Source organism: Flavobacterium sp. Flavsp81 (assembly GCF_059491325.1).
Genome location: NZ_CP168505.1, coordinates 2,479,872 through 2,537,542 on the forward strand (window position 1 = coordinate 2,479,872; position 57,671 = coordinate 2,537,542).

56 protein-coding genes and 1 riboswitch (2 of these 57 cut by a window edge) are annotated in these 57,671 nt (G+C 33.1%); of the genes, 36 read left to right on the forward strand and 20 right to left on the reverse strand.

The window, feature by feature from the left end:
* From ACEN92_RS10210 to ACEN92_RS10235, 6 genes are all read left to right on the forward strand, one after another.
* Positions 1-902, forward strand: the 3' portion of a protein-coding gene (locus ACEN92_RS10210) for an ion channel (RefSeq protein ID WP_495642249.1). The gene continues 58 nt to the left of window position 1, outside the view; 902 of the gene's 960 nt are visible here — the last part of the coding sequence; its start codon lies beyond the left edge, outside the window; its stop codon occupies positions 900-902.
* A gap of 73 nt (positions 903-975) precedes the next feature.
* Positions 976-1,875 (forward strand): MerR family transcriptional regulator, encoded by a 900-nt coding sequence (locus ACEN92_RS10215; RefSeq protein ID WP_495642337.1) that lies wholly within the window; start codon positions 976-978, stop codon positions 1,873-1,875.
* Positions 1,876-1,911: 36 nt separating this feature from the next.
* Positions 1,912-3,378 carry a bifunctional phytoene desaturase/3,4-desaturase gene (crtID, locus tag ACEN92_RS10220; protein ID WP_495642250.1) on the forward strand — a complete coding sequence of 489 codons (1,467 nt, stop codon included), beginning with the start codon at positions 1,912-1,914 and terminating at the stop codon, positions 3,376-3,378.
* Positions 3,379-3,381: 3 nt separating this feature from the next.
* Complete coding sequence (locus tag ACEN92_RS10225) at positions 3,382-4,221, forward strand: phytoene/squalene synthase family protein (protein WP_495642251.1); 840 nt, start codon at positions 3,382-3,384, stop codon at positions 4,219-4,221.
* A 16-nt stretch (positions 4,222-4,237) separates the two neighbouring features.
* Complete coding sequence (locus ACEN92_RS10230; protein WP_495642252.1) at positions 4,238-4,678, forward strand: sterol desaturase family protein; 441 nt, start codon at positions 4,238-4,240, stop codon at positions 4,676-4,678.
* Between the two features lie 307 nt (positions 4,679-4,985).
* Complete coding sequence (locus ACEN92_RS10235) at positions 4,986-6,281, forward strand: cryptochrome/photolyase family protein (protein ID WP_495642253.1); 1,296 nt, start codon at positions 4,986-4,988, stop codon at positions 6,279-6,281.
* 257 nt (positions 6,282-6,538) lie between these two features.
* On the opposite strand, the gene ACEN92_RS10240 is transcribed toward ACEN92_RS10235, so the two are convergent.
* Together ACEN92_RS10240 and ACEN92_RS10245 are read right to left on the reverse strand one after the other, a co-directional pair.
* Positions 6,539-7,843, reverse strand: a complete 1,305-nt coding sequence (locus tag ACEN92_RS10240; RefSeq protein WP_495642254.1) for an ABC1 kinase family protein — start codon at positions 7,841-7,843, stop codon at positions 6,539-6,541.
* Positions 7,840-8,502 (reverse strand): TetR family transcriptional regulator C-terminal domain-containing protein, encoded by a 663-nt coding sequence (locus ACEN92_RS10245; RefSeq protein WP_495642255.1) that lies wholly within the window; start codon positions 8,500-8,502, stop codon positions 7,840-7,842. The genes ACEN92_RS10240 and ACEN92_RS10245 overlap by 4 nt, the downstream gene beginning before the upstream one ends.
* A gap of 98 nt (positions 8,503-8,600) precedes the next feature.
* Between ACEN92_RS10245 and ACEN92_RS10250 the strand changes: the two genes are divergently transcribed.
* Positions 8,601-9,512, forward strand: coding sequence for a TIGR01777 family oxidoreductase (locus tag ACEN92_RS10250; protein WP_495642256.1), 912 nt, complete (start codon positions 8,601-8,603; stop codon positions 9,510-9,512).
* Between the two features lie 12 nt (positions 9,513-9,524).
* Here the strand turns inward: ACEN92_RS10250 and ACEN92_RS10255 are convergent, their stop codons facing one another.
* From ACEN92_RS10255 to ACEN92_RS10270, 4 genes are all read right to left on the reverse strand, one after another.
* The gene (locus tag ACEN92_RS10255; protein ID WP_495642257.1) at positions 9,525-10,094 is read right to left on the reverse strand and encodes a YceI family protein; all 570 of its coding nucleotides are present in this window, start codon (positions 10,092-10,094) and stop codon (positions 9,525-9,527) included.
* A 225-nt stretch (positions 10,095-10,319) separates the two neighbouring features.
* Positions 10,320-10,712 (reverse strand): VOC family protein, encoded by a 393-nt coding sequence (locus ACEN92_RS10260; RefSeq protein WP_495642258.1) that lies wholly within the window; start codon positions 10,710-10,712, stop codon positions 10,320-10,322.
* 32 nt (positions 10,713-10,744) lie between these two features.
* A complete protein-coding gene (locus tag ACEN92_RS10265) occupies positions 10,745-11,299 on the reverse strand; it encodes an acyl-CoA thioesterase (protein ID WP_495642259.1) in 555 nt (184 codons plus the stop codon).
* Positions 11,300-11,345: 46 nt separating this feature from the next.
* Complete coding sequence (locus ACEN92_RS10270) at positions 11,346-12,707, reverse strand: DNA recombination protein RmuC (RefSeq protein WP_495642260.1); 1,362 nt, start codon at positions 12,705-12,707, stop codon at positions 11,346-11,348.
* A 187-nt stretch (positions 12,708-12,894) separates the two neighbouring features.
* On the opposite strand from ACEN92_RS10270, the gene ACEN92_RS10275 reads away from it, so the two are divergent.
* The 5 genes from ACEN92_RS10275 to ACEN92_RS10295 all read left to right on the forward strand — a co-directional run bounded on the left by ACEN92_RS10275 (position 12,895) and on the right by ACEN92_RS10295 (position 17,372).
* Positions 12,895-13,773, forward strand: coding sequence for a protease complex subunit PrcB family protein (locus ACEN92_RS10275; RefSeq protein WP_495642261.1), 879 nt, complete (start codon positions 12,895-12,897; stop codon positions 13,771-13,773).
* Between the two features lie 4 nt (positions 13,774-13,777).
* Entirely contained in the window at positions 13,778-14,176 is a 399-nt protein-coding gene (locus ACEN92_RS10280) for a hypothetical protein (RefSeq protein ID WP_495642262.1), read from the forward strand.
* 126 nt (positions 14,177-14,302) lie between these two features.
* Positions 14,303-14,782, forward strand: coding sequence for an RNA polymerase sigma factor (locus tag ACEN92_RS10285; RefSeq protein WP_495642338.1), 480 nt, complete (start codon positions 14,303-14,305; stop codon positions 14,780-14,782).
* Positions 14,779-16,800 carry a hypothetical protein gene (locus ACEN92_RS10290; RefSeq protein ID WP_495642263.1) on the forward strand — a complete coding sequence of 674 codons (2,022 nt, stop codon included), beginning with the start codon at positions 14,779-14,781 and terminating at the stop codon, positions 16,798-16,800. The genes ACEN92_RS10285 and ACEN92_RS10290 overlap by 4 nt, the downstream gene beginning before the upstream one ends.
* Positions 16,801-16,844: 44 nt before the next feature.
* The gene (locus ACEN92_RS10295) at positions 16,845-17,372 is read left to right on the forward strand and encodes a MepB family protein (protein WP_495642264.1); all 528 of its coding nucleotides are present in this window, start codon (positions 16,845-16,847) and stop codon (positions 17,370-17,372) included.
* 66 nt (positions 17,373-17,438) lie between these two features.
* Here ACEN92_RS10295 and ACEN92_RS10300 read toward each other — a convergent pair whose 3' ends face one another.
* A complete protein-coding gene (locus tag ACEN92_RS10300; protein WP_495642265.1) occupies positions 17,439-20,849 on the reverse strand; it encodes a choice-of-anchor J domain-containing protein in 3,411 nt (1,136 codons plus the stop codon).
* A 321-nt stretch (positions 20,850-21,170) separates the two neighbouring features.
* Entirely contained in the window at positions 21,171-21,539 is a 369-nt protein-coding gene (locus ACEN92_RS10305; protein ID WP_495642266.1) for a hypothetical protein, read from the reverse strand.
* Positions 21,540-21,679: 140 nt separating this feature from the next.
* On the opposite strand from ACEN92_RS10305, the gene ACEN92_RS10310 reads away from it, so the two are divergent.
* A complete protein-coding gene (locus ACEN92_RS10310; RefSeq protein ID WP_495642267.1) occupies positions 21,680-22,261 on the forward strand; it encodes a pseudouridine synthase in 582 nt (193 codons plus the stop codon).
* Positions 22,262-22,310: 49 nt separating this feature from the next.
* Positions 22,311-22,766, forward strand: coding sequence for a tRNA (cytidine(34)-2'-O)-methyltransferase (locus ACEN92_RS10315; protein ID WP_495642268.1), 456 nt, complete (start codon positions 22,311-22,313; stop codon positions 22,764-22,766).
* 162 nt (positions 22,767-22,928) lie between these two features.
* Here the strand turns inward: ACEN92_RS10315 and ACEN92_RS10320 are convergent, their stop codons facing one another.
* The 3 genes from ACEN92_RS10320 to ACEN92_RS10330 all read right to left on the reverse strand — a co-directional run bounded on the left by ACEN92_RS10320 (position 22,929) and on the right by ACEN92_RS10330 (position 26,017).
* On the reverse strand, positions 22,929-23,705 hold the full coding sequence (locus tag ACEN92_RS10320; RefSeq protein WP_495642269.1) for an ABC transporter ATP-binding protein: 777 nt from the start codon (positions 23,703-23,705) through the stop codon (positions 22,929-22,931).
* A 139-nt stretch (positions 23,706-23,844) separates the two neighbouring features.
* Positions 23,845-24,873 (reverse strand): iron chelate uptake ABC transporter family permease subunit, encoded by a 1,029-nt coding sequence (locus ACEN92_RS10325; protein WP_495642270.1) that lies wholly within the window; start codon positions 24,871-24,873, stop codon positions 23,845-23,847.
* 1 nt (position 24,874) lies between these two features.
* The gene (locus ACEN92_RS10330) at positions 24,875-26,017 is read right to left on the reverse strand and encodes an ABC transporter substrate-binding protein (protein ID WP_495642271.1); all 1,143 of its coding nucleotides are present in this window, start codon (positions 26,015-26,017) and stop codon (positions 24,875-24,877) included.
* A 173-nt stretch (positions 26,018-26,190) separates the two neighbouring features.
* On the opposite strand from ACEN92_RS10330, the gene ACEN92_RS10335 reads away from it, so the two are divergent.
* From ACEN92_RS10335 to ACEN92_RS10375, 9 genes are all read left to right on the forward strand, one after another.
* Positions 26,191-26,553 carry a C1orf53 family protein gene (locus tag ACEN92_RS10335; protein WP_495642272.1) on the forward strand — a complete coding sequence of 121 codons (363 nt, stop codon included), beginning with the start codon at positions 26,191-26,193 and terminating at the stop codon, positions 26,551-26,553.
* Positions 26,554-26,659: 106 nt separating this feature from the next.
* Positions 26,660-27,169 (forward strand): bifunctional adenosylcobinamide kinase/adenosylcobinamide-phosphate guanylyltransferase, encoded by a 510-nt coding sequence (gene cobU, locus ACEN92_RS10340; protein WP_495642273.1) that lies wholly within the window; start codon positions 26,660-26,662, stop codon positions 27,167-27,169.
* A gap of 170 nt (positions 27,170-27,339) precedes the next feature.
* Positions 27,340-29,019 (forward strand): nicotinate-nucleotide--dimethylbenzimidazole phosphoribosyltransferase, encoded by a 1,680-nt coding sequence (cobT, locus tag ACEN92_RS10345; RefSeq protein ID WP_495642274.1) that lies wholly within the window; start codon positions 27,340-27,342, stop codon positions 29,017-29,019.
* Between the two features lie 21 nt (positions 29,020-29,040).
* Positions 29,041-29,478 carry an IS200/IS605 family transposase gene (gene tnpA / locus ACEN92_RS10350; RefSeq protein WP_495642275.1) on the forward strand — a complete coding sequence of 146 codons (438 nt, stop codon included), beginning with the start codon at positions 29,041-29,043 and terminating at the stop codon, positions 29,476-29,478.
* Positions 29,479-29,772: 294 nt separating this feature from the next.
* On the forward strand, positions 29,773-30,570 hold the full coding sequence (locus ACEN92_RS10355) for an adenosylcobinamide-GDP ribazoletransferase (RefSeq protein ID WP_495642276.1): 798 nt from the start codon (positions 29,773-29,775) through the stop codon (positions 30,568-30,570).
* On the forward strand, positions 30,555-31,091 hold the full coding sequence (gene cobC / locus ACEN92_RS10360; RefSeq protein WP_495642277.1) for an alpha-ribazole phosphatase: 537 nt from the start codon (positions 30,555-30,557) through the stop codon (positions 31,089-31,091). Before ACEN92_RS10355 ends, cobC begins: the two co-directional genes overlap by 16 nt.
* Positions 31,092-31,158: 67 nt before the next feature.
* Positions 31,159-31,391: riboswitch (cobalamin riboswitch) on the forward strand.
* Positions 31,392-31,418: 27 nt separating this feature from the next.
* Positions 31,419-33,272 carry a TonB-dependent receptor plug domain-containing protein gene (locus ACEN92_RS10365; RefSeq protein ID WP_495642278.1) on the forward strand — a complete coding sequence of 618 codons (1,854 nt, stop codon included), beginning with the start codon at positions 31,419-31,421 and terminating at the stop codon, positions 33,270-33,272.
* A gap of 4 nt (positions 33,273-33,276) precedes the next feature.
* Positions 33,277-34,320: a YncE family protein gene (locus tag ACEN92_RS10370; RefSeq protein WP_495642279.1), complete on the forward strand. Its 1,044-nt coding sequence runs from the start codon at positions 33,277-33,279 to the stop codon at positions 34,318-34,320.
* A gap of 52 nt (positions 34,321-34,372) precedes the next feature.
* On the forward strand, positions 34,373-35,335 hold the full coding sequence (locus ACEN92_RS10375; RefSeq protein ID WP_495642280.1) for a T9SS type A sorting domain-containing protein: 963 nt from the start codon (positions 34,373-34,375) through the stop codon (positions 35,333-35,335).
* 133 nt (positions 35,336-35,468) lie between these two features.
* Here the strand turns inward: ACEN92_RS10375 and ACEN92_RS10380 are convergent, their stop codons facing one another.
* Entirely contained in the window at positions 35,469-36,938 is a 1,470-nt protein-coding gene (locus ACEN92_RS10380) for a GFO_1087 family putative carboxy terminal peptidase (protein ID WP_495642281.1), read from the reverse strand.
* A gap of 158 nt (positions 36,939-37,096) precedes the next feature.
* Here ACEN92_RS10380 and ACEN92_RS10385 point away from each other — a divergent pair, with 158 nt between their 5' ends.
* The 7 genes from ACEN92_RS10385 (at position 37,097) to ACEN92_RS10415 (ending at position 41,683) form a co-directional block, all read left to right on the forward strand.
* A complete protein-coding gene (locus ACEN92_RS10385; protein WP_495642282.1) occupies positions 37,097-37,606 on the forward strand; it encodes a GFO_1088 family ECF-type sigma factor in 510 nt (169 codons plus the stop codon).
* On the forward strand, positions 37,593-38,081 hold the full coding sequence (locus ACEN92_RS10390; RefSeq protein ID WP_495642283.1) for a PG0215 family putative anti-sigma factor: 489 nt from the start codon (positions 37,593-37,595) through the stop codon (positions 38,079-38,081). The genes ACEN92_RS10385 and ACEN92_RS10390 overlap by 14 nt, the downstream gene beginning before the upstream one ends.
* Positions 38,082-38,097: 16 nt before the next feature.
* Complete coding sequence (locus ACEN92_RS10395; RefSeq protein ID WP_495642284.1) at positions 38,098-38,625, forward strand: GFO_1090 family protein; 528 nt, start codon at positions 38,098-38,100, stop codon at positions 38,623-38,625.
* Between the two features lies 1 nt (position 38,626).
* Complete coding sequence (locus ACEN92_RS10400; RefSeq protein WP_495642285.1) at positions 38,627-39,163, forward strand: GFO_1091 family lipoprotein; 537 nt, start codon at positions 38,627-38,629, stop codon at positions 39,161-39,163.
* 152 nt (positions 39,164-39,315) lie between these two features.
* Positions 39,316-39,990 carry a TIGR02117 family protein gene (locus ACEN92_RS10405; protein WP_495642286.1) on the forward strand — a complete coding sequence of 225 codons (675 nt, stop codon included), beginning with the start codon at positions 39,316-39,318 and terminating at the stop codon, positions 39,988-39,990.
* Positions 39,991-40,005: 15 nt separating this feature from the next.
* Complete coding sequence (gene yiaA, locus ACEN92_RS10410) at positions 40,006-40,404, forward strand: inner membrane protein YiaA (RefSeq protein ID WP_007804543.1); 399 nt, start codon at positions 40,006-40,008, stop codon at positions 40,402-40,404.
* Between the two features lie 223 nt (positions 40,405-40,627).
* Entirely contained in the window at positions 40,628-41,683 is a 1,056-nt protein-coding gene (locus ACEN92_RS10415; RefSeq protein WP_495642287.1) for a T9SS type A sorting domain-containing protein, read from the forward strand.
* A gap of 75 nt (positions 41,684-41,758) precedes the next feature.
* On the opposite strand, the gene carB is transcribed toward ACEN92_RS10415, so the two are convergent.
* Positions 41,759-44,614, reverse strand: a complete 2,856-nt coding sequence (gene carB / locus ACEN92_RS10420) for a carbamoyl-phosphate synthase large subunit (protein WP_495642288.1) — start codon at positions 44,612-44,614, stop codon at positions 41,759-41,761.
* A gap of 143 nt (positions 44,615-44,757) precedes the next feature.
* Positions 44,758-44,919, reverse strand: a complete 162-nt coding sequence (gene rpmH, locus ACEN92_RS10425) for a 50S ribosomal protein L34 (RefSeq protein ID WP_008464848.1) — start codon at positions 44,917-44,919, stop codon at positions 44,758-44,760.
* 167 nt (positions 44,920-45,086) lie between these two features.
* Between rpmH and ACEN92_RS10430 the strand changes: the two genes are divergently transcribed.
* Positions 45,087-45,602, forward strand: coding sequence for a DUF2892 domain-containing protein (locus ACEN92_RS10430; RefSeq protein WP_127339828.1), 516 nt, complete (start codon positions 45,087-45,089; stop codon positions 45,600-45,602).
* Between the two features lie 152 nt (positions 45,603-45,754).
* Here the strand turns inward: ACEN92_RS10430 and ACEN92_RS10435 are convergent, their stop codons facing one another.
* The 3 genes from ACEN92_RS10435 to ACEN92_RS10445 form a co-directional block, all read right to left on the reverse strand.
* Positions 45,755-48,244 carry a DUF5686 and carboxypeptidase regulatory-like domain-containing protein gene (locus tag ACEN92_RS10435; protein ID WP_495642289.1) on the reverse strand — a complete coding sequence of 830 codons (2,490 nt, stop codon included), beginning with the start codon at positions 48,242-48,244 and terminating at the stop codon, positions 45,755-45,757.
* 135 nt (positions 48,245-48,379) lie between these two features.
* Positions 48,380-48,793, reverse strand: a complete 414-nt coding sequence (gene aroQ, locus ACEN92_RS10440; RefSeq protein WP_495642290.1) for a type II 3-dehydroquinate dehydratase — start codon at positions 48,791-48,793, stop codon at positions 48,380-48,382.
* A 164-nt stretch (positions 48,794-48,957) separates the two neighbouring features.
* Complete coding sequence (locus ACEN92_RS10445) at positions 48,958-49,515, reverse strand: porin family protein (protein ID WP_495642291.1); 558 nt, start codon at positions 49,513-49,515, stop codon at positions 48,958-48,960.
* 351 nt (positions 49,516-49,866) lie between these two features.
* Here ACEN92_RS10445 and ACEN92_RS10450 point away from each other — a divergent pair, with 351 nt between their 5' ends.
* The 4 genes from ACEN92_RS10450 (at position 49,867) to ACEN92_RS10465 (ending at position 53,820) form a co-directional block, all read left to right on the forward strand.
* Positions 49,867-50,448: a porin family protein gene (locus ACEN92_RS10450; RefSeq protein ID WP_495642292.1), complete on the forward strand. Its 582-nt coding sequence runs from the start codon at positions 49,867-49,869 to the stop codon at positions 50,446-50,448.
* A 196-nt stretch (positions 50,449-50,644) separates the two neighbouring features.
* Positions 50,645-51,229 carry an outer membrane beta-barrel protein gene (locus ACEN92_RS10455; protein WP_495642293.1) on the forward strand — a complete coding sequence of 195 codons (585 nt, stop codon included), beginning with the start codon at positions 50,645-50,647 and terminating at the stop codon, positions 51,227-51,229.
* Positions 51,230-51,306: 77 nt separating this feature from the next.
* Positions 51,307-52,203, forward strand: coding sequence for a site-specific tyrosine recombinase XerD (xerD, locus tag ACEN92_RS10460; protein ID WP_495642294.1), 897 nt, complete (start codon positions 51,307-51,309; stop codon positions 52,201-52,203).
* Between the two features lie 51 nt (positions 52,204-52,254).
* Entirely contained in the window at positions 52,255-53,820 is a 1,566-nt protein-coding gene (locus ACEN92_RS10465) for a PAS domain-containing sensor histidine kinase (protein WP_495642295.1), read from the forward strand.
* A gap of 71 nt (positions 53,821-53,891) precedes the next feature.
* Here the strand turns inward: ACEN92_RS10465 and rny are convergent, their stop codons facing one another.
* The 3 genes from rny to ACEN92_RS10480 all read right to left on the reverse strand — a co-directional run bounded on the left by rny (position 53,892) and on the right by ACEN92_RS10480 (position 56,252).
* Entirely contained in the window at positions 53,892-55,454 is a 1,563-nt protein-coding gene (gene rny / locus ACEN92_RS10470) for a ribonuclease Y (protein WP_495642296.1), read from the reverse strand.
* Positions 55,455-55,662: 208 nt separating this feature from the next.
* Entirely contained in the window at positions 55,663-55,956 is a 294-nt protein-coding gene (locus ACEN92_RS10475; protein WP_007804502.1) for a cell division protein ZapA, read from the reverse strand.
* A 5-nt stretch (positions 55,957-55,961) separates the two neighbouring features.
* Positions 55,962-56,252: a coiled-coil domain-containing protein gene (locus ACEN92_RS10480; RefSeq protein ID WP_495642297.1), complete on the reverse strand. Its 291-nt coding sequence runs from the start codon at positions 56,250-56,252 to the stop codon at positions 55,962-55,964.
* A 177-nt stretch (positions 56,253-56,429) separates the two neighbouring features.
* On the opposite strand from ACEN92_RS10480, the gene ACEN92_RS10485 reads away from it, so the two are divergent.
* A protein-coding gene (locus tag ACEN92_RS10485) for a M23 family metallopeptidase (RefSeq protein WP_495642298.1) crosses the window boundary here: on the forward strand, positions 56,430-57,671 show its 5' portion. Its footprint extends 462 nt past the window's final position; the window shows 1,242 of its 1,704 coding nt (coding positions 1-1,242); the start codon lies at positions 56,430-56,432; its stop codon lies off the right edge, out of view.

The window sequence follows — 57,671 nt, forward strand, 5'->3', positions numbered from 1 at the left end:
GAACCAATGCAAACAGCTATGGCGGGAGATTTGTAAACAAAGACGGAACTCCTAATATCGAAAAAAGAGGGATGCATCTCTTACAGCGAATTAGTTGGTATCATACCATGCTTGATATGCCCAACTGGAAGTTCATGCTTATCTTATTTACATTTTATATTGTAATCAATTTTATTTTTGCACTTATTTATTATGCAATCGGTATTGAGCATCTTGATGGAATAGCCCGGTCACAAAGCGTATTAACGCAATTTGGACAGGCTTATTTTTTTAGTGCACAAACATTTACCACCGTTGGTTACGGACATATAAGCCCAACCGGTTTTTTAACCAGTGCACTTTCAGCAGCAGAAGCTTTAATTGGTCTTTTAAGTTTTGCAATTGCAACAGGTTTATTTTTTGGAAGATTCAGCAAACCAACAGCTTTTTTAAAATTCTCCCATAATGCTTTAATAGCTCCTTACGAAAATAAGAAAGGACTGATGATTAGGCTGGCTCCCTTTAAAAACACCAATTTTACTGATGCCAAAGCAAAAATGACACTGGGTATGAGTATAGAGGAGAACGGAAAATTGACTAACAAATTTTATAATTTAGAACTGGAATTAGATCGGGTTAATGCCCTTTCGTTAAGCTGGACATTAGTTCACCCCATTACCGAAAACAGCCCTTTATATAATTTTACAGAAGAAGATTTCAACAAAACCCATGGTGAAATTTTAGTATTTATCACCACTTTTGATGATCTGTTCAGTAATACAGTTGCTGCAAGAACATCTTATACATTTAATGAAATTATATACGGAGCCAAATTTAAAACGATGTACAATAGAAGTAAAGACGGATCTAAAACAATTCTGCATTTGGATTTGTTAAACAAATTTGATCCATACACTTTCTAAAACTCATGATTTTAACTAGTTTAAAAGTAATTTCAGATTTTATTCTATTTTTACTTATTACACAATAACAAAAATAATGAACGACATAAAGACGGTTTTCAGTATAAAAGATCTTGAAAACCTATCCGGAATAAAAGCACATACTATTCGCATTTGGGAAAAAAGATATAACGTTCTTGAACCTATGCGAACAGACACCAACATTAGAATGTATAATTTATCCAGTTTACAAAAACTATTAAATATTACATTACTTCATGAATATGGTTATAAAATATCTAAAATCGCCACCTTTTCAGAAGAGAAAATCCCCGAATTAGTCCGTGAAATTATTTCTAAGAAAAATTCACAGAATTATGCCATTAGTTCCTTTAAAATGGCCATGATGAATTTTGACCAGGAAACCTTTTTTAAAACTTTTGACTGGCTGATTGCTGAAAAATCATTTAAAGAAGTTTTTAAGGAAAATTTTCTTCCTTTATTGAAAGAATTGGGATTATTATGGCAATCTCAAACCATAAGCCCTGCAAATGAGCATTTTATGAGCCATTTGATTAAGCAAAAAATATTAATTTATACAGAAGGCCTCCAGGTTTTAAAACCGACTAAAACCCATAAAATATTTGTCCTTTCTTTACCGTTAAATGAAATTCATCAAATAGGGTTACTCTATCTTCAATACGAAATTTTATTACAAGGCTACAAAACTATCTACCTTGGTGAAAGTATGCCTATCGAAAACCTGGAAGATCTTACCAGACATTTCAATACAATAACATTTGTCTCCTTCATGACTATCCAGCCGGACCGTAGTATTATTAACCAATATGTAAAAACAATGGAGCAAAAATTACTTTTAAAAAACAATGAAATTTGGCTCATGGGAAAAATGACAGAACATATTGACCGCCAAAAATTATCTCAAAGAACTTTTATTTTTGACTCAATCGAGGAAACACTTAATAAAATATAATTTTTTGTTTAAAGTTTTTGTACATTTGTTAAACAAATGAAAAAAACTATCGCAATAATAGGATCAGGCTTTTCAGCTTTAGCAGCATCCTGCTACCTGGCACAGCATGGCCATAAAGTTACTGTCTACGAAAAAAATGATTCTATTGGCGGCAGGGCAAGGCAGTTCAGTAAAAATGGCTTTACCTTCGACATGGGGCCTAGCTGGTACTGGATGCCTGATGTTTTTGAGCTTTTCTTTCAGGATTTCAATAAAAAAACATCTGATTATTACGAACTCATAAAACTAGATCCCGCTTATCGGGTTTATTTTGGCGTTGATGATTTTATCAGCATCTTCGATAATTTAGAAAAGATAAAAGCCACTTTTGAAAGTATTGAGGAAGGAAGCGGTAAAAAACTCGAAAACTTCATCAATCACGCAAAAAGCAATTATGATATTGCTATCAAAGATTTGGTATATCGCCCTGGGATTTCTCCACTGGAATTAATTACTCCAAAAACAGTTCTAAAACTAAATCAGTTTTTAAACACCGTTAGCAGTGACATTAGGAAGAATTTCAAAAACGAAAGATTAATTCAGATTCTGGAATTTCCTGTCTTGTTCCTCGGAGCAAAACCCTCCAAAACACCTTCTTTTTATAATTTCATGAATTATGCCGATTTTGGCTTAGGCACCTGGCACCCTAAAGCCGGGATGTTTGATGTCGTTCGCGGTATCGAAAAACTAGCAGTGGAACTTGGAGTTACAATTAAAACCAACTCATCAATTGAAAAAATAGTTGTAGAAAACAAAACGGCAGCCGGAATTGTAATAAATGGTGAATTTATTGGGGCTGATATTGTTTTAAGTGGTGCCGATTACCAACATACCGAAACTTTACTGGATGAAAAACATCGTGTATATTCAGAAAAATATTGGGAAAGCCGTGTTTTCGCACCTTCATCCCTTCTGTTTTTTGTCGGTTTTGATAAAAAAATAGAAAACATTTCACATCATGCCCTCTTTTTTGATGTGGATTTTAATAAGCATGCCTCAGCTATTTATGATGAGCCAAAATGGCCCGAAGCTCCTTTATTTTATGCCAACTTCCCATCAAAAACAGATAAAACCGCAGCTCCGGAAGGAATGGAAAGTGGCTTTTTCCTCATTCCGTTAGCGCCGGGAATAAATGATACTGAAGCACTTAGAGAATCCTATTTCGAAAAAATAATCACTCGTTTTGAACTGCTTACACAACAAAGAATTAAAAATAATATTATATTTAAGAGATCATTCTGCAAAAACGATTTTGTAACCGATTATAATGCTTATAAAGGAAATGCGTACGGAATGGCAAATACTTTATTGCAGACCGCTTTTTTAAGACCAAAACTAAAAAGCAAAAAAATTCGTAATTTATATTTCACAGGTCAATTGACCGTTCCCGGCCCTGGTGTTCCTCCTGCTTTAATTTCAGGAAAATTGGTTGCTGAGTTAATTCAAAAATCACTTACATCTTAAAAAATGAAATCACTATTCGATACCGTGTCTTTCAAATGCAGTAAGCTAATTACACAAAATTACAGCACCTCATTTTCCCTGGCGGTCAAAATGTTGTCGCCCGGCATCCGTGATGCCATTTACAGCATATATGGATTTGTACGTTTCGCAGATGAAATTGTCGATTCATTTCATGGCTATGACAAAGAAAATCTTATCAATGATTTCGAAAAAGAATATTACAAAGCTATGGAAATAGGAATCAGCCTCAACCCTATCCTCAACTCCTTTCAGCATACCGTAAAACACTATAATATTACCGACGACCTGGTTCAGGCCTTTTTAAAAAGCATGAAACTCGATTTGGTAAAATCAACTTACAATACACAAACCGAATATGAAGATTACATTTACGGGTCGGCTGATGTTGTTGGCTTAATGTGTCTGAAGGTTTTTGTAAACGGAAAAAACGAAAAGTATGAGCAGCTAAAACTCGAAGCCATGCGATTAGGATCCGCTTTTCAAAAAGTGAATTTCTTGCGGGATTTAAAAGATGATAATCTGGTTTTAAACCGAAATTATTTTCCGGGTGTTGATCTGAATACTTTTGATGAAAATTCGAAAACAGCAATCATAAACGAAATTGAAGAAGATTTCAGGATCGCTTATCAGGGAATTGTAAAACTCCCAATCGAAGCTAAATTTGGTGTTTATACTGCTTTTATTTATTACAAAAAGTTATTAAAGAAGCTAAAAAAAACACCCAGCAATCAAATTGGAAATTCCAGAATCAGGGTTTCAAATTATACTAAAGCGGGACTTTTAGCACAATCTTTTGTGACTTATAAATTAAAATTAGTCTAAAAAATTATTCAAAACAATGATTTCATTTTTAATCTTTTTAGGAGTTTTTGTATTCATGGAGTGTGTCACCTGGCTTACCCACAAGTACATTATGCATGGACTAATGTGGTATTTTCATGCTGATCACCACCAGCCGAAATACGAACATACTTTTGAACGTAACGATATTTTCTTTGTCATTTTCGCTATTCCGAGTATTGTTCTGTTTTATTTTGGTGTTCAGTACGATTTCAATTATTTGTTTTTCATTGCCTGTGGCGTTACGTTTTACGGAATGTGTTATTTTTTAATTCATGATGTCCTGATTCATCAACGGTTTAAATGGTTCAAAAACACCAAAAACAAATACCTGATCGGTCTTAGAAAAGCACATAAAATTCACCATAAGCACTTAGGAAAAGAACATGGAGAATGCTTCGGAATGTTGTTCGTACCTTTCAAATATTATAAAATGTAGTATAATTTGGGCGTTACCCGCAAAAAAAGCGGGTCAGGTTTTACGTTCCCGCTTTTTTTTCTCTGGTAAAACCAGATATAAAAAGAGCTCCACTTCAACCCCTAACGCAAGCATATCTCAAGAACTATCGCAATAATTGATATATGAAATTATATAAAATAGAAGCCGTACAACATATAAATACGAATAGTTTGTCATTCCGTAGGAATCTCAGCTTCAAAAAACCTAAGCCTTAGATTCCTACGGAATGACAAAATGGTGTATAAATCTGAACATTAAAATAATTTCGTCAAGTTGAAATAAAATCATGGCAAAACAAAAAGTTACCTTTTTCTGGTTTAGACGTGACCTGCGTTTAGACGATAATATTGGATTATTTCATGCTTTACAGTCTAATTTTCCTGTGATTCCATTATTCATTTTTGATGAAGATATCTTGGACAATCTTCCAAAAAACGATGCAAGAGTAAGTTTTATATACGATTCACTCGAAAAAATAAACGAAGAGCTTAATAGTATTGATACTTCTATTTTAATTAAAAAAGGAAAAACAGCTGAGGTCTGGAAATCACTTTTAACCGAATTTGATATTCAGAAAGTTTTCTTCAATAAAGATTACGAACCTTACGCCATAAAACGCGATCAGGAAATTGCTGCATTATTAAACCAAAATAATATTGAGTCTTCCTCATACAAAGATCATGTGATTTTTGAAGAAAAGGAAATCACAAAATCCGACGGGCTTCCTTACACGATTTATACACCTTATAAAAACAAATGGCTGGAGAAATATCATCTTTCTGGAACTATTCCTGAATATAATACAAAACCATACTTCTTGAATTTTGCTAAAAATCAATTCCCATTTCCGAAATTATCTGAAACAGGTTTTGAAAGAAGTATAATAAAAGTACTTCCGCATAATTTAACCCAAATTGCAAATTATAAAGAAACAAGGGATTTTCCGGCTTTGGACAGCACATCTTATCTTTCACCGCATTTGCGTTTTGGAACCGTTAGTATTCGTAAACTGGTCAATTGGGCAAACCGAAAAAATCAGACTTTCCTAAGCGAATTGATTTGGCGCGAATTCTTTATTCAGATTCTGTTTAGCTTTCCTAAAGTAATCGATCATAATTTCAAATCAGCTTACGATGGAATTCAATGGCGAAATAACGAAGACGATTTTAAACGCTGGTGCTCCGGAACTACAGGTTACCCAATGGTCGATGCGGGAATGCGTCAGCTGAATGAAACGGGTTATATGCACAATCGCGTCCGAATGGTAGTTGCTAGTTTTTTGTGCAAACATTTATTGATTAACTGGCAATGGGGCGAAGCTTATTTTGCAGAGAAATTACTTGATTTTGAATTGGCCTCCAACGTAGGCAACTGGCAATGGGCTGCAGGAACCGGCTGTGACGCTGCACCTTATTTCAGGGTTTTTAATCCTGAAATCCAACAGAAAAAATTTGATGAAAAAGGAATTTACATCCGCAAATGGATTCCCGAATTTGATTTGGGTTATAACGAACCGATGATTGATCATGCTTTTGCGAGAGATCGTGCTATTGCGGTTTATAAGGCTGGAATTTTGAAATAATAACCAATAAAAATAAGTGTCAGTCTGAGTCCGTTCGTCTTCGCTCAGAATAAACTTAGTCGAAGACCTTTTGTCCCTTGAAGCCCTCCGACTCCGCTCAGGGTGACAACTGATTATATTAAGCTCTTATAAAAACAACAGCCCTAGCCCAGATGGAAACGGCATCCTTTTGTGGTCCCGTTTCCAAAAAAGGGACCACAAAAGATACAGTGAACAGCTGGACACGAGCGATAGCGAACTGACGAAGTAAACAGCTCCTAATACTTAAGATAATTGGTTACTGCAATTTTTGCTTTCAGATCAAACATTAAATTATACAGACCAAAGAAAGTTCTATTCATGTAAATAAAATGTTTAGAACCGCGGTTCCCGTTCATTTTCTTGAGATTGGTATCATTTGAGAAACGTTCTCCCAATTTAGCAATGCTGTCGAAAAATGTTTCATCGGCAAAATCGAAAGTGTCATTTTGGAAAGGTTTTGTAAAAAGCGATAATAAATCATGAAACATCTCGGTAAAATATTCGATTTCTGATGGCGAATCATCTTTGCGGAGAATCTCTAATTCGAATAATTTTTCACTGAAAAGTGCCTGATCTGTAATCACATTTTTATTGATTAATTCAAAATAAGGTGTGTAAAATTCTTCCGGAATTTGTTTCATACATCCAAAATCAAGTGCAATTAAGTGATTTTTATCGTCTACCAAAAAGTTCCCGGGATGTGGGTCTGCATGTACTTTTCGCAGAACGTGAATTTGATACATATAAAAGTCCCAAAGTGCCTGACCAATTTTATCTCCAACTTCCTGATCTGTATTTTTAGCCGTAAACTCAGAAAGATGAATTCCGGTCATCCAGTCCATTGTGATAATTTTCTCTGAAGAAAACTCAGGATAGTAATTCGGAAAAAGTATGTTTTCGATTTTACTGCAGGCCTCAACGACTTCCTGACTTTGTTTCAGTTCCAGTAAATAATTGGTTTCTTCGATGAGTTTATCCTCGACTTCCTTAAAATATTTATCAGAATCTTTTCCCTGCAGGTTAAACATTCTGATTGCGATTGGTTTTACCAAAGCCAGATCAGAAGAAATACTGTTTGCAACTCCGGGATACTGAATTTTAACTGCCAGTTTTTTATTGTCTTTTACTGCCAGATGTACCTGGCCAATACTTGCTGCATTTACCGAATTGGCATTGAATTCGTCGAAAATTTCATAAGGTGTTTTCCCAAAATTGGTTTTGAATGTTTTTAAAACCAAAGGCGCAGAAAGTGGCGGAACAGAAAATTGAGACAACGAAAATTTCTCAACATACGCCTGAGGCAGAAAATTCTTGTCCATGCTGAGCATTTGGGCTACTTTAAGGGCACTTCCTTTTAGGCTTTTTAGTCCGTCGTAAATGTCTTCGGCATTATTTTCGTTTAATTTATCACGGGTCAAATCAGAATTTACCATTTTTTCGGCATAATGCTTAATATAGTTTACTCCTATTTTTGCACCGGTTTGGACCAATTTACCGGCTCTTTCTATTTTTGACGTTGGTATATAATCGATTGTTTTCATTGTTTGCTGTATATCTTTTCTTTAAAAAGGAATTTCCCTAAATCTATAAGATGATTAATTGGTGCCACATTCATTAATTCGAATGAAGCGTTAACTGATTTTTCGATAAAAATATCTGTTTTTTCAAAAGCTGGCGAAGCATCATCCATCCAGAATTTTATGGTCATCATCAATTGCATCCAAGCAGTTTCCTGTATGCCTTTTTCCTGGAATTTTTGAAGTTTTTCCTGCTCAATTCTGTAATCATCGGTCAGAATTTCAGAAACATATTCTTTAAAGCTATTTCTTAGCAATGTAAGCTGTGCTAAATTTTTAAGAGGATTTCTGTCAAGTTTAAGCGATTGTAAAACATAACTTCTGTTCGCCGTTAAAACTTCGAAGAATGTAAAATAAAAGCTCAGCATCTTATTTTTCATATCATACTCCTGATAATCTGTATTTTTGTGCAATAAATCAACTGTATTTGTAAAAAAGAGCCTGAATATTTCTTTTTCCAGACCTTCCAGAGTTCCAAAAAAGGTATAAAATTCAGTTTCAGTAAAATCATTTTCTTTTGCAAAATGATAAACTGATTTTGGCTTTTCCCCTTTCTCTAAAACCTGATTCATATAGGTTGAAACGATATCTTCTTTACTGAGTATCTTCTTTTGAGCATCCATTTCTTTTAAATTTAGAATTGACCTTAAAGGTAAGCAATGTTTAAGTATCTTTACTTATACCTAAACAAGATGTGCTGTTAAATATATTATAAACTATCATGGCTAAAAATGTTTTACTCACGGGAGGATCAGGATTTATTGGAAGATATTTAACCAAAATTTTAATTGACAATGGTTTTTCAGTATCTGTATTAAGCCGTTCCGATAAAAAAAGCACTGATTTGATCACCTTTTACAAATGGGATTTAGACCATCATTATATTGATGAAGTGGCTGTCTTAAAAGCAGATTATATTATCCATCTGGCCGGTGAAGGAATTGTTGAGAAAAGCTGGACTGCAAAACGTAAAAAAGCAATTTTAGAAAGCCGCATAAAACCAATTGACCTGATTTATGAAGTTTTGAAAAACAACAACAAACATTTAGATGCTTTTATTTCTGCTTCGGCTGTAGGGATTTATGGAGCCGTAACCAATGAAAAAATCTGTACAGAAGAATCACCTGCTGAAAATGATTTCCTGGGCATTACGTGCCAAAAATGGGAAGCTGCATCTGATAAAATCACAGCACTCGGCATTCGGACCGTAAAAATAAGAACCGGAATTGTTTTAGGGAAAAAAGAAGGTTTTCTGAAAAAATTAAGCCCTGGTTTTAAAGTCGGTTTTGGTGTTGTTTTAGGATCAGGGAAACAATATCTCCCATGGATACATATTGAAGATTTATGCCATATATATCTAAAGGCAATTCAGGATGAACAAATAAATGGTAATTATAATGCAACTGTTTTAGACAACACCACAAATGGCACATTCTCTAAAACACTTGCAAATTTATATGGGTATACTATCTGGCTGCCAAAAATACCTGCTTTCGTTCTGAAATTGTTTTTAGGCGAAATGAGCCAGGTAGTGTTAAATGGACAAAGAGTCTCATCTGAAAAAATCAAACAAAAAGGTTTTAAATTCCGATTCGAAAATTTACAAACGGCGCTTTCAGATTGCTTATCTTAAAATATTTAATCTTTATTTTGAAGTCACCAGAATTAATTCATCATTACCTACGATTGCACTTAATTCTGTATTAACTGTTTTTGAAATTTTCAAAGCTACCCTGTTTGGAATTTCAATATCAAAATCAGATACGGAAATTGGAAAATCAGAAATGATTTGGATTCCTCCATTTACTTTTTTCAATAAAGCCTTCACCACTATTTCTTTGGATTTGCCATGTATAGTTAATTTTCCTTTGATCAGAAATTCTTTTTCAATTTCATCAATGTTCTTCAAATCGAATTTTGCGATTTTACCTTTAAAAACAGCTTTGGGATATCTATGGCTTTCCAGATAATTTTCATTAAAATGTTCTTTCATCAGATCCAGCTTAAACCGAAAATCTTTGATGATGACAGTACATAAAAATGTACTTGTCTTAGGGTCCAAAACAATCGCAACCGATCTGTTGACTGCTGTAATTTCTTCAAAAAACGGCACAGATGCTTCAAAATTTATTACTCCGTTGGCAGTAGTAAATTTTTCCTGAGGAAACATAGTGTAAGCAAAAAATAATAAAATAAATAAGGTAGTTGTTTTCATAATCGTCAGCAATTAAACAATTATGTCATTCGGTTTTTAATTTTTAAGAAGTAGAGAAAAACAGAACTTGATCAAGTGAAAAATCGAATGGCGTACTCCGTGAAATATAGTAACCAATTCTATACACCTAAAGTTACAAAATTTTCTGACATTTAGTTGCTTTCTTATGATAAATATTTGTGAAATTTTTGAATTATTACTTGCCTCTTTAAAATATTTTACAAATTATTCCATTTTTGTACAAATCTCTATTAAAAATCCATTCAGATCTCTGATATAGGCAACAATTTGTCCCCAGGGTTTTTGAGTTGGTTCTGTTACTAATACTGCTCCAAAACAAGTTGCCTTTTGCACCGTTTCCGGTACATCATCGGTTATGAAGCCTAATTCAATTGCAAAAGGCTTATTGTTTAAATTGCTTTCAATAAAACCTTCTTTTAAGTTTTGTCCAGCCAATTTCTTAGATGCAAACGAAATTGTAGTTTCACCGGTACTTAATTCACCATAATCACTCTCAGGTGTTATAAACTTTCTTGAAAATCCAAATGCGTTTTCATAAAATGCAATCGATTCTTCAACATTTTCTACATATAAAATTGTGTATCCGAATTTTACCATTTTCTTTCTTTTAAATTATTTTCACAATAAGCTTATCCAATTTCCAATAATACGTTATACTTGTCCAAACTCGCCAGGTCTTCTATCGAATTTACTTTGGCTTCTTTCGCATGTTCTTCTATTTCTTTTTTGGTTTCAATTTGTTTGATACATTTTCTAAAACGTCGTACTTCATCCAAATTGGTTAAAATTAATCCGGGAACCTGAACGCTTTTACCTTCTTTATCTTTGGCAACCATCGTAAAATAAGAGGAATTACAATGTTTGACTGCTCCCGTCTGAATGTTTTCTGACTCAACACGAATACCTACAATCATAGAACTGCGGCCTACATAATTTACAGATGCTTTCATAGTAACTAATTCGCCAACTTCGATAGGTTTTAAAAAATTCACTGTATCAACTGAAGCTGTAACGCAATAGTTTCCACAAAATTTTGAAGCACAGGCAAAAGCAATTTGATCCAGTAATTGCAAAACATATCCACCATGAATTTTTCCGCTAAAATTGGTATGCGATGGTAGCATTAATTCTGAAATACTTATTTTCGATGAAGCAACGGGTTTAAAATCTGCAGTTATATTCATATTTATACTATAATTAAAATCGGTTTGGATTATTTTAGTTTAAGGATTAATCTTCGTCTGTATCTGAAGCTCTGGCAATAATATTTTCAGGAAGGGATTTTTTAGCTTTGGCACCCATTTTCTTTAGCTTTTCTACACTTGATATCAGATTTCCTCTGCCATCAACCAATTTGCTCATTGCATTTTCGTATTCGGTTTTTGTATCTTTGATTTTATTTCCAATTTTCACCAAATCGGTTACAAAACCTTCAAATTTATCGTATAACGCACCCGCCTGACGTGCAATTTCAAAAGCATTTTCCTGTTGTTTCTGATTGGCCCACATACTGTCAATAGTACGTAAAGTAGCCAGTAAAGTAGTTGGGGTAACAATAACAATATTTCTCGAAAAGGCTTTATTGTACAAAGTAGAATCTTCGTTTAGTGCAATAGCAAAAGCAGGTTCTATAGGTATAAAAAGTAACACAAAATCAGGGCTTTCTATTTGATATAAATCGTGATAGTTTTTACTTCCGAGCTGTTCAACATGTCTTTTAATAGATACTACATGTTCTTTTAGAAATTCATTTTTAAGGTTTTCGTCTTCTTCATTTATCCATTTTTCATAAGCCGTTAATGAAACTTTCGAATCTACAATCATCTTTTTTCCATCCGGCAAATTGATTACCACATCCGGAAATACGCGATTCCCATCAGTATTGGTAAAACTCTGCTGTACTTCATATTCTCTTCCTTTCTCTAAACCTGATTTTTCCAGCACACGCTCTAATACCAATTCTCCCCAATTACCCTGCATTTTATTGTCACCTTTTAAAGCTTTGGTCAGGTTTAAAGTCTCTTTGCTCATTTGAATATTCATCTCACTCAAACCTATTATTTGCTGACGCAGTGCGGCATGATAATCGATACTTTCTTTATGGGTCTGTTCTACTTTTTGCTCAAAACCCTGAATTTTATCCTGCAGAGGCAACAGGATATTTTTCATATTAATACTATTTTGTTCGGTGAATTTTGCTGATTTTTCTTCGAGAATTTTATTCGCCAGGTTTTCAAATTCTTTGGTAAATTTTTCCTGCAGCTCAGTTATTTCGTTTTTCTGTTCTTTATGGCGCTCCCATAAATTCTCAAAATCGACTTCTTTTTTGGAGAGCTGAATGGCCAGGCTATCTTTTTCTGTCCGAATATTTTCTTTTTCTGAATTTATTAAAGACAGCTGCTTTTCTAAACTGCTTTTTACATTTTCAAATTGTTCTTTTTGCAATTGAAACTGTTTTTCAGCACCATTTAATTTTTCGTTCAGACTTACTCTTTCTGATTGGAATCCAGCAGAAAATAACAATTTACCCAAGAAAACTCCTAAGACCAAGGCAATAATAAAAACCAACAAAATCGAAAGAAAATCAGACATAGACACGTTAATTTTTAAGTAAAAGTACGCAATAATACGTAGTTCGTAAATTTTAAAATTAAAATTTCACTAATTATCTGCAATCCTAAATTAAACAAACAATTTTCGAAATATTAAAATAAATACTTTTTTACGCAACCATTTATTAATAGCAACATCTATTAAATATAACCTATAAAAAAAAAATATGAAAAAGTTAATATTAAGCTTACTGATAGCTTTTGGATTCAGCGCCTGTTCACTAAACGATGATATAGCTACAGATAATTGTGGAGATTATGTGAATGTTCCTTTTACAGGTTTTCCTCTTTCATGTAATTATACTGTTAAACAACTTCCACTCAATCCAACTGCGGTTGTAGCAAGTACACAAGAAAAAATGGATTCGTATTTTACGAAACATGCTAATAGCTGCCCAAATCCAAGTGATCCTAATATCGATTTCACAAAAAATTATTTAGTTGGAATCTTTGCAGGTCAAAAATCAACAAGCGGATATAGTATAAAAATGACTTCGATTGTTGAAAATAGTTGTCAAATCGTTATTAATTTCTACGAAAGCGGCCCACAACCCGGAGAAGCGATTACTCAAACCCCAACGTATCCTTCTGATTTTATTTTGATTCCTAAAACAACAAAACCGATCTATTTTAATAAGACGACCGAAAGTTCGGATAATATCATAATTGGAAGTTTTTCCGGTCAATGTACTGGCGCTGAGTGCCAACAGTTTTACCAGATAAATGACTACAATATTCTGAAATTTTTAAATGTTGTTTCCGGAAGTTATGAGTTTGGTCAATATAAATATACTGCCACAATAAAAAGGGGTGAGTATACGTTGTTCCTGAAAAATGTCCCAAACGAAATTTTAAACTTAAAAGGCCAAACGAAAACTTATGGAACGCCGGATTCAGCTGGTCAGGGAGGTGTTTATTTTGAATTACATCAAGGTGCCTACACTACAAAAATTTATATCGACAATAACGATACAGCCGATCAAAGTGCAGAAATCAAAGTTTTCAAAAAAGCCATTAAGGATAAAATTATAACCTTAAAAAATTAAAATTATGAAAAAAAAACTATTGTTTTTGATTGCATTCGGTATTTTCACAACGGCTTATTCTTTAGAACTCTTTAAGAACGAAACCAACCAGATTATTGATACATGGATCTGGGAAAAATCGATTGGCGGAGAAAATAACCCTTATACGTCTACACCAAAAACAATTGGTTTTACTAAAAAAATAGTTTTTACCCCTGATGGAAGAATCATCACTTATAAAGATGATGTTGAGATTCGAAATAATACCTATGAAATCACAAGAGGAATTAGTGTTTTTGATCAATTAGTACATGATCTTGTAACTTTTGAAGGCAAAACGTACATCATAGAAAACATTGACAATCAAAGCTTAACATTATTAAGCAATGATTCTGAAGGTGTACGAACTATTTATAAAAAGTAGTTTAAACATTTAAAAAGAGCTATTTTTACCAATCAAAACAACCCCCCATTTTTGAAAGACGATTTAGACATATATATAAAATTATGTATACAAAATGACAGAGCAGGACAACTGAAAATATATCAGTTGTTCTCTCCTGTTTTGTATGGCATTTGTTTAAAATATATGAAAAATGAAGACGATGCCAAAGATGTTTTTCAAGAAGCTTTTATCATTGCTTTTCAAAAAATTTATCAATATAAATTTGAAGGCAGTTTTGAAGGATGGCTTAAACGGATTTTTATCAATAAACTAATTGAAACATTAAACAAGAAGAAAAAAGAAAATTTCTTTTTGGATGTTTTTGACCCTGATACCGATTTTATAGAAGAAGAGGAATTAGTAGAAACTATTCCGATACCCAAAGAAAAATTGCTTGAATATATCAGGGATTTACCGGATCAATACCGGATGGTTTTTAACTTATATGTTTTTGAAAAAATGAAACACAAAGAAATTGCTGCAATGCTCAAAATTTCTGAAGGAACTTCAAAATCAAATTTAAACAGAGCCAAACAAATTTTACAAAAAAGAATTTTGAGTATTAAAAATTTTAAAACAGCATGAAAAAGCAAAATATAGAAGATATTTTTTCATCAATAGAAAACTTTTCGAGTGTTCCGCCGCCCGAATTATGGGATAATATTGAAGAAAAATTACATCCTCGTAAAAAGAAAAAAGCAACCATAATCTGGTGGGCACTTGCGGCCAGTCTTTTGATTGGCTTGTCAATTCCGTCTGTTTTATATTTTAATTCAAATACTCAGGATTCAAATTCATTACAAAACAATTCGGTTGTTATACAGGAAAAAAGCGGTAATCCTGAAAAAAACGAGACGATTTCTACAAGCAAAAATAATTCACAAAAAAACACAAAACTTAATAAAGTCCAGGAAACAGCTATCGTTTCATCTGAAACAGAAAATTCGACCCAGTCAAAAAGTAAGAACAACATTTTAAACCAAAATGCTGTCCCTAATAATACTTTGAATCAAAAAAACGATGATTTGAAATCAAAAACGCATTCAAAACAAAACACAGTTGTTAATGTTGCTTCAAAACAGGATAAAAGCCAGAAAGTAAAAACATATCGCATTCAAAACCCGAATTCAAACCAGTATTCAGGTACGAGCTCATATGATGAAAATGTAGTTTCAAAAAACAACGTAACAAACAATGCTACAATAGCTTCAAATTCAAAAAGTAAGGAAGATGTAAATATTTCTGTGGAAAAAGAAACTTTAAGTAATAATCCTGTAATTATTTCAAATTCAATTTCAAAAAATAATAAAAATACAATCAGCCAATACGAAACGAAATCAAAAAATAATATTACAAAGAATGTCTCACCAGCTGAAAAGGCTGTTATTATTGATTCAAAAAACAATTCGCAGAAAGCTTTAATAAAAGACAAAACTGTCGTCGGCAATTCAAACAACAATATAAAATCTGATGTTTTACCAATAGAAAAGACAGTTGTTGTAGATTCAAAAAGTGGTTTACCATCAACTTCCATAAAGGATAAAGCGGTCGCTGACAACTCAAAAGGCAATACAAAATCTGACATTTGGCCAACAGAAAAAACTAATATTTTCGATTCAAAAAATGATTCACCAAAAAATTCAATAAAAGGCAAAGCTATTGCCGGCAATTTAAACAACAATACAAAATCTGATGTTTCACCAACAGAAAAAGCCATTGTTATTGGTTCAAAAAACAATTCACCGGAAAATTCAATTCAAAATAAAGCTATCGCCAGTAATCCAAAATCTGACGTTTTATTGACCGGGCAAGATTCTATTCAGCTGGCAGTATTACAAAATTTAGAAAAAGCCATAGCAGAAGGAAAATCTCCAAAAGAAGAAGAGCCAAAATCTGCTGCTTTAAATACAGAAAAATGGTCCTTGGAAGTTTTTGCAGGAGTTGCTAATTCTGAAAATCTCAAAAAAGAAAAGACTTTGGGTAATGTTAATGAGTCTAAGCAGACAAATGCATACGGAATAAAAACAAATTACAAACTAAATAAAAAATGGACTGTAAGTTCCGGCTTAAAAATAAATGAATTAGGACAGAGTATTGCTAATGTTAGCTATATGGATATAAACAATACAGTAGGTTTATTATCTTCAAGTGATTATTTGATTAAAAATGTAACTACTATTTCTCAAATTACAAATAATTCAAATTACGTATTTGTTACAACGAATGCTAAAAATTCTTTGAAAAGTGATAATTTCCAAACAGGTAATATTGATCAAAGTTTAAAATATATCGAAATACCACTTGAGGTATCTTATGCTATTTTTAATAGAAACAAAACCAGTATCAGTTTAAATACCGGTGGAGTTGTTGGTAAATTAATTTCAAACAATGTATATTTGGATGGCACTTCAATAGGTTCTAATTCTAATGCCAGCGATTTTATTTATGGCTCTTTGCTTAGCAGCACTTTGCAATATCGCATATACAAAAAAACACATATTTTTGTTGAACCCGGTATGAATTACTATATCAATCCATTAAATAATCAATCTTTCAATCAATTTCAATGGGCTTTTAATTTTGGACTGAATGTCTCGTTTTAAGTGGTAACTTTCCGCTCTTAAACTTTGAATAAAGATAACAAAACATGATTATTGATACCTGGAATTCTTTAGAATCAATTCCTGATGACTTAAACCTGGCAAAAGAACTGGTTTATAACAGCTGTAATTTAAAATGTACAGTTCCCGAAGCTGAAGCTGAAAGTGCTGATTATAGTGCATACCGTTTTAAGATTAATGATAAATGGGTTTGTTACAGGGAAGCAAAAATTACTCCAACAAAAACAGGTCAATTTGTTACTTTATGGAAACGCAATATCTCAGGAGTTATTGAACCCTTTGATTTTTCGGATGCAATAGATTTTGTAATTATTAGTGTTCGAAAAGAAAAGAATTTTGGGCAATTTATCTTTCCAAAAGAGGTATTATTGAAAAAAGGAATCTTTTCGACTGAAACCACAGAAGGCAAAAGAGCTACCAGGGTTTATGCTCCATGGGATATCACAAATAGCAGACAAGCCCAAAAAACACAGCTTTGGCAATTGGATTATTTTTTAGATATATCAAAAGATGAAGCTATTGATTTAAGAGTCAAAAAATTACTGGATAACTAATATACTTTTATTAGGTAAAAAAGGCAGTTCGAATTGAACTGCCTTTTTATACTATTTATTTTCTGCTTATTTCTTTATGATCTTATCTCTAAAAACAACTTTGTTATTTTCGGTTAAAGTATAAATATAGATACCAGTTTTAAGATAACTTACAGGAACAGCAGTATCATTTTGCTGCCCGCCAGTAATTCCAATAGGATTTCCGACTAGACGACCGCTGATATCATAAATTCTTAATTTCAGATTCTTCTCTGTGTTACTTTTGACAAAAACATTCATAACATCTGTTACAGGATTAGGATAGGTTCTTACGACAAATCCGTTTGTTTCAAAATCAATTGTAGCCAGATTATCTTCTTTCAATTCAAAACGGGCAATAACCGGTCCGTGATCAGATGTTGTGGTGGTATAATTGGCAATATCGGTACGCGGATCATATACAGCAATAGAATTTGCAATATATTCATCTGTCAATTCATTAGAAATAACAATATGATCTAAAAACCCTGTGGAACTTAAATAACTATAAGCACCAGCCTGACTAATACCCAAAGTAAGTGCATTGTAATTACTGGTATCATTAACAAATGATTCGTAAGATGAAGGATTCGGCGTAATAACAGATGCTTTTACATCATCATTAAAATCTCCCAAAATCATCAAATTTGAATTTGGATAATAAACATCTAAACTATCTTTTAATAACTGTGCATCATATTTACGCATATTGTATTTGGATATATCAGATCCGCTATTGGCGCGTGCATGAAGATCAATCAAATTCACCAGTTTTTTTACTCCGCCAATATTGGTTTCTATTTGTACCATATAAGACAAACGCCCTGATGAAAAGAAGCTGTCATCATTACCCGGATAATTTGGTAAAGTCTTTGTATTTGCACGTACCTCATCATATAAGTCCTTAAACATTACGCGGGTACTTTTTACAGTAGTGGTTTGTGTATTGTAAAGTACAACTAATTTTTGAGGAGGGAAATTAGGATCGGGTGCATTAAAAGAATACGACCAAGATGTCGAAATTGTTTTATCGAATGTTTTACCGTTTATATTTAATTTCTGAATTAAAAGATCAATCGAAGGATCATCAGACACTTCCTGAACTACATAAACATCAGCGTTTAATTTGTTCATTACTTTTGCTACGTTATCAATTTGAAGGGCATCATCAGTTGGGCCAAATTCTACGTTATCAGTACCTTTTACATCAGAGCCAAAAAACTCCAAATTATAGGTTACAACATCAAAAGTATCTGCTTTTGGTAAAGACGAACCTGTCAAATTTCCAATTTGTTTATTCAAAGAAGTTGCGGTTACGGTTAATGCTCCGGAAATAGTTAATGTTTTTACAGAAGGTGTAAATCTTGCGTAAATTGTTTTTCCGGCTGAAGCATCTGCAGTATTTACAAGCACATTGGACTGAAATGAAATATTATCTAAAGAAACCTGGTAATCTGCAGGAGCTGTAATAGTAATATCATTATATCCATTTGCCTTGAAAACAAAAGACTGACTGACAGAAATAGTATTTGGACTTACCTCTCCAAAATCTAAATTAGGGCTCGAAGCTACATATCCTGATTCATTTGTAATAGCAATATCATCCAGTGACCATTCTGCAGCATTATTACTTCCTCCTGCCGTAGTTTCATACACCCAGGCTAAGTATGTATGACTGGTTTTGTATGCGCTCAGATCTATATATTGTGATGGTTTGTAAGTCCCTGTTTCTACAGGAAAATCACCGTTTAATTCTGTCCATGTAGCAGTTTCCGGATTACTCTTACCATCATAATCAACAGAAACCATTAATTTTAAACCCGGACCTGCATAAAATTTACGTGAATAAAAAGACAGCAATGGGAATTGACTAAAATTATCCAAACGCAATTTTGGTGATATTAACCAATCTTTACTGGCTCCGCTATCAGAATAGCCATTCATAAGAACTGCACCAGTTCCGGTATTCACATTTCTTGCAGTCGCAGTATACCCCCATTTATTAATATTTCCGGCTACATCATACTGAGTCCACCCACTATTTGTTAAAACATTTGCATCATTAAAACCTTGCACATATGGATTAATTCCTACTCCGGTAAGGGTAACAATTTTACTTGTTGCACCAGTTGATTCATGTGTAATTTGACCCGAAAAATTAGTTACTGCATTTGGAGTAAACTTCACATAAACTGTTGGAGTTGCATTTGCTGCAAAATCAGACACATTAAATAACAAAGAAGATCCAAAAGTGCTGTTGTCTTTCGAAATTGTAAAATTAGCTGAAGCAGTTACAGCAACATTATCCGTAAGATTTGTTCCCTGAATTTGGTAACTTAAACTTTCCGAATCATAATTTGCTTCTGAAAATCCTAAATCAAGTGACGTACTTGTTGTAGATAAAGACGGAACTAGAACACTTGAAGTTATAACATCAACTTTATTTACAACTGATTGTATATTACCATGAGTGTCTTCGGAAATTGAGAAAACCGAATACGCAGTATTAAGACTTAATCCGGTAAAACTTTTTACATATATCTGGGATTCATCGGTAATATCCAAAATTCCTGATTGTAAGGCAGCTGTTCCGTTTGCATCAAGACCTGCTTTTATCTGAGTTGAACTTGGCGTAGCATTTCCGGAAGGCAATAATACATAATAAGTTTTTCCTGGTTCATCTAATTTATTAGAAAAATCAAAGCTTTGGGATAAAATATTATCTGCTTTTGGATAACCCGCTCCACTTATTGGAGCGGTAACATCGCTTCGAATATCAATATTATCAATTGCAAAAGATGGTCGGGAACCTGCACCCGAAACTTGTCTGGAAATCCATCTTATTTGAACTACAGGCTGATTCTCACATTCCGCCGGTAATGTAACCTTTATTGTTTTTAGATTTTGAGGAGTCGTAACTGCCGTTATTTGTTTTGTATCATTATTAGAATATGCTGTTGGCAATAAAGAGGTAAAAGCAGTACTCGTACCTACTCTATATTGCAGGACCATTTCGTTAATACGGGTATTAGTGGTAGTTGGTGGTATATCATATGGATTACGAATTGTCATGGCATCATATTGAACCTGAATTGCTGTTTGACCTACGGTTGAGAATGCAAAACCTATAGTCAAATCAAGAGAGCCATTATTTAGAAAGCCAATTTTTCCATCATAATTATGAAGATTACCACTAGTTGTAGCAGCTGTACTACTGGCAATTAATGCTCTGTCAGCTACTATAACTGCATTAGTATTAAATGTTGCGCCTGGTGATGTACTTGCTGTCCAGCCCTGAAATCCTGCCGGATAAGTTGTCACTGTTGCAGCAAACGAAAAATTCTGTGTATAAGGCAAAGTTTGGGGAGTAGGCATAGTCTGCGCAAAAAGATTCACAGAAAAGCAATAAAAAAAACTTAAAAATGCCAATAAATGACGTGTAGCGTAAATGTTTTTCATAGTTTAAAAAATAGGATTTTTAGTGGCTAAATTTATATCCTTTAAAGTTAAGAGAATATTATAAAACCATGAATATATTAAATTACATTTTATAAACATTTCTCAACAAAAACATCAAGATCGACAAATTATTTGAAGTATTGTTAAGCATAGCTTAGTTTATACGAGATTAATGTGGTTTTAAAATTTTCAATAACTATTATTCTTTTTAACAGGAAAAAGATTAATATAAATTTATACGTAATGACAAATGAAAACCTTGGACTACAATAAACTATCTTAAGTAGGGATAAATCTTATATTTAAAAATAAATAACTAATTCATTCATCTAATTTCATATTACCTCGGTCTTCATGATTATCCGGATGAGAATTAGGATATCGATTTGGGGTGATATCCGAGTTTCTGTCTTTATTCTCAATCGTTTTTTTTACCTCTTCTTCAGTCGAAACTCCACGATTTGAATTTTCACTATCAGTTTGTTTTTGACTTGAGGCTTCTTTAATTTTCTCATTTTCATTTCGTGCTCTCTCGACAACTTCTTTATTTCCATCAGCATTTGTTACGACTTCTTTTTTTAGTTTTGGCACATCAGATTCTGCTTCATGAGAAACATTTTTACCTTTTGAATCCTCTATATTTTTTTGCACTCCATTTATCTTTTTAGCTCCTAAATTATTAGTTTCCATATCTTTATTTTTAAATTCTTATCATAATATTACGAATTTTAAAACTGAAACTTCAGTCCTTTAACATAGCTTTTGGATAATAAAACAACCCTTCTTTCAATAATAATCAAACAAAACTATCTTTGCATAAAAAATTCAGCATGCACCAACATTTTATTCTTTTTAAACCTTACGGCTATCTGAGCCAGTTTATATATGAATTAAAAAGAAAGAAAAAGCTTTTGGGAGAATTATATAATTTCCCGGAAGGTACAATGGCTATTGGCCGTCTGGATGAAGATTCTGAAGGATTACTTTTGCTTACTACCGACGGAAAAGTAAGCGAGCAAGTAAGGAGCAAGAAAGTCGATAAAGAATATTATGTACAAGTTGACGGCATTATAACTCAGGAAGCTGTCGAGCAATTGCAAAATGGTGTTGAAATTGGTTTTGATGGAGGAAAGTATAAAACCAGACCCTGCTCTGCTTTTATTGTTACTGAAATTCCTGATTTTGGACCAAGAGCCAAAAAAATCAGAGACGAACGTCATGGACCTACTTCCTGGGCTTCGATTACGGTAAATGAAGGAAAGTTTCGCCAGGTTCGAAAAATGACTGCTGCTGTTGGTTTTCCAACCTTGCGATTGGTTCGTGTTCGAATAGGAAATGTATATTTGCAAAACCTGAAAGCCGGCGAAGTTATCGAAGTCGCCGATTTTAAATTAGATAATGAGTCAATTTGATAATTAGATCATTTCCCTAAGTCTTTTAATCTTTTAATTTTAAAAAATAATGCTAAACGTTGTTCTTGTAGAACCGGAAATTCCAAATAATACCGGAAATATTGGACGCTTATGTGTGGGTACAGAAAGCCGGTTACATCTAATTCATCCTTTTGGATTTGTGATTAATGATAAAAACCTGAAACGCTCGGGTTTGGATTATTGGGTCCATCTTGAGGTAACTGAATATGCTAATATTGAGGAATGGATAAAACAAATTCCCGATCAGTCACGAGTATTTTTAATGAGTTCACATGCAGAAAAATCATATTTAGAAACAGATTTTCAGGATGGTGACTGGTTGGTTTTCGGAAAAGAAAGTGTTGGCTTAAGCAAAGAAGTTCTGGCTCTTTTTGAAAACCATTTAACGATTCCGATGTCCAAATTAATCAGAAGTTTTAATATCGCGAATTCTGTTGCTTTTGTGATTGGAGAAGCGAAGAGACAGATTGGATTGAAAATTTAATCGTTTATTCCTGCAAGATTTTGGAAATCTAGCAGGAAGGCTAAAATTCTTTTGAATATTATGTCCTAGCCCTGATGGGAGGGAAAATCCTTTTGCTTTTTTCTTTAAAAAGCAAAAGATTGGAAGGAACAGCAGGAATTAGCTCCTTAAAACAACTACAATCTAAGTAATTACAAACTTTCCTTTTTCTGCATCAAAAACAATATGTTCATCCTTGAACAACGTGTCAAAACTTCCTTTTGAAATTAAATTGCATGGTTCATCCTGAACAACCATTTCTGGTGTCATAATAATCATTTCATCACTTAATTGTATCGCCAGATCGATATCGTGAGTTGAAAATAATATACATTTTTGAGTTTCCTGAGTTAGCTTTTTCAACAATTTAAAAAGTGAAACTTTATGCAATAAATCAAGATGCGTTGTGGGTTCATCAAGAATAATTAACGGAGTATCTTGCGCCAGGGCACGGGCGATTAAAACTTTTTGTAATTGTCCGTCGCTTATTTCAAAATGCTTTTTTTTGGCTAAATGATTAATCTGAGTAAGTTCTAAAGCTTCTTTTACCTTTATGATATCTTCCGACGTTAAAGTCCCAATCCAATTGGTATATGGCTGGCGGCCTAAAGCGACCAATTCAAAAACAGAAAGATTACTTGACGGTAATTTTTCAGTTAAAACCAAACTTAAATTTTGAGCTAAATCTAAAGGTTTATAGGTATTTATATTTTTATCATTCAGAAAAACATTTCCGGATAATGGCTGCTGAATTCCGGTAATGGTTCTCAATAAAGTTGATTTCCCAATTCCGTTTGCTCCTATCAAAGAAATTAGTTTCCCTGATGTCAGATTCAAATTCAGGTTTTCGGCAATAGTCACAGTTGTTTTGCCTGACTTGTAGCCAATATTTAAATTTGAAGTGGAGAGAATTGTTTTCATTTTATACTGATATTCTTTTTGTTTCTAACACATAGAAGCATAGGTTCTTTCTTTTTCCTTTGTCACTTACACAGATTTATAGATTTTTTTTCAATATTTAAAAATCATTTTAATCTAATAATTGCGACAAAAAAACAATTTACGTAAAATTTCTTTTTCTGACCAACAACCAAATTACTACAGGTGCCCCAATAATCGAGGTAATGGCATTTATTGGAAGTGTAACATCAAATCCCGGCATTTCGGAAACTATATCACAAAACAGCATAATTATGGCTCCAAAAAATAAAGTGCTCCAAAACAAAACAGTATGATTACTGGTATGAAAAGTAAGTTTAGCAATATGCGGAACCGCCAATCCTACAAACGCTATCGGGCCCGCGAAAGCGGTGATACTTCCTGCTAATATACTTGTTGCAAATATGATAATCAATCTGGCTCTTTTGAAATTCAGTCCCATACTTTTTGCATAATTTTCGCCTAAAAGTAATGCATTTAAAGGTTTTATACTGCCCGCACTTAAAAGCAAACCAAAACATACACAAATTAATAAAACCAAAATTGAATTCCATGAAAGGTTCCCAAGGCTTCCTAATGACCAAAAAGTAAATTTCTGAAGTTGTTCAGCGGTACTAAAATAGGTTAAAACACTAACAATTGCAGTAGTAAAACTCCCGAACATCAATCCGACAATCAGGATTGCCATGGTGTCACGTAATTTTTGCGAAACCAATAAAACCAGCAGTAAAACCAACGTACTTCCTAAGGTAGAAGCCAAAACAATTCCGTATGGAGATAAAGCAATGATTTTTAAAAAGGAAGGCAAAAAACCGGCTCCTAAAATCACAAATGCTACTCCTAAACTTGCCCCAGAACTTAATCCCAAAACATAAGGCCCCGCGAGTGGATTGCGGAATAAAGTCTGCATCAGCAATCCGCTAATCGACAATCCTGTCCCTACTAAAACGGCTGTAATTGCTTTTGGCAATCGATAATTTATGATAATATATTCCCAAGTCGATTTACTTACCTGACCACCTGTCAAACTGGTGTAAACTTCTTTGAATGGAATTGCAACCGAACCTAAGCTAATGCTTGCAAAAAACATCAAAACCAGGCCCAGGCCAAGTAAAAGGAATAATATAGTGTTTCGTTTTTTATTTGTCAATTTAGTTCAGTTTAGTGGCAAAAGTAAATTCGTAACCCGGCAATAAATCCGGGTGAAAAATCTTGATATAATCTTTTAAAACCAAATCCGGGCGGCTTGGAGATAATTCATAATAAATTGTTCCGCCTGTTGTGCCTAATTTACCTTCGAAAGTATAAATTGTTTTGTTTTTAAAAGCATCAAACTCACTGTAATGCGGATTCATTTTTGCAAATTCATCCAATGACTTTACTGAACCTGTAGCAATCCAAAAATTAGCAGTTTTAGCCTTGTCGAGGACTTTTTCGAAAGACAATCCTTCGCTTCCGGTTCCTTTTAAATCTGCCCATAAATAATTAGCCCTGGCATCTTTCATAAATTGAGCAACCCAGCTATTTCCTTTTGCAACATACCATACATCTTCGTACATAGAACCGTATAAAACTGTGGAAGTTGCTTGTTTTGTAGAAACCATTTTTTTGGCCTGTTCATAGCTCAAAACAATTTTATCAAACAATTCCTTTGCTTTATCTTCTTTACCAAATAAAGCTCCGTAAAGCTTAATCCATTCAGCCTTTCCTAATGGTGATTGTTCCATCCAATCGGCCTGGATAAAAACATTAAGCCCGCTTTTTTTCAAATTATCCAGCATCGGATTGTTATTGTCTACACCAAAAGTAACAATCAGATCCGGTGACAATTCGATAAGCTGTTCGATGTTTAATTTTTCGTTTTGACCAACATTTTTAATAACTCCCATATCGATCAATTTTCTGGTTTTTTCCGAAGATACATAATCGGTATGGGGAAAACCAGTCAATTTATCTTCGACATCCAGCATTTCAAGAAACGGAATATTTGTGGTTGAGGTAACAACAACAGACTCCAAAGGAACTTTTATTGTACTGTATTTTTGTAAACTATCAGGAACTTTGGCGTCTTTTTCCTTTAAAATATATGTGAAATTTTTATTCGCATTTGGCCATGGATTTGTAACTGTCACTACTGAATATCCTTCATGTTTTACAATAGAAAGTCCGGAGGCATACTCAATACTGTTTTGGGGAATTTCAGTTTTGGCAATCTCTGTTGTTTCATTTTTTTTGCATCCGGTCAGAAGAAAAAAAGATAAAATAAAAATAATTTGAGAAAATAAATGTTTCATATGCAGGTTATATAGTTCCAAAGAAATGGCATTGTTATTGTTTTACTGAATCTGTTTTTGAATTATTGCGTATTCAAATTTTGTATTTTTCAGCAATGGCAAAGATAACGCAATTTCTATTTTTTTTATTTACCTTTATTCTTACAAAATTAAACAAATACTATTTTTAAATTATGAATCCCATAAAAATAAAAATTTGTTCAAGTTGTCAATCTGCTTTTAGCTGCGGAGATATTTCTGTTGAAAACAAATGCTGGTGCAATGATTTTCCACCTATTTTTAATCTTTCAGAAGGACCGGATTGCCTTTGTCCTGCTTGCTTTAAAGAAGCATGTGTAGACAAAATTGATGCTTATGTAGAAACCCTTACTCCCAAAAAAGCTTTAAAAAATAAAGCAATATCTTTACCCAAAACCGAAAAACTAATTGAAGACATTGACTATTACATTGAAAACGGCAATTATGTTTTTAAATCCTGGTTTCATTTAAAAAGAGGCAGTTGCTGCGGAAATGAATGCAGACATTGCCCTTACTAAGGTTATGAGTTAGAAGTTTTGAGTTATTACTTGTTGTCCATTAATACATTTAGTAACTTTCAACCGAACCCTTAACTTATACCCCCTAACATATAACTTACCCAAAATGATCTATCTAATTACCGGCGGCGAACGATCCGGAAAAAGCAGTTATGCCCAAAACCTGGCCCTACAACTTTCCAACGCTCCCATATATGTGGCAACGGCCAGAAAATGGGATGATGATTTCCAGAAAAGAATTGACAGACATCAGGAAGAACGCGACGAACGATGGACCAATATTGAAAAGGAAAAAAATCTAAGTGAAATTAATTTTACCGGAAAAACAGCTTTAATTGATTGTGTTACGCTTTGGCTGACGAACTTTTTTGTCGATCATAAAAATGATGTTTCATTATCTCTGGAAGAAGCAAAAGCTGAGTTTGAAAAAATGGCAAGCCAACCCAATACAACTTTAATAATTGTTACCAATGAAATTGGAATGGGTGTTCACGCCGAGACTCATATTGGCAGAAAATTTACTGAACTGCAAGGCTGGATGAATCAGTTTCTGGCCTCAAAAGCAGATGAAGTCGTTTTGATGGTTTCCGGGATTCCTCTCAAAATAAAAGGCTAGCAAATTTCAATGGCAAAAATCAATGACAATTACAATGTCAAAAATCAATTTAAAAATCTAAATCCTTAAATTCCAAATTTCAATATTGGCGTAGTATCTTTACATAAAGCTTTAACATTGATATTGCAATTGAATTTTGCAATTGATATTTGTAATTGACATTGAAACTTATGAGTTATTTAGATGATATTTTAAAATCACGCCGTGATACCCGGCATTTTACAACGGATGAAGTACCGGATAAAGTGATCCGGATAGCTTTGCAGGCTGGACACTGGGCGCCTTCGGTTGGGCTGACGGATGCTACCAAATATTACATTATTAAATCGGCAGAAGTTAAAAGTGCTATTAAAAAACTGCTTTTGGGTTATAATGAAAAAGCGGCATTGCTGACAGATAATCCGGAACAGAAAGAACATTATAAATCACTAAAACTAGAGGCAATAGAAGAAGCTCCGATTGGACTTATTATTGCCTATGACCGATCAGTTCTGAATCAATTTACGATTGGGACTGTTGGCAGTAACGAAGCGGTTAAATTTAGTTCTGTTTGTGCTGCACAAAATATCTGGCTTTCGCTTACCGAGCAAGGTTATGGGATGGGCTGGATTTCGATTTTGAATTATTATCAGTTCAAAAAAATACTTGATCTACCTGAAAACATTGAACCTTTGGGTTATTTCTGCATCGGAAAACCTGCTACCAATTACGATAATCAACCGATGCTTCAGCAATTAGACTGGAAACAAAAATCTGAATCTCCGGATTGTGTCGAAATTAAAAACGTGGTTAAAAGCGAGATTCGGGATATTCAAATAAACTTTGAATCTCAAACTCAAAACGAAATAAATTTTAATTTGCTTTTACAGGAAAAAATAGATTCTAAAACTAAACCAGTTGGTGCATTAGGCGTTTTGGAAACTTTAGCTTTTCAGATGGGAAGTGTTTTTAAAACTTTAAATCCAAAAATAAAAAATCCGAATATTGTCGTCTTTGCTGCGGACCACGGAATTGCGAATCATGGCGTGAGTGCCTACCCGCAGGATGTTACCAGACAAATGGTCACTAATTTCCTGGAAGGTGGTGCTGCAATAAATGTTTTTTGCAGACAAAACAATATTCAGTTATCTATTGTTGATGCCGGAGTGAATTATGATTTTCCGACTAATGCAAAATTAATTAATGCCAAAATTGCCAAAGGAACCCAATCTTTTTTGCACGCTCCTGCAATGAGTGAAACCGAATTACAATTGTGCTTCGAAAAAGGAAAAGCTATTATAGAAAATATTGCCAAAACAGATTGTAATTGTATAGGTTTTGGCGAAATGGGAATCGGAAATACCTCAACAGCTTCAGTATTAATGAGTGTTTTAACCGGTATCCCAATTGAAGAATGCGTTGGAAAAGGAACGGGCGTTGAAGATGAAAAACTGATTCAGAAACAAAATTTACTAAAAAAAGCAATTGATAATTATTCCGGTCAAGCCGAAATACTACAGCAACTAGCTTATTTTGGAGGTTTTGAAATTCTACAAATGGCAAGCGGAATGTTAACTGCTTACGACCATAAAATGCTGATTTTAGTTGATGGTTTTATTTGTAGCACTGCCTTCTTAATTGCTTCAAAAATAAACCCTGACATTATTAAAAGTGCTGTTTTCTGTCATGTTTCTGCTGAACAGGCACATCAAAAACTATTAAATTATCTGAATGCAAAACCAATTTTAAATTTAGATTTGCGTCTTGGTGAAGGTACCGGATGTGCAATTGCTTTTCCTATTTTGAAATCAGCAGAAGCTTTTTTGGATGAAATGGCTACTTTTGAAAATGCAGGGGTAAGTAAAAAATAGTTTTAATTAATATTGAATTATATGCCGTTAATAAAAGTTTACATCCATTTTGTCTGGAGTACAAAAAATAGAATTCCTTTTTTGCATACACAAGAATTACGTCTTAAAGTTTGGAATCACATTAAAGAAAATGCAAAAGAAAAAGGAATTTATGTTGACTTTATAAATGGATATTCAGACCATTGTCATTGTCTCATTTCATTGGGTACAGATCAAAATATTCAAAAAATCATGCAATTAATCAAAGGCGAATCTTCTTTTTGGATTAATAAAAATAAATTAACTAAAGAAAAATTTGAATGGCAAGATGAATATTTTGCTATTTCAGTTTCAGAATCTATCATTGATAAAGTTAGAGATTATATTAAAAATCAGGAAATTCATCATACAACAAAAACTTTTCAGGAAGAATATGATGAAATTATTAGCAAATTTGGATTTCATAAAACATTTAAGTAAACAGAGTTTGGCTAAAGCCATTTTTAATTTCAATCTTATAACCTCCAGATAAATCTGGAGGCAATTCAATAATCTTACTCAATGCTTTATAGATAATTCTAATTTGTATTTTGTTATATTTTTGGTATTCCAGCATTAAAAAAGGTGTCAAATTATTTCAAGAGAGTTCATTAAAAAATATTACTTTCAAAAAAGTATAGACATTCTAAATATTGAATTGCCAACATCTTTAGATGTTGGAATACTTAATACAATCAAACTGGCTTTAGCCAAATAATTACAAAACCGTTTTAAATGAAAAAAGAATTACATATTTTCTTCACTGCTTTAATGTTTTACACCAGAATTCCATGTCCAAAAAACATCAATCATAATCCGGATTATTTGAATAAAGCAACACGTTATTTTCCTTTGATTGGATGGATTGTTGGCAGTATTTCTTTTTTGGCTTTTTATGTTTCTTCACTTTTTCTATCAATAGAAAGTGCCGTAATCCTGGCAATCATTGCTTCAATACTAACAACGGGAGCTTTTCATGAAGATGGTTTTGCAGATGTCTGCGATGGCTTTGGCGGGGGCTGGACCAAAGAAAAAATTCTGCTGATCATGAAAGACAGTGCAATTGGTGCTTATGGGGCGATTGGTTTGGTATTGCTTTTTCTATTGAAATTTAAATTGCTTTCAGAGTCTGTTTTGCTTTTTCAAATTAATGATTCAATTGCTGTTTTTCAAATTTTCCTGTTGTTTATTTCAGCTCATGCCTTAAGTCGTTTAGCCGCAATTTCAATTATTTTTACACATGAATATTCACGGGATGATGCTACCAGCAAAAGCAAACCTATTGCGAAAAGCAACACATGGAAAGAAATTTTTGGTGCTTTTTTCTTTGGATTAATTCCTTTGCTGACACTCTCCTATTTCAAATACCAATTTATTTTAGCTTTAATTCCGGTTTTCATAACAAGATATTTTTTAGCCCGTTATTTTCAAAAATGGATTGATGGATATACAGGAGATTGTTTAGGCGCAACACAACAAGTCTGCGAAGTCGTTTATTATTTAAGCCTTCTTTTTGTATGGAAATTTATTTAGTCCGCCATACCAAAACAGTCTGCGAAAAAGGTATTTGTTACGGGCAATCTGATGTTGGACTGGCTGAACCTTTTGAACTTATTTTTGAGAATATTATTTCGCAATTGCCTTCAGAAGCCATTATTTTTTCAAGTCCGTTGCAGCGCTGTGTAATTTTAGCAAAATACATTCAAAATAAAATTAAAACTATTTCTTACCGGGAAGACGAAAGATTAATGGAAATGAATTTTGGCGATTGGGAAATGAAAAACTGGAATAATATTCCACCTGAACAACTCAATCCATGGATGGAAGATTTTGTAAATATTTGTGCTTTCAACGGAGAATCTTTTGTTGAATTGCATAAAAGGACAGGTACTTTTTTATCCGAACAAATTTCAAAAAAAACAGACAAACCAATTGTTATCATTACTCATGCCGGTACCATCAGAAGCTTTTTATGCCACCATACTTTATTACCATTAAAAAATGCTTTCCAAAATAAAGTTGATTTTGGCCAGGTGATCAAAATAAATTTTTAAGCCCTCTTCTGTTTAGAAATTCTCTTAAAAAGTAAAACAAATTTGAATTTTATATATTTTTAACTTTATCTTTGCACTCGATTAAGGTTGTGTTTTAATTTTAAAAACACATTAAAAGGGAATCAAGTAACTGATTTTAAGTATTTTAAATTCAAAAATCTTGAGCTGTACCCGCAACTGTAAGCTTAGTTCTGTAACCGGAATGCTTGTTGTTAACTACAAAACCACTGTTCGCTTGACGAATGGGAAGGTAAACAACAAGACGCAAGCCAGGAGACCTGCCTTTATAACAAATATCGAACTCTCGGGAAAAAGAGTGTAGAAATTATGACTTTAAAAAAACGTTTTACTTTTTGCTTTCTGTTATTGTGCCAGATTATTTTGGCGCAGAATGACTCTGTTACAAAATTAAAAGAGGTTGTAGTTTCTGATAACAATCTTAAGAAATACTCCAACTCACAGTCGGTTTTGAAGCTTAATGACTCAATTATCAATAAAAACGAGGCTTTATTAACTGATTTGTTAAAATATAATTCATCGATTTATTTTAAGGAATACAGCCGCGGAATGCTTTCTACGGTTTCATTCAGAGGAACTACTTCTTCTCAAACTGCTGTAATCTGGAATGGTATCAATATCAATTCACAAATGAACGGAAGTACTGATTTTAATACAATTTCAGGTTCCGATTATAATTCTGTTAGTGTAAAAGCAGGCGGAGGAAGTGTAATTTATGGAAGTGGTGCCGTGGGAGGAACCGTACACTTAAATAATGATATGACTTTTTATGACCGTTTTGAAAATAATTTAAAATTAGATTACGGAAGTTTCAATACTATTGGAATTAATTATAAAACCAATATTTCTAACAGGAAATGGAGCGCTCAAATCGGGTTTTCAAAAAACAGTTCTACAAACGATTATAAATATTTGAACAGATATACCTGGAAAGGTGAACAGCGATGGAATCAAAATGGTCAATACGATCTCATAACACTAAATGCTAATCTGGGCTATAAATTTGATGCTAAAAATAGTTTGAAATTTTATAGCCAGACATCAAACACGGACCGAAATACATCTCTGGTCACTGAAACTGACACTAAAAGTAAATATGTAAATGGTTTCAACCGTAATTTATTAGACTACAATGGTAATTTTGGAAAGTTTACAGCCAACTTTAAAACCGCTTATATATTTGAAAATTACCAATATTACGCCGATAATACCCGAAAAGATTATTCATACGGAAAAACTGAAAGCCTGATTACAAAACTCGATCTGGGCTATACACTTTTTAAATCAACACAATTAAACGGTATTATAGATTATAACCGAACCAAGGGTTTCGGATCCGGTTTTGGAAACCATATCAGAGAAATCAGTTCTGCCGCTTTATTAATAAAACAAGACTTTTCATCAGATTGGAAAAATGAATTGGGTATCCGAAAAGAATTTACAAACAATTATAAATCGCCTGTATTATTTTCCATAGGTTCTTCGTATCAGTTCAGTCAGTTATATAATTTGAAATTGAATATATCCCGAAATTTCAGGATTCCAACCTTCAATGATTTGTATTGGGAAGAAGGCGGCAACCTGGATTTAAAGCCTGAGAGTTCATATCAGGCAGAAATCGGAAACGTTTTTACATTCAAAACCATTTCGCTTACACAGACGTTTTATTACATGAAAATAAAAGATTTATTACAATGGGTTCCGGGTAAAAATGGGATTTGGTCACCAAAAAACCAAGATAAAGTTAACAGTTATGGAGCAGAAACTTTATTAAGCTGGAAAAAACATTTTGGCAAAAATTATCTTGCTGTAAACATGACTTATGCTTACACAATTTCAGAAGATGAAAAAACTAAAAACCAGCTTTTCTTTGTCCCATACAATAAAGTTACCGGGGCTGTTTCTTATTCAAGAAATAAAATTTCAGCTTATTATCAATTTTTATACAATGGTTTTGTGTATACCAGAGCAGATAATAATCCTGACGAAATAATAAACGATTACATGATCTCAAATCTGGGTATCGATTATGATTTTAAATTTTTAGACTCTCTCAAACTTGGCTTTCAAATTTTAAATGTCTTTAATGAAGAGTATGAAAGCTTAGAAGACAGACCTATGCCAGGTCGCAATTTTAATATGTATTTAACCTTAAAATTTTAATATTATGAAAATTACCAAATTGTTTTTAATAGCGCTTAGCGTTTCTCTGTTTGTTTCCTGCTCTAATGATGAAAGTGATAATGAACCAAAAGGAGTTTATGACAATGGTTTTTTTATTTTGAATGAAGGAAGTGCCGGACAAGGAACTGTTTCGTTCTCAAGCGATGATTTTAGCAGTTTCACAAAAGATGTTTACACTGCGGCTAACGCAAATGATTTACTTGGAAAATATGCACAAAACATCTTTTTTGACGGCGACAGAGCGTATATCATTGCAGGATCAAACGTGATTAATGTTGTAAACAGATATACTTTCAAGTTAATTGCTAAAATTGAAAGCGGACTTGTAAACCCAAGATATGGTGTTGTAAAAGATGGAAAAGCATACGTAACCAATGCAAATACTTATGCATATCAAAATGCTGAAACCGGTAATACTGACGATTATGTTGCCGTAATTAATTTAACGACAAACATTGTTGAATCTAAAATCGAATTGAACGCTACAGCAAATAGAATCGTATTAGAAGGTGAGAAATTATACATTACCGAACCATACAATAGTGAGAAGTTGTTAGTTGTTAATATTGCGAATAAAGCATTGGAAACTCCAATAACTATTGGTTCATCTGCTGATACCATGGAAGAAGAAGATGGCACATTATATATTTTAAGAAATCCTTATGGAGACAGAAGCGAAATAGTAAAAGTGAAATTATCTGACAAAACAACTTCTAAAATCACATTCCCGGAATCACTGGACGGAAATGGATATTTAGACATTTACAACAACCAAATTTACTATACTGTATCAAACTCAGTTTATAGTATTAATATAAATGCAACATCTGCTTCTAGTACACCAATTATGACTGCGTCATCTGTTGCTAATTTATATGGGTTCGCTGTTAATAATGACCGTATTTATATTACTGATAGCGGGGATTATAAAGCTGACAGCAAAGCTTACATCTATAGTTTAAACGGAACATTACAAAAAGAATTAACCGTTGGTGTAGGGCCAAATGGTTTTTACTTTAATGACTAAAAAATATTTAAAGCCCTTATAATTTTATGAGGGCTTTCTCTAAATCAAATTTATGATAAAAAAATTACTTTTAAGTTCACTGCTTATTTCATCAATAATTACGGCACAATCCTATGCCCCTCCTGCCGGACAGGCTGGCAGCACGGCAATAATAAAAAGCAGTTCAGTTTTCATAGGTTGGGCAACAGGAGTTACTGTTGTAAGAGGTCCACAGGATATTGCAAATCCTACTGGTCCTTTGGCTTCATCCGGTAGTCCAAATGATGCATTAGGGGGAACAGGTACGGGCGTGGTTTCCTTAGGTGACGGAGGAAGTGCTACTGTAACTTTTGGTACACCAATTGCCAATGGTCCCGGATTTGATTTTGCAGTTTTTGAGAACGGGTTCTCGGATACGTTTTTAGAATTAGGTTTTGTAGAAGTGAGTTCTGACGGAATTAACTTTTTCAGATTCCCTTCTCATAGCGAAACGCAAACAACAACTCAGATTGGTGGTTTTGGAGCGGTTGACTGCAGGTATATAAATAATCTTGCCGGGAAATACAGAGCTAATTATGGAACTCCATTTGATTTATCTGATCTTCCTGATAATGCTTTATTAGACAAAGATAATATTACTCATGTGAAAATAATTGACGCAATAGGAACCATTAATCCCTTATATGCTTCTCATGACAGTTACGGAAATATTGTTAATGAATTATACTCTACTCCTTATGCAACAGGAGGATTTGATTTAAACGCAGTTGGTGTAATTAACATCAAAACGTTAGATGATAAAGACTTTGATAAAAATACTGCAAGCCTGTATCCAAATCCTGCATCGGATGTTGTATATATTAATAGTGAAGAAGAAAGTGCTGTAGTAATTTATGATATTTCCGGAAAAATTATTAAAACGTTTCCTAAAGCAAATCATAAAGAAATTACTGTTTCTGATTTAAACTCAGCTATTTATTTATTTGAAGTAACAATTCAGAACAAAAAATCAACTACAAGAATACTTGTGAATTAATTTATCCTTAAACGGAAACGGCAAAATGAATTTGTTTGCAGTAAATACAAATGATTCCTTTTTTACAATTAGTTTTATTTTTGGAAATTTAAAAAGGCTTTCAGTATTGAAAGCCTTTTTTTTAAATAGATTTTTAACGTTTCCAGAATTCTTTTGGAGCACTTTCCAAATACATTTCTTTTCCAAAACGGCGCATTGATTTCGAATCTGTAAAATATGGCAAAATCTGTCCTTTATCATTTTGGATTCTTTTTGCCGTAGTCCCTGTAATTTTAGAAATTGCAAGGTTTAATAAAGGTTCAGATGCATCACCTAAAACACCATAAGTGCTTACATATTCAAATTGCTCATAATTAGGCACTAACCCTTGTGTATAATCCCCAAAATCAGCAGCATTTGTAATTTTAAAAACTAAAGGCTGCATTGCGTACTTATGAGTCGGGTTTACATTGTTTTTTGTTAAAGATTCGGAATCATAAACAGTAAAAGAACCAACATTCTTACCTACCGTAGTTTCACCGATCTGAATCACGTTAATATATGGCTTTAAGCCATTAATAATGATTTCGCTTGCTGATGCTGTATTATCAGTTGTTATCACATATACTGTGCTCAAATTTAAACTGTTTACTGCAGCTCCGTCAAAAGTATTTACGAATCTTTCATTTAAAGATTCCAGATCTTCACTGGACAAATCTTTCATCAGTTTAGTATTATACTGTCTTTTAGAAAATATTTGGCCGGTAAACTGGCCGGTAATCATACTGGCCAAACGGGTTGAAGATCTAACTGACCCTCCTCCGTTATAACGCAAATCCAAAATAAAATCAGTAATCCCGGCTGCTTTTAATTGTCCAAAAGCCTGATTCAAATCATCATCATAATCTCCATAAAAGCCATTATACATTAAATATCCTATTTTATGACTTCCTGAAGTTATGGTTTTAGTAATTAAAACCGGATTCTCTTCCAAAGTAGTTTTAGTTAACGCAACCGATTTACCATTTAAAACGAAAGAACTTCCGTTATAGGTCGCTAAATTAAGCGTATAACTATCTGAATTTAAAAGTAAAGCTTCATAATTTGAAATCGTAAGTGGTGTTCCATTCACGCTCGTAAACAAATCTCCACGTTTAATATCTTTACCTGAAGCATCAGAATTAGGAATTATGTAACGTATGTACCCAACTAAATTACTCGATCCTGAAGCTTGTCTGCTCAGTCTAAAATCAATACCGCTATTTTTTGTAATTCCGTTTAATTCCTGTTCCAAAACAGTATAGTCGTCTACAATCCAGCTAAAACGATCAATTGCGTCACCATTTGGATATTTACTCTCTGGTTTATTTAGCAAATCTTCAAATAAATCTTCCGGTTTTGAATATCCTTTCAAAAAAGAATCCAATGCGCCCTGGTTAGCAAAACGATTATCGGCTAAATTAGGCACATCAGCCTGCCATAAATAAACTTCATTCAATCCTCTCCAGATAAAATTATTTATTTGCAGATTCGGTGAGGCAGCAACATCATCCTTGTCATCACAAGATTGTAAACTAAATGCCGCTAAAAATAATAAAACCAGGCTTCTTGATATCCTTTTCATAAAAATTTGATTTCCATATATTAACGTAAAAATAGTACTTTAGTTTTAACAGAAATCAGTTTATTGTTTTTTTTTAATAAAAAAATTCAACCTTAATTGTAACAAAAATAATAGTACCTCGTCTTGACTATATAAGCTAACGAAATAATCTTTGCTTTATGAATCAAATTGTATTTATAGAATTAATAAATCCTTTTAAAGACAAAGTTTTTCGTCTGGCAAAAAGATTATTGACCAGTACTGAAGAAGCAGAAGATGCAACTCAGGAAGTACTAGTTAAATTATGGAACAAAAAAGAAAATCTGGATACTTATAATAATGTTGAAGCCCTTGCAATGACAATGACCAAAAATTATTGTCTGGATCAGTTAAAATCAAAAAGAGCAGGAAACCTTCAAATTGTGCATAACAATTTCACAGACAGGGAACCCCAATCAGATAAAAAATTAGAAGACACGGATAGTTTACAATGGGTAGAAAAAATAATGAGCCAGCTTCCGGAACAGCAACAAATCTTAATTCAGTTACGCGATGTTGAACAATATGAATTTGATGAAATTGCGAAAATTGTGAACATGAATGAAACTGCTATTCGGGTAGCACTTTCCAGAGCGAGAAAAAAAATACGGGAATCAATGATTAATACACATGGTTATGGAATTAAATAAAATAGAGAATCTATTAGAAAAATACTTTCAGGGAGAAACTTCTATTGCTGAGGAAAATGAATTAAAAGAATACTTTTCTTCATCAAATGTTGCGCAGCATTTGGAGCAATATCAGCCAATTTTCGGTTATTTCTCTCAGGTAAAAGGACAAAAATCGACGCAGGAACTCGAGAACCTCGTTCGAACAGGTGAAGCAATTCCACTACAAACTAAAAAACGAAATGTAGCGTGGTTATCAATTGCGGCATCTGCTGTTGTTTTACTGGGAATCGGAACCTATTTTTATATTAGCGAAAAAAATGCGGCTCCAGTTGCAGCGCAATCAGAATTAGGAACCTTTGACAATCCTGAAAAAGCCTTTGCCGAAACGCAAAAAGCTTTGGCCCTATTGTCTAATAATGTAAATGTAGGTATCGAAAGTGTACAATACATTGAAGAATACGAACAATCAAAAAACAAAATTTTTAAACAGTAATTAAATCGTAATTAAGATGAAAAATTTCATTATAACACTAGTTTTCGCCTTTGCTTCCCACGCGTTTTATGCACAAGGAGCTTTTGACAAATTTGATGGTCAGGACGATGTAACATCAGTCATTGTAAACAAAAAAATGTTTGACATAATGAGTAAGGTAAAAGTTGATCCTTCTGACAAGGAAACACAACAATATATGAATCTTATCAAAAAACTGGATAACTTAAAAGTATTTACCACCAAAAATGCAAAAGTTGAAGCCGACATGAAACTTTCTGCTGATAAATACATTAACAGCGCCAATTTAGAAGAGCTGATGCGTATTAATGATGGTGGAAAAAACGTAAAAATATACGTTAAATCAGGAGCCAGTGATACTAAAATAAAAGAGTTATTTATGTTTATTGATGGTGCAAAAAATGACGATACTGTTTTATTGTCCTTAACAGGAAACTTTGATTTAAACGAAATTGCAGTCCTGACAGACAAAATGAAACTTCCCGGAGGTACAGATCTAAAAAAAGCCTCAAAAGGTAAAAAATAACATGAAAGCCAGTATTTTTACTTCAGCACTTTTAGTATTATTAACTTTAATAAGTTGTAATTCTGAGCCTTCATTGCAAAAATATTTTGTAGAAAACACAGATAATAAAGATTTTATCGCTCTCGATATTTCTCCTGATATTTTGAATTTGGATAAAGCAAAATTATCAACAGAACAAAATGATGCTTTAAAATCATTCGATAAAATGAATATTTTAGCTTTCAAAGCCAATGCCAAAAATCAGGCACAATTTGAAACTGAAAGAGCTAAAGTGAAAGCTATTCTAAAAAATCCAAAGTACCAGGAATTAATGAAAGTTGGTTCCGGTAAAGATGGTGCATCAATAAGTTATGTTGGTACCGATGAAAATATCGAAGAGTTTGTAGTTTTTGCCAATAGAAAAGAAAATGGTTTTGCAGTTGTCCGGGTTTTAGGAAAAGACATGAACCCGAATAACATCATGACTTTAATGACAGTTTTAAAAGAATCGAAAATTGACATGGAACAGTTAAAACCGCTGCAACAATTAATTAAATAACAATAACTTACTTTAAAGCAAAAAAAGCCTCAATGATGAGGCTTTTTTTATTACTGATTTAAAGAGATTTTCTTTATAATTTTAGCCTGATAATTTTGCTGTGAATATAATTTAAGTAAATTTGATAAAAATCAATTATCAATAAATTCAACTTGAAAAAAACATTCAAAATTCTTCTAAAATCAATCTTGCTCTTTTTAGGATTTATTTTATTATACGTCATATTAGCTTACACACTTTCAAAAATTACAGTTGATAAAGAAACCAACACAAAACCTGAAGTCGAAATTTTCATCCTTACAAATGGCGTTCACACAGATATTGTAATGCCTGTCAAAAATGATCAGGTTGACTGGAGTGAGCAAATTCAGTTTAAAAACACAAAAGCCGCAGACTCAACCTATAAATATATTGCTTTGGGCTGGGGAGATAAAGGTTTTTATTTAGAAACACCAAATTGGTCAGATCTTAAAGCTTCAGTTGCCTTTAAAGCTGCAACCGGATTAAGCACAACAGCTATTCACACGACTTATTACAAACAAATGAAATTAGGTGATGATTGCAAGTCAATGATGATCAGCAAAGCACAATATAATCGTTTGATTAACTATATCAATAACAGTTTTCAAAAAGGGACTTCAGGCAATTTCCTGCCTATAAAAACAGATGCCAATTATGGTAAGACGGATGCTTTTTACGAAGCAAACGGAAGCTATAGTTTGTTTCAGACTTGCAATACCTGGGCGAATAGCGGTCTAAAAGCCAGCGGACAAAAATGTTGTTTCTGGACAGCTACAGATTCCGGAATTTTTTCGAAATACAAATAAAATTAATATAAAAACATGGTACAAAAAACGTCGAATGCCTTTATTGCGGCATCTTGGGTAGCTCTTGGAGCTGGAACAATCGGATTTATAGTTGGACTTGCCAGAGCCGAAATGTTACTAAACGAAAAAGGATATTATTTTACCGTTTTAATGTTTGGCCTTTTTGCTGTAGTCTCATTACAAAAAAGCGTTAGAGACAGATTAGAAAACCTCCCTGTAACCGATATTTATTATGGCATTTGCTGGTTCGGAACCCTTTTATCAATTGTATTATTAACCGTGGGGCTTTGGAATGCTACTATTTTACCAAGTGAAAAAGGTTTTTATGCTTTTGCCTTTTTATTAGCGTTGTTTGGTGCTATTTCGGTTCAAAAAAACACGAGAGATAATATGTCTTTCAGTCAAAACGAATAAAAATTACAAAGATTTAACAAAATTATTTAAAGCAAGCTCCATAATCTGGAGCTTTTTTATTTCAAAATTTTATTTATTATACTTCCTTTTTAAGGCAACTTAAATAAAAACCCTAAAATTTTAATTTTTTAGTAAAAATAAAAAATAGAGGTGCATTTTCTTATAAAAAATAGAGCTTCACAAATGAAAAATATATCTTTGAATAACATAAAAAATCAAATAAATGAAAAAAATTTTACTCTTTGCCTTATTGTCCACATTTAGCATCAATGCACAAACTATTACCGATTATGTAACAGGATTAGGCGTTCCAACAGGAATTGCATTTGATGGTTCAGGAAATTTATACGTTGCAGATTATAATGCTTATAAAGTAACTAAAATTACTCCAAGCCTTACACAAACTACTTTTATTAGCTCCCTAAATGCTTCCCCACAACAGATTGCTTTTGATGCCAGTGGAAATCTTTGGATAGCTGGATCTGGTAATTTTGGTAACGAAATTGCGACAGCAACAGCAGCCGGAGTTGTAACTTCTTATACTGCCACAAACAGTCCTTATGGAATTGCTGTTGATGCCGCTGGAAATGTATATTATTCAGAAGCTAATTCCGGAGATATTAAAAAAAGAAGTACAGCCGGAGTGACTACTACTTTTGCAACTGGTTTTACTACGCCAAACGGCTTGGCCTTTGATCCATCAGGTAATTTAATTGTGGCTGACAAACTTGACGGTGCAATTAAAAAAATAACTCCTGCGGGTGTAGTTAGTAGTTTAATTACTGGAATGAACAGTCCAACAAATCTTGTATATGCGCCAAATGGAGATTTATATATTTCAACAGGATCTCAAAGTAGAATTTTTCGTTTTCCTGCAGGAAGTGTAGATGGAGACCAATATCAATATGTTAGATTTGCTTCACCTAATTATGATACGGCTGGGCAAATGGCAATTTACAATGGCGCACTATACGTTAGCACGGGTTCCAGTACTAAAAAAATAATTAAAATTACAGATCCTGTTTTAGGATTAGAAGATATAACAAGTCCTACAAATGAAGATCTGGCTGTTTATCCTAATCCTGCAACAGATTATTTGTATATCGAAAATAATAAAACTGATTTAGAAACAGTTGAGTTATTTGATATGACAGGAAGATTAGTTAAGAACTTCAAATCATCAGATATCAAAGACAATAAAATTATTTTACCGAATTTAACTGCTGGAAATTATATTTTAAAAGCTAATAATGTATCTAAAAAGATAATCGTAAAATAACCATTGAAATTATTTCAAACGAAAAAAGCCTCAAATTTTAAAATTTGAGGCTTTTTTTATATCTGAATTTGAATACTATTTACTCAAATACATTTTTCTTCTGGAATACAATTCATAGAATTGATCGTCTTTTAAGTCATCAATAAATAAGATACTTTCTCCGGTTGATTTCATCTCAGGTCCTAATGCTTTGTTTACATTTTGGAATTTGCTGAAAGAGAAAACCGGCTGCTTGATTGCATATCCCTTTAATTGCGGATTAAAATCGAAATCCGTTACTTTATTATGTCCTAACATTACTTTTGTAGCGTAATTTACATAAGGCTCTCCGTATGCTTTTGCAATAAACGGAACTGTACGGGACGCCCTAGGATTTGCCTCGATAATGTAAACCGTATCATCCTTTATAGCAAACTGAATATTGATCAAACCAACTGTTTTTAAAGCTCGCGCGATTTTATGTGTATGGTCTTTTATTTGCTGCATTACGAATTCTCCTAAGTTGAAAGGAGGCAAAGTCGCATTACTATCTCCGGAGTGAACTCCGCAAGGTTCGATGTGCTCCATGATTCCGATGATATAAACATTGCCATCAGCATCGCAAATGGCATCCGCTTCCGCTTCAATTGCTCCTGCCAAATAATGATCTAAAAGCAATTTATTTCCCGGAATCGTTTTCAATAAATTGATAACGTGCTCTTCCAATTCTTTTTTGTTGATTACGATTTTCATTCCCTGACCTCCTAATACATAAGAAGGGCGAATCAATAACGGAAAGTCTAAAGTATCTGCTAAGGCAGAAGCTTCGTCAGCCGTTTCAGCAATTCCGAATTGTGGGAAAGGAATATCTAGTTCTCTTAATAAATCTGAGAAACGTCCTCTGTCTTCCGCTAAATCAAGCGCATCAAAACTGGTTCCGATGATTTTTACTCCGTACTTAGATAATTTTTCAGCCAATTTCAAAGCTGTCTGACCACCTAACTGCACAATTACACCTTCCGGTTTTTCATGCTGAATAATGTCATAAATATGCTCCCAGAAAACAGGCTCGAAGTATAATTTATCCGCTGTATCAAAATCTGTCGAAACTGTTTCAGGATTACAGTTGATCATGATGGTTTCATAACCACATTCTTTTGCTGCTAAAACTCCATGTACACAAGAATAATCAAACTCAATTCCTTGTCCAATTCTGTTTGGTCCGGAACCTAAAACGATGATTTTCTTTTTATCAGTAACAATACTCTCGTTATCTACATAACGTTCACCGTTTGCTTTTTCAATCTCAGCCTCAAAAGTAGAGTAGTAATAAGGTGTTTGTGCTTTAAACTCAGCAGCGCAAGTGTCAACCAATTTAAACACACGGTTGATATTCTGCTCCATACGCAAAGTATGCACTTCACTTTCTAAGCAATTCACCATATGTGCAATTTGTCTGTCAGCAAAACCTTTTTGTTTTGCTTCAAGCAAAAGTTCTTTTGGAAGATTAGATACTTTATAGTTTGAAATTTCTTTTTCTAAAGTATAAAGTTCCTCGTATTGTTTTAAGAACCACATATCGATTTTTGTGATTTCATGAATACGGCTCAACGGAATTCCCATTGCAATCGCATCATAAATTACAAAAACACGATCCCAGCTTGCAAAAGTCAGTTTCTCGATAATTTGTTCATAATTGGTGTATCCTTTTCCGTCAGCACCTAAGCCATTTCTTTTGATTTCTAAAGATTGAGTTGCTTTGTGTAATGCTTCCTGGAACGAACGTCCAATTCCCATTACTTCACCTACTGATTTCATCTGAAGTCCTAAAGTCCTGTCGGCACCCTCGAATTTATCGAAGTTCCAACGTGGTATTTTTACAATTACATAATCCAGAGTCGGCTCAAATAAAGCAGAAGTCGATTTTGTAATTTGATTTTGCAACTCATCTAAGTTGTATCCTAACGCCAGTTTAGAAGCAATTTTAGCGATCGGGTAACCAGTTGCTTTTGATGCCAGTGCAGAGGAACGGGACACACGAGGATTAATTTCAATGGCTACGATATCTTCTTTATCATCCGGAGAAACTGCGAATTGTACGTTACAGCCACCCGCAAAATTTCCGATACTACGCATCATTAAGATTGCATAATCACGTAATTTTTGGAAAGTGGTATCAGATAAAGTCATCGCCGGAGCAACAGTAATCGAATCTCCGGTATGAATTCCCATTGGGTCCATATTTTCGATTGAACAGATAATTACAACGTTGTCATTTTTATCTCTCAAAAGCTCCAATTCATATTCTTTCCAACCTAGTAAAGCTTTATCAATCAACACTTCATGTATTGGTGACATTTCTAATCCGTAGGTTAGTTTTTCGTCAAATTCTTCTTTGCTGTGAACAAAAGCTGCTCCGGTTCCTCCAAGTGTAAACGAAGGACGAATTACTAATGGAAACCCAAATTCCTGAGCAATTTCTTTTCCTTCAAGGAAAGATGTAGCCGTTTTTGCCGGTGCTGTAGGAACATTTATTCTTTGAAGCAATTGTTTAAATTGCTCTCTGTCTTCGGTAATATTGATAGCATTTACATCAACACCAATTAAACGTACTCCGAAATCCTGCCAGATTCCTTTTTCATCAGCTTCCAAACACAAATTCAAAGCTGTTTGTCCACCCATGGTTGGTAAAACTGCATCAATTTGTGGATGTTCCTTCAGAATTTCAATAATCGATTTTGTAGTTAATGGTTTCAGATAAACATGATCGGCCATTGTTGGGTCGGTCATAATTGTCGCTGGATTTGAGTTGATCAGGATTACTTCAATTCCTTCTTCACGAATAGAACGTGCAGATTGAGATCCTGCATAATCAAATTCACAAGCTTGACCAATAACGATAGGTCCGGAACCTATTATTAAAACCGATTTTATTGATGTGTCTTTAGGCATTTTATTTGTATTGTGTAGTTATATTTAATTTAAATCTGCAGTAGTTTGTTAAAAACCAGAATTTTAACCCCTTTTTTTACCGACAAGGTATAAAAAAAGGCGATACTAAAAAAAGTAACGCCTTATTTATGTTTATAGAAACATTATTTTTTGTGTCTAGGTTCGCTAGAAACAGTCAATTTATGTCTTCCTTTAGCTCTTCTACGCGCTAGAACTTTTCTTCCATTCGCAGAAGCCATTCTGTCCATAAATCCGTGCTTATTTCTTCTTTTTCTTTTCGATGGTTGAAACGTTCTTTTGCTCATTGCTTTGTATCTTTAAAATGGTATCTAAATATCTGTTTTCTGTTTTTGAATATCGTTATTCTAAAACCGAGTGCAAATATACAAAGACTTTTTTTTCTGGCAAGTACTTTAATAAAAATATTTTTAATTCATTTTACTATATTTGCAGTCACAAATATACACCTATTATGTTTCACAAAAATATTAAACTTATTTTAGCCGGACTTCTTGTAGTCGCTGGCGTTTGGCAATTTACAGAAAGTAATATCGGGAATGGAATTTTCCTTATTTTACTTACTGCGATTCCGATTTTCCTTTACTTCAAAAACGAATTTATCCTTTTGGCTTTCCTTAAACTAAGAAAACAAGACTTCGAAGGCGCTAAAAAATGGCTGGCATACATTAAAAATCCTGAAACCGCATTAGTAAGAAAGCAACAGGGATACTTTAATTACCTTCACGGAATCATGTTATCTCAAACCAATATCAATCAGGCTGAGAAACATTTCAAAAAAGCAATCGAACTTGGTTTATCTATGGATATGGATTTAGCCGTAGCAAAATTAAACCTTGCCGGAGTTGCCATGTCACGCAGAAGAAAACTCGAAGCAACTAATTTACTGAACGAAGCTAAGAAATTAGACAAACAAGGAATGCTGAAAGAGCAAATCACAATGATGAAAGAGCAAATGAAGAAAATCTAATTTTCATTTATAAAAAACAGAAAGCCTTTGAGATTTAAATTTCAAAGGCTTTTTTTGTTTTAGAAGCTATTCATTTTAATCTTATTCTGTTTAAAAATTTATTTTCCCACAGTTTTTTGTCGCTTCTCCTCTATCAAAGCAGAGAATAAATCCTAATCCAAAACATTCAAAATCTTCAAACCAAATACAACTCCGTTTTGTTGAATTCCGCCTTGATAAGAGTGCACATAATCTAACCTGAAAAGCTTAAATTTCCCGAAACCAAGATTATCTAAACCAACCGTAAATTCAGAATAAAGCTTTCTATTGGGAATTGCCAGCGAATGAAAACCTAAATTCATAGTTGATTTTAATAAGTTCAATAACGGAATTTTATTCATGATAAATCCGGTATCATTGTGCTCCAAATGCATTTCAAAATAACTGTCATTGGTGCTGTTAGTATAATAAGGCATTAAGTTAAAAACATTCAGATAGCGGTCGCCTGTTCCTATATGAGTTTGGTTTCCGTTAAAATGCCTGTAATCTATAAAAGCGATATTTTCGGCATTAAAGAATTTTCCCCCTCTCAAATTCATTCCTAATAAACCTTTATTTCCTAACGACAAATCGTATTGGACTGAAGCGCCAATTCTCTCGAATTCATATTTTTTCCCGCTGGCTGCAAATGCTTTTTCAAATGCTAAAAATAATGTCGGGTATTTATCATCTTTAAAATTATATCTCCCGTCTGGTCTGGAAATATATTTATTCCCAAAATTGATTCGTGCGCTTAAAGCGGTTTTGAACAAATGATGTTCCTCAAAAGCAGGGGTGTCAAAATCATTTGGTGCCTGTGGATTGTTAGACGAATAAAAATCATCTTTTTTAAAGAACGAATAATCAGTTGTGTTAAAAAGTGGTTTTCGCTGCTCGTAACTCATTTTTGCATTCAAATTCACTCCGTTTAAAATGTCCTGCGAATAATAAATCTGTGCAAATTCTAAATTATACAGCTTCATATAATTATCTTTAAAAAACAAAGAACTTACCGAATTGACCAATTTGCTTATGGGTTCAAAGCTATTAAACTGAGCGGTTTTTGTTCCGCCGGAAACACCAATTGTGGCATAATTTACAGCATTAAACCGATGATTAAACTCACCAATAACGCGAAAACGTTCGTCTGAAAAACCGTAATTAAAAATTGTATTTATTGAAGTATTTTTTCCTTCCTCTTCATTCCATTTTTTATAAGAGAATCCCGAATCTAAATTAAAGCCCTGAACGGTATTAAAACTCAATGAAGTAATATTTAATAATCCTTTGTATCCGAAAGAATTGTGTTTGAAAGTGTTTTTATAATCATAGCCCGTCAAAATATCCCAAATTTTAAATTTATTGTTTTTGGCATCAATAGAATCAGTGTATTTTTGAGATTTTCTAATCGTCTGCAGACTGTCTTTTTTGGTGTAATCCGTACTTTCTTCAATCGTTAACGGAATGGGGCGGATTTCATTCCAAAATGCCTCCTCTTTTTTATTGGCGTTTGCTTCAAAAGCAACGATTTCATTTCCAAAAGTCTTTTTCTCAAATGAATCCGGGAATTCATAATTCGAATATATATAATTGAAATTCCCTGAAAACTTAATACCAAAAGCCCCGGCGTTAAAAGAAAGTGTCTGCGCATTTTTTGACCAGATTTTAGTTGCAGAATTATAACTGAAGTTTTGTTTTAAAGTCATGACTTCGGTAAATTCATTTTTCATTCGATAGCCTTTTATATCCAAATCGATCGCATAAATCGCAAAACTATCATCAACAATATAAATGTAACCTTCAAAAACAGGTTCCTTATCTCGTTTCGGGATTACTTTAATTTTATTGATTTGCTGGTTATTGGCGTCAAAAAAAGTGCCTTCAAGTTTGTATTTGTAATAATTGAAAGCATTATCTGCAATTGGCGAAATTAGATTGATACCGAATTCTAAAGTATTATCATAAAAATCATAAGTAGATAAACTGGCTGTGTTGTAACTGAAGCCTTTGTTGTTTCCTGAGATTTTTGAGGCAATAATTTTCTCTTTTAATTTTTTGGGTTTTTCAAAAGTAATCTTCGAAACCGTTTCTGACAGGTATAAAATTCCTGTTCCCGTAGAATCTAAATTGGATGCCATATCATCGCCGAGATCTACTTTTTGTCCAAGTATCTTTTTAGGTAAATCTTTGACTTTAAACATTCCTTTTGAATAAAAATCAGCGGTATAGCGAGCTGTTTTATCAGAGTTGTCTTTTTTGTTTGCGACAGCACTTCTGATAATAGCATTCGCAGGATTATTTTTGGGATCAATTACCACTTCATTCAATGCAAAACTCTCTTCAGACATTTTTACATCCAAAGCAACTGTTTTTGAATCCGATGAAACGGCAATTTTTTGTGTTTTAAATCCTAAATACTGAAAAGTTATTTTGTTTTTGCCTACCTCTTTTACATTAAGCAGGTATTGCCCTTGTTCATTAGAAGTGGTGTTGCTATAGGTGTTCTCCTCAAAAACAGATACGTAAGGAAGCGGATTTCCTTTCTCATCGGTTATAGTTCCTTTTATTTGGGCAAAATTAGAAAGCGAAAAAAATAAAAAGGCAAATACAATATAGTTTCTCATAGAAGTTTTTCTCTTACAAAAATAGAATAACTTAAAATTGAGCTTAATAAAAATTTGTTAAATTGCATGTCAGGCTGAGCGGAATCAAACCCTTTTTTCCGGATAGCCTTCGACTCCGCTCAGGGTGACACTATTTTATAGAAACGACTGAATGGCTAACTCATAACTTTTTAGACCAAAACCTAAGATTACCCCTTTTGCATTTCCTGACAAATACGATTGATGCCTGAAGCTTTCACGTGCGTATGTATTCGAAATGTGTACTTCGATAACCGGAGTTGTCACCGCTTTTATAGCATCGCCAAGACCAATAGACGTATGGGTATAAGCGCCGGCGTTTAAGATAATTCCATCATAAGTAAAACCAACTTCCTGAATTTTACCAATCAGTTCCCCTTCAATATTACTTTGATAATAAGAAAGTTCAATATTCGGAAATTTGTGTTCCAGTCTTTCAAAATAATCTTCAAAAGTCTGGCTTCCGTAAACTTCAGGTTCTCTTTTTCCTAAAAGATTCAAATTGGGTCCGTTGATGATGGCAATTTTCATATATAAGATATTTTGATTTTGATTAAATTGATTTTTTAATTGCCTTTGACATTTATTTGATTGCCATTGCAATTGATTTTTGTAATTTGTCTACTGATTGGGTAAAAATAAAAAAACCGTTCTAATTAACAGAACGGTTTTTATAAAACTATGTGATATTATTTCTAGAACAAAAATCCTACCGATAATTGTACAGTTGAATTTTTAACATCCGCATTTTTTGAAGCATCTGTCAATCCTAATCCATAACGGCCCTGAACAAAAAAGTTTTCGGTAAGCTTAAATCCTAATCCCGCATTGACACCAAATTCAAAAGTTTCTGCATCCTCAAAATCGACATTATCTTTTTCACTTAATAAAAAGGATGCCTGTGGTCCTACTTCAAGACTAAAAGAATCTGTTAGATAAAATTTAGCCATTACAGGTATAGACAAATAACCTAATTCGTTTTTAAATTCTTCGCCTGCATTTTTATATGTAGCTCCCTGAGTAGAATACAAAAGCTCCGGCTGAATAGCAAATCTGTCTAATAATTTAATTTCTGCAACTACACCAGCATGGTAACTGGTAATACCCTCCTTATCAATTTCGGGGGCATCAAACGCATCTCCTGTCTGGTTTGCAAAGTTAACCCCTGCTTTAATTCCAAATTTCACTAATTGTGCCTGACTTGCTGTTGATGCTGCAAGGAATAAAACGGCTACTAAAAATATCTTTTTCATAATTGTTAATTTTAAAGTTTAGTTTAATTAATACAAATTACTACATTTAAAAACTCATCAATCTTATATTTATTGTTTTTTAAGTTTAAAAATTTCCATTTTATGATGAAAAAGAGCCAAATAATATATGAAATTTACAATTTAGAAAGAATTTTACTAATAATTAACGCTTTGTTTTGTTCTAATGGTTTTTAGTGATATGATTAGTGTAATATGCTGATAATTAGACATTTTTATTTTATTTATTGAATATATTAAAAGTTATGCATACAATTATTTTATAATAAAATTTGGTTTTTATGTTAATTTACATAGATTTGTCTTACTAATTAATCATTAATTTACAAAAAAATGAAAAAAATTACTTTATCTATTATTGCAGTTTTAGCATTTGGATTCGCAAATGCACAAGGGGCTAAATTTGGAGTTAAGGCAGGGGTTAACTTTGCAAATTTTACTGGCGATGACATTGAAGATAATTCTTCAAAAGTTGGTTTTCTAGTTGGTGGTTTTGCTGAAATCAAACTTACTGAAAAATTTGCTATTCAGCCAGAGCTTTTATTTTCTACACAAGGAACTAAATTTGAGGCTGACGGAGGAGGAGATGATTTAAAATATAATTTGAGTTATATAAATGTTCCAGTAATGGCAAAATTTTATGTGGTTGATAAATTTAGCTTAGAAGCAGGTCCACAAATTGGATTTTTGGTAGGTGCTAAAGCTAAAGCTGGAGACGAAGATGAGGATGTTAAAGATTCATTTAAATCAATTGACTTTGGAGTTAACTTTGGAGCAGGATATGATTTTACAGAAAATCTTTCAGCAGGTGTTCGTTATAATTTAGGTTTAGCAAACATTCTTGATACTGAAGAAGGAAATGATACAGAAATTAAAAATAGTGTTTTTTCAATAGCTGTAGGATATAAATTCTAAACATTTAAAAATGTTTAATAATAAAGAAAACCTTCCTTAACCGGAAGGTTTTTTTTTATTTATTTCTAATTAATTGAAAGAAAGCATCTTGACTTTGATTTAACAATTCATACTATTTTTTTTACAAATATATTTGCTTCATAAGTAGGAAATAATATAAATTTGCGCCATTAATTAAATTTTAATATCAAAAAAAATGAAAAAAATTGTTTTATCAATGGTTGCTATTTTAGCATTTGGATTTGCAAATGCACAAGAGTCTACAGGAAAAGGTTTCAGTAAAGGAAGTATTTTTGTTTCCGGTGCTATTGGAATTAATTCAGTAAAAACAGGAGATAATAAATCTTCAGGATTTGAAATTGAACCTAAAATTGGTTTTTTTGTTACAGATAATATCGCAATTGGTGGTAAGTTAGGATACAGTTCTGACAAAGCAGAGACTGCTGTTACAGACACTCAGGATGAGGCAAGATTAACAGTTGGTGCTTTTGGTAGATATTACTTTACACCTTCTTCTGATTTCTCTTTATTTGGTCAGTTGGGTGTTGATTACAGTTCTGTCGATGACAAATTGAATGATGTTAAAGAAAATGAAATTGGTGCAAATTTAGGATTAGGTCTGAGCTACTTTGTATCAAGCAACTTTGCTATAGAGGCTACATGGGCTGGATTAGGTTATACTACAAATGATAATGGTGGAGACGGTGCAGAAAAAACTAATAGATTTGGTTTAGGTGCTGATTTGAGATCAATCAACTTCGGTCTTCTTTACAAATTCTAATTTGTAATTAAATAATATCTAAAACCTTCCCTAACCGGAAGGTTTTTTTATGCCTGAAAATGTTTTACTTTGTAAACATGAATTGGAACACATTTATAAAAGACTATCAATCCTATCTGCGAATCGAACGCGGTTTATCTAAAAATACAATCGAAAACTATGGTTTCGATATTGAACGATTGTGTCATTTTTTAGAAAATAATCAAATAGAAGTGTCTCCGGTAAAAATTACGGAAGAAACAGTTCAGCAGTTTATTTATTCCGTTTCAAAAGAAGTGAATCCAAGATCCCAGGCCCGGATCATTTCCGGGTTAAAAAGTTTTTTTAATTATTTGGTTTTTGAGGATTATCGTGTTGACAATCCTTTGGAGTTGATTGAAACTCCTAAAACCGGACGTAAATTACCGGATACTTTATCTGTTGAGGAAATTGATAATCTGATTAATGCAATAGATTTAAGTTCTAATGAAGGGGAAAGAAACAGGGCAATGCTGGAAACTTTGTATGGCTGTGGACTCCGTGTTTCAGAATTAGTTTCATTAAAGATTTCGGATTTGTTTTTTGAGGAAGGTTTCATAAAAATTACCGGAAAAGGCAATAAAGAACGTTTTGTTCCTATTGGTACCTTAACTCAAAAATATATTGATATTTACCAAAAGGATGTCAGGATTCATTTAAAAATAAAGAAAGGCAATGAAGATACTTTATTTTTGAATCGGAGAGGAAATCAGCTTACCCGTGCCATGATTTTTACTATTATCAAAGATCTGGCGGTAAAAATTAATTTAAATAAAAGCATAAGTCCCCATACTTTTAGGCATTCTTTTGCAACGCACTTACTTGAAAATGGTGCCGATTTGCGTTCAATTCAGTTAATGCTTGGGCATGAATCAATAACCACGACAGAAATTTATGTGCATCTGGACAGAAGTTTCTTAAAAGGAATCATGCATACTTTTCACCCAAGAAGATAATTTTTTAAAATTTATTTATTTAACATTTACTTTTACTTAAAAAGCAATATCTTGTTATTCAGAATGATTCCCCAATCTTACACAAATAAACATATGGTTTTCGATTTGTATGAGAATGAAAATTCTCAGAATGCAAATGACTTTTATAAAAAATTGTTTGCTGAAATTCCTGATTTGATTTTTCAGTTTATTATCGATTCAGAAAATAATTATTCATTTCCATTGGTTAGTAAATCAGTGGAAGATATCTTTGAACTGACTGCTGATGACTTTTCAAATGATACCAAAACAATTATTTATGAAAGGGTGTATCCGCAGGACCGGGATTTGTTTTTTCAAACTTTAGTAAAAGCAAAAAGAGGTATTTTGCCGTGGGAAATTGAGTTTAGAGGGGTATTGCCTAAAAAAGGACTGCGATGGTTTAAAATTTCATCTAAATCTGAGGCTTCACCGGATGGCCGGGTAAGTTTTTTTGGGCGTGTTTCAGATATTACAGAGTTGAAAGACAAAGAGTTGAAATTACGGATTTCCGAAGAACGGTTTCAATTTGCTTTAGAAGCTTCGACTGCTGGTATTTGGGATTGGAATATGGTAACAAACAGTGTTTTTTATTCCTCATTATCATTAAAAATTTTAGAATTAGAATCAACAGATATTTTTGATGATCCGGAACGTTGGGATAAAATTGTCCATCCGGATGATTTGCCTAAATATTACTCTGACATACAGGAACATTTTGACAATAAAATTCCTTTTTATGAAAATTATCATCGTGTAATGACTTCCAGTGGAAAATACAAATGGATACTGGATAGAGGAAAAGTAATTGAACGCGATGAAAATGGTAAACCTTTGCGTGTTATAGGAACTCATACAGATGTCTCTGCGCAAAAGGAAAAAGAGCTGGAACTTATAAAAACAATGAAGCTCTATAGCGATCAAAACAGCAGGTTACTGAACTTTTCGTATATCGTTTCGCATAATTTAAATACGCAGGCAGGCAATATAAAGTCTATCCTGGATTTTATTGATACTGATGAAAAAAAAGAAACAATCAAAGAAATGTTAATGCATCTTCGGACAGTTTCTAATGATTTGAACGATACGATTTTAAATTTAAATCAAATTGTTCAGATTCAAGGTGATATGAATATAATTGTTAAGCCCTTGAGGTTGTCCAATTATATTAATAAAACAATTTCGATCATTAAAGATTTTAGTTCCGAAACAAAAGCAAATATTATAAACAATGTGCCGGAATATTTATTTATAAATTTTAATCCTGCTTATCTCGAAAGTGTTTTGCAGAATTTCGTAACAAATGCAATTAAATATGCACATCCAGACAGGGATCCTGTTATTATTTTTGATTATTTTCTTGATGAGGAAGGAAACAAGGTATTGAAGATTCAGGATAATGGCCAGGGAATCGATTTAAAGGTTTATGGGGATTTATTGTTCGGAATGTATAAAACGTTTCATAAACACAAAGATGCACGCGGGATTGGTTTGCATATCACTAAAAACCAAATAGAGGCTATGAAAGGAAGAGTTTCTGTGGAAAGTGAAGTCGGAATAGGCACAACCTTTAAAATTGTTTTTAACGACGAATTGTAGATTTAACTAAATCAGAAATAAAAAAAACTTCCCGATGAGAAGTTTTTTTTTTGAAATATTTTTTAGTGAATTTATTTAGCAATGTTTACTGCTCTGGTTTCACGAATAACAGTCACTTTTACCTGACCCGGATAAGTCATTTCTGTTTGGATTTTTTGTGAAATTTCGAAAGATAAATTTGCTGCATTATCATCAGAAACTTTTTCACTTTCCACAATTACACGAAGTTCTCTACCAGCCTGAATAGCATAAGCATTTTTAACTCCGCTGAATCCGTAAGCAACTTCTTCAAGATCTTTCAAACGTTGAATGTAAGAATCTAAAACCTGACGTCTTGCGCCTGGTCTTGCTCCGGAAATAGCATCACAAACCTGAATAATTGGAGATAATAATGATTTCATCTCAATCTCGTCGTGGTGAGCTCCAATCGCGTTGCAAACTTCTTCTTTTTCACCATATTTCTCAGCCCATTGCATCCCTAATAATGCGTGAGGCAAATCACTTTCTGTATCAGGAACTTTACCAATATCATGAAGCAAACCGGCTCTTTTGGCTAATTTTACATTTAAGCCTAATTCGGCAGCCATGATACCACAAAGTTTAGAAACTTCTCTGGAGTGTTGTAACAAGTTCTGTCCGTAAGATGAACGGTATTTCATTCTGCCGACCACTTTTATCAACTCTGGATGTAAACCGTGAATTCCTAAATCGATAACTGTACGTTTTCCAACTTCAATAATTTCATCATCGATTTGTTTAGCTGTTTTGGCAACAACTTCCTCAATTCTCGCTGGGTGAATACGTCCGTCAGTTACCAATTTGTGTAATGCTAAACGAGCAATTTCTCTACGAACAGGATCAAAACAAGATAGAATAATAGCTTCCGGTGTATCATCAACAATGATCTCTACTCCTGTTGCAGCTTCAAGAGCCCTGATGTTACGTCCTTCACGACCAATAATTCTACCTTTTACATCATCAGATTCAATGTTGAAAACAGAAACGCAATTTTCTACTGCTTCTTCTGTTCCTACTCTCTGAATTGTGTTAATGATAATTTTCTTGGCTTCTTGCTGTGCTGTAAGTTTAGCTTCTTCAATAGTTTCCTGAATATGAGACATAGCCTTACTCTTAGCTTCAGCTTTTAGGCCTTCTACTAATTGTTCTTTTGCTTCTTCTGCAGAAAGCCCTGAAATTACTTCAAGTTGTTGTAATTGGCTTTTATGTAATTTATCTACTTCGGCTTGTTTTTTATCTAAAACTTCAATTTTGGTATTGTATTCAAGAGTTTTAGCTTCAAAATCATCGTTTACTTTTTTCGCTTTAGATAGTTCGTTTGAAATTTGAGATTCTTTATCACGAATTCTTTTTTCTACTTCAGCTACTTTTTTGTCCCTGGCTAAAATTACCTGCTCATGCTCTGACTTTAATTCAATAAATTTCTCTTTTGCCTGAAGAATTTTGTCTTTTTTGATATTTTCTGCTTCTAAATTAGCATCTTTTAAAATTGAGGCTGCTTCTTTTTTTGCATTTTTGATTAGATTAGAAATATTGCTTTTTTCGATAATTTTAGCTATTACAAAACCTGCTGCAATACCTATAATACCTGAAATAATGATCGTTATTATGTCCATGTTTGTTAAAATTTATATATAAAAAAAGCCTACATTAATTGCTTGAATAAACTCGTAAAGACAAGTTTTGAGCTAACTCACTGTTCAAGTTTCCAAGCCGAAGCATGGCATACTATAGTAGCGACGATTTGCTCATTCTAAATTGTTAGTGTTGAGTTTACCAATTGTGAACTAATGTAGGCAGTATCTTAGTTTATGTAAAGAACGTTTAATTTTCGAGATATTGATCTAATAGCGAATTTAATCTTTTAATTCTTTCGATGGTTTCCTCACCATCAATAGCGTTATCAATCTGTTTTTGTTCTACTTGTGATGCAAATTGCAGGGCACACATAGCCAGTACATCTTGTTTGTCGCGAACTGCGTAATTCTCTTCGAATTGCTTGATCATAGCATCAATTTTTTTAGAAGCACTTCTAAGTCCTTCTTCCTGAGCAGGTTCTACCGTTAACGGATAAACCCTGTCTGCAACTGATATTTTAATTTTAAGCTTTCCGTCCATGTTTACTAATCTGATAGTTGTGCAATACAGTAATCAATTTCGCGAATTAATGAATTTATTTTAAGCTTTGTCTCTCTCTTGTTATTATCGCTGCCGAGCAACGAATTGGCTATTTTAAGTGTGTCATATTGCTTCTTCAAAGCTTCCATTTCTTCAGATTGTTTCTGGATAATTTGCGCAGCTTTGGCTAATTGTAATCGTAATTCCTGATTGTTTTTTTCTAATGCTTTTGATTTCTCAAAAAGCTTTTCGACTTTATATTCAAGAGTATCAATTATTTCGGCAATTACACTCATTATAAATCCTATTCATTACTTAATCATACAAAGTTAGTATTCCTTTTTATTAATGCAATTTTTTATCGCTTTTTTTGCATTAAAAATAGACAAATATATGAATTTCAATTAATTGTATTTTTACCTGATTGTCTTCGGTTTTCGTTCTTATTTTTTATCTTAGCAAAAATGTTACCTATGAAATTTTCCCTGATTTTTTTACTATTTTGTAATTTCCTTCATTCGCAAACCCAATACCCAAATGATTATTTTCGTTCACCATTGGATATTCCGATGCAGCTTTCCGGTAATTTTGGAGAGTTGAGACCAAATCATTTTCATGCAGGTTTCGATTTAAAGACCAATCAAAAAGAAGGATTAAATGTATATGCTGTTGCAGATGGTTATGTTTCAAGAATAAAAATTTCCACTTTTGGCAACGGTAAATGTATTTATATTACACATCCAAACGGATACACTACAGTATATGGACATTTGCAGACTGCTGTTGGACCAATTCAGGAATATATCCGGAAAACACATTATAAAGAAAAATCTTTTGAAATTGAAATATATCTGAAACCTGATGAATTGCCTGTTACAAAAGGACAATTAATTGCACTTTCGGGTAATACAGGCTCTTCTGAGGGGCCGCATTTGCATTTTGAATTTAGAGATACAAAAACAGAATTCGTCATAAATCCTATGTTTTTTGGATTTGATCAGTATATTAATGATAATAAAAAACCAACAATTTCCGGTTTATTTGTATATCCGATGGACAACACAACGGTAAACCAATCCAATCAGCCTTTATTGCTGAATCTTTCGCTTCAAAAAGACGGAACTTATTTAGCAGGTAAGGTAAAAGCCAATGGAAAAATTGGATTCGGGATCAATACTGTAGATTTTGATGATGTTTCGAACAACAGAAATGGAGTTTTTAATGTTACAGGTTTTTTAAATGGTGATCCAAAATATAACTATCAATTTAACACCTATTCTTTTGATGAAATGCGTTTTATTAATGCTTTTATAGATTATCCCAGATATAAAAAAACAGGACAGCGTGTACAAAAGCTGTTTATGAAAACACCATATGCGTTGAGTATTATTAAAACGGATTCGCTGCATGGAATAATTCCTGTCGAACCCAATTTAACTTCAACATATCGTATTGAAGTTTCGGATTATTATGGGAATTTAAATTCGGTTACAGTTCCAATTGAGTATGACTCGGAAACACCCATTATAAAAGAAGAACCTGTTACTTCAAAATATCTGATTCGTTATGATAAGGATTCAAATTTTGAGAAAGACAATATGTCTGTTTTTTTTCCTGCCGGAACCTTTTACGAAGATTTTAATTTAAATTTTGATGTAAAAAACAATAGGATTTATATTCACGAAGATGTTATTCCCGTACATTCAAATTTTACC

Coding starts and splice junctions, on each gene's coding strand:
- ACEN92_RS10330 (WP_495642271.1), bottom strand. CDS start 26,017: ATGAAACATTTATTTTCTCAAATTATTTTTATTTTATCTTTTTTTCTT.
- ACEN92_RS10455 (WP_495642293.1), top strand. CDS start 50,645: ATGAAAAAAATTGTTTTATCAATGGTTGCTATTTTAGCATTTGGATTT.
- ACEN92_RS10320 (WP_495642269.1), bottom strand. CDS start 23,705: ATGAAAACAATTCTCTCCACTTCAAATTTAAATATTGGCTACAAGTCA.
- ACEN92_RS10365 (WP_495642278.1), top strand. CDS start 31,419: ATGACTTTAAAAAAACGTTTTACTTTTTGCTTTCTGTTATTGTGCCAG.
- ACEN92_RS10290 (WP_495642263.1), top strand. CDS start 14,779: ATGAAAAAGCAAAATATAGAAGATATTTTTTCATCAATAGAAAACTTT.
- ACEN92_RS10395 (WP_495642284.1), top strand. CDS start 38,098: ATGAAAAATTTCATTATAACACTAGTTTTCGCCTTTGCTTCCCACGCG.
- rny (WP_495642296.1), bottom strand. CDS start 55,454: ATGGACATAATAACGATCATTATTTCAGGTATTATAGGTATTGCAGCA.
- ACEN92_RS10250 (WP_495642256.1), top strand. CDS start 8,601: ATGGCTAAAAATGTTTTACTCACGGGAGGATCAGGATTTATTGGAAGA.
- ACEN92_RS10375 (WP_495642280.1), top strand. CDS start 34,373: ATGATAAAAAAATTACTTTTAAGTTCACTGCTTATTTCATCAATAATT.
- yiaA (WP_007804543.1), top strand. CDS start 40,006: ATGGTACAAAAAACGTCGAATGCCTTTATTGCGGCATCTTGGGTAGCT.
- ACEN92_RS10235 (WP_495642253.1), top strand. CDS start 4,986: ATGGCAAAACAAAAAGTTACCTTTTTCTGGTTTAGACGTGACCTGCGT.
- ACEN92_RS10230 (WP_495642252.1), top strand. CDS start 4,238: ATGATTTCATTTTTAATCTTTTTAGGAGTTTTTGTATTCATGGAGTGT.
- ACEN92_RS10475 (WP_007804502.1), bottom strand. CDS start 55,956: ATGGACGGAAAGCTTAAAATTAAAATATCAGTTGCAGACAGGGTTTAT.
- ACEN92_RS10380 (WP_495642281.1), bottom strand. CDS start 36,938: ATGAAAAGGATATCAAGAAGCCTGGTTTTATTATTTTTAGCGGCATTT.
- ACEN92_RS10265 (WP_495642259.1), bottom strand. CDS start 11,299: ATGAATATAACTGCAGATTTTAAACCCGTTGCTTCATCGAAAATAAGT.
- ACEN92_RS10305 (WP_495642266.1), bottom strand. CDS start 21,539: ATGGAAACTAATAATTTAGGAGCTAAAAAGATAAATGGAGTGCAAAAA.
- ACEN92_RS10385 (WP_495642282.1), top strand. CDS start 37,097: ATGAATCAAATTGTATTTATAGAATTAATAAATCCTTTTAAAGACAAA.
- cobU (WP_495642273.1), top strand. CDS start 26,660: ATGATCTATCTAATTACCGGCGGCGAACGATCCGGAAAAAGCAGTTAT.
- ACEN92_RS10245 (WP_495642255.1), bottom strand. CDS start 8,502: ATGGATGCTCAAAAGAAGATACTCAGTAAAGAAGATATCGTTTCAACC.
- ACEN92_RS10255 (WP_495642257.1), bottom strand. CDS start 10,094: ATGAAAACAACTACCTTATTTATTTTATTATTTTTTGCTTACACTATG.
- carB (WP_495642288.1), bottom strand. CDS start 44,614: ATGCCTAAAGACACATCAATAAAATCGGTTTTAATAATAGGTTCCGGA.
- tnpA (WP_495642275.1), top strand. CDS start 29,041: ATGCCGTTAATAAAAGTTTACATCCATTTTGTCTGGAGTACAAAAAAT.
- ACEN92_RS10240 (WP_495642254.1), bottom strand. CDS start 7,843: ATGAAAACAATCGATTATATACCAACGTCAAAAATAGAAAGAGCCGGT.
- ACEN92_RS10275 (WP_495642261.1), top strand. CDS start 12,895: ATGAAAAAGTTAATATTAAGCTTACTGATAGCTTTTGGATTCAGCGCC.
- ACEN92_RS10480 (WP_495642297.1), bottom strand. CDS start 56,252: ATGAGTGTAATTGCCGAAATAATTGATACTCTTGAATATAAAGTCGAA.
- ACEN92_RS10260 (WP_495642258.1), bottom strand. CDS start 10,712: ATGGTAAAATTCGGATACACAATTTTATATGTAGAAAATGTTGAAGAA.
- ACEN92_RS10430 (WP_127339828.1), top strand. CDS start 45,087: ATGTTTCACAAAAATATTAAACTTATTTTAGCCGGACTTCTTGTAGTC.
- cobC (WP_495642277.1), top strand. CDS start 30,555: ATGGAAATTTATTTAGTCCGCCATACCAAAACAGTCTGCGAAAAAGGT.
- ACEN92_RS10400 (WP_495642285.1), top strand. CDS start 38,627: ATGAAAGCCAGTATTTTTACTTCAGCACTTTTAGTATTATTAACTTTA.
- xerD (WP_495642294.1), top strand. CDS start 51,307: ATGAATTGGAACACATTTATAAAAGACTATCAATCCTATCTGCGAATC.
- ACEN92_RS10280 (WP_495642262.1), top strand. CDS start 13,778: ATGAAAAAAAAACTATTGTTTTTGATTGCATTCGGTATTTTCACAACG.
- ACEN92_RS10310 (WP_495642267.1), top strand. CDS start 21,680: ATGCACCAACATTTTATTCTTTTTAAACCTTACGGCTATCTGAGCCAG.
- ACEN92_RS10270 (WP_495642260.1), bottom strand. CDS start 12,707: ATGTCTGATTTTCTTTCGATTTTGTTGGTTTTTATTATTGCCTTGGTC.
- ACEN92_RS10355 (WP_495642276.1), top strand. CDS start 29,773: ATGAAAAAAGAATTACATATTTTCTTCACTGCTTTAATGTTTTACACC.
- ACEN92_RS10300 (WP_495642265.1), bottom strand. CDS start 20,849: ATGAAAAACATTTACGCTACACGTCATTTATTGGCATTTTTAAGTTTT.
- ACEN92_RS10450 (WP_495642292.1), top strand. CDS start 49,867: ATGAAAAAAATTACTTTATCTATTATTGCAGTTTTAGCATTTGGATTC.
- ACEN92_RS10295 (WP_495642264.1), top strand. CDS start 16,845: ATGATTATTGATACCTGGAATTCTTTAGAATCAATTCCTGATGACTTA.
- ACEN92_RS10390 (WP_495642283.1), top strand. CDS start 37,593: ATGGAATTAAATAAAATAGAGAATCTATTAGAAAAATACTTTCAGGGA.
- ACEN92_RS10415 (WP_495642287.1), top strand. CDS start 40,628: ATGAAAAAAATTTTACTCTTTGCCTTATTGTCCACATTTAGCATCAAT.
- ACEN92_RS10445 (WP_495642291.1), bottom strand. CDS start 49,515: ATGAAAAAGATATTTTTAGTAGCCGTTTTATTCCTTGCAGCATCAACA.
- ACEN92_RS10225 (WP_495642251.1), top strand. CDS start 3,382: ATGAAATCACTATTCGATACCGTGTCTTTCAAATGCAGTAAGCTAATT.
- rpmH (WP_008464848.1), bottom strand. CDS start 44,919: ATGAGCAAAAGAACGTTTCAACCATCGAAAAGAAAAAGAAGAAATAAG.
- ACEN92_RS10335 (WP_495642272.1), top strand. CDS start 26,191: ATGAATCCCATAAAAATAAAAATTTGTTCAAGTTGTCAATCTGCTTTT.
- aroQ (WP_495642290.1), bottom strand. CDS start 48,793: ATGAAAATTGCCATCATCAACGGACCCAATTTGAATCTTTTAGGAAAA.
- ACEN92_RS10315 (WP_495642268.1), top strand. CDS start 22,311: ATGCTAAACGTTGTTCTTGTAGAACCGGAAATTCCAAATAATACCGGA.
- ACEN92_RS10435 (WP_495642289.1), bottom strand. CDS start 48,244: ATGAGAAACTATATTGTATTTGCCTTTTTATTTTTTTCGCTTTCTAAT.
- ACEN92_RS10370 (WP_495642279.1), top strand. CDS start 33,277: ATGAAAATTACCAAATTGTTTTTAATAGCGCTTAGCGTTTCTCTGTTT.
- crtID (WP_495642250.1), top strand. CDS start 1,912: ATGAAAAAAACTATCGCAATAATAGGATCAGGCTTTTCAGCTTTAGCA.
- cobT (WP_495642274.1), top strand. CDS start 27,340: ATGAGTTATTTAGATGATATTTTAAAATCACGCCGTGATACCCGGCAT.